This window comes from Vibrio sp. 10N.247.310.24, from assembly GCF_041467175.1.
Taxonomy (GTDB): domain Bacteria; phylum Pseudomonadota; class Gammaproteobacteria; order Enterobacterales; family Vibrionaceae; genus Vibrio; species Vibrio tasmaniensis_A.
In genome coordinates this window covers 1-57,671 of the sequence record NZ_JBFSUD010000029.1, presented here as the reverse complement: position 1 = coordinate 57,671, position 57,671 = coordinate 1, and the positions used below count along the sequence as shown (strand labels likewise).

Annotated in this window: 49 protein-coding genes and 2 pseudogenes (1 of these 51 running past the window's edge); 19 read left to right on the top strand and 32 right to left on the bottom strand. The window is 44.0% G+C overall.

All coding sequences use genetic code 11. The features are described from left to right. Together AB6E08_RS11295 and AB6E08_RS11290 are read right to left on the bottom strand one after the other, a co-directional pair. On the bottom strand, positions 1–169 hold the 5' portion of the coding sequence (locus AB6E08_RS11295) for a hypothetical protein (RefSeq protein ID WP_009846448.1). Its footprint begins 53 nt before the window's first position; the window shows 169 of its 222 coding nt (coding positions 1–169); its start codon is at positions 167–169; the stop codon falls past the left edge of the window. 268 nt (positions 170–437) lie between these two features. Further along, the gene (locus AB6E08_RS11290) at positions 438–1,676 is read right to left on the bottom strand and encodes a DEAD/DEAH box helicase (RefSeq protein WP_372063622.1); all 1,239 of its coding nucleotides are present in this window, start codon (positions 1,674–1,676) and stop codon (positions 438–440) included. Positions 1,677–1,886: 210 nt separating this feature from the next. On the opposite strand from AB6E08_RS11290, the gene AB6E08_RS11285 reads away from it, so the two are divergent. Together AB6E08_RS11285 and AB6E08_RS11280 are read left to right on the top strand one after the other, a co-directional pair. Then, positions 1,887–2,513 (top strand): LysE family translocator, encoded by a 627-nt coding sequence (locus tag AB6E08_RS11285; protein WP_012603677.1) that lies wholly within the window; start codon positions 1,887–1,889, stop codon positions 2,511–2,513. A gap of 250 nt (positions 2,514–2,763) precedes the next feature. Continuing rightward, positions 2,764–3,120: a hypothetical protein gene (locus AB6E08_RS11280; protein WP_012603678.1), complete on the top strand. Its 357-nt coding sequence runs from the start codon at positions 2,764–2,766 to the stop codon at positions 3,118–3,120. 138 nt (positions 3,121–3,258) lie between these two features. On the opposite strand, the gene AB6E08_RS11275 is transcribed toward AB6E08_RS11280, so the two are convergent. Together AB6E08_RS11275 and AB6E08_RS11270 are read right to left on the bottom strand one after the other, a co-directional pair. Continuing rightward, positions 3,259–4,383 carry a M14-type cytosolic carboxypeptidase gene (locus AB6E08_RS11275; RefSeq protein WP_029223162.1) on the bottom strand — a complete coding sequence of 375 codons (1,125 nt, stop codon included), beginning with the start codon at positions 4,381–4,383 and terminating at the stop codon, positions 3,259–3,261. 151 nt (positions 4,384–4,534) lie between these two features. Beyond that, positions 4,535–4,810, bottom strand: a complete 276-nt coding sequence (locus AB6E08_RS11270; RefSeq protein WP_017104249.1) for a nitrogenase-stabilizing/protective protein NifW — start codon at positions 4,808–4,810, stop codon at positions 4,535–4,537. Positions 4,811–5,000: 190 nt separating this feature from the next. On the opposite strand from AB6E08_RS11270, the gene AB6E08_RS11265 reads away from it, so the two are divergent. Continuing rightward, positions 5,001–5,213, top strand: a complete 213-nt coding sequence (locus AB6E08_RS11265) for a TIGR02450 family Trp-rich protein (protein ID WP_009846453.1) — start codon at positions 5,001–5,003, stop codon at positions 5,211–5,213. Positions 5,214–5,251: 38 nt separating this feature from the next. Here AB6E08_RS11265 and AB6E08_RS11260 read toward each other — a convergent pair whose 3' ends face one another. Next, complete coding sequence (locus AB6E08_RS11260; RefSeq protein ID WP_029223161.1) at positions 5,252–5,989, bottom strand: HAD-IIB family hydrolase; 738 nt, start codon at positions 5,987–5,989, stop codon at positions 5,252–5,254. Between the two features lie 680 nt (positions 5,990–6,669). Between AB6E08_RS11260 and proV the strand changes: the two are divergent. The 3 genes and pseudogenes from proV (at position 6,670) to proX (ending at position 9,955) form a co-directional block, all read left to right on the top strand. Beyond that, a pseudogene (gene proV, locus AB6E08_RS11255) lies at positions 6,670–7,857 on the top strand (glycine betaine/L-proline ABC transporter ATP-binding protein ProV). A gap of 3 nt (positions 7,858–7,860) precedes the next feature. Next, positions 7,861–8,955: a glycine betaine/L-proline ABC transporter permease ProW gene (gene proW / locus AB6E08_RS11250; RefSeq protein WP_017104248.1), complete on the top strand. Its 1,095-nt coding sequence runs from the start codon at positions 7,861–7,863 to the stop codon at positions 8,953–8,955. After that, a complete protein-coding gene (gene proX / locus AB6E08_RS11245) occupies positions 8,948–9,955 on the top strand; it encodes a glycine betaine/L-proline ABC transporter substrate-binding protein ProX (protein ID WP_009846457.1) in 1,008 nt (335 codons plus the stop codon). The genes proW and proX overlap by 8 nt, the downstream gene beginning before the upstream one ends. Before the next feature lie 172 nt (positions 9,956–10,127). On the opposite strand, the gene AB6E08_RS11240 is transcribed toward proX, so the two are convergent. Beyond that, positions 10,128–10,502 (bottom strand): nuclear transport factor 2 family protein, encoded by a 375-nt coding sequence (locus tag AB6E08_RS11240; protein ID WP_372063618.1) that lies wholly within the window; start codon positions 10,500–10,502, stop codon positions 10,128–10,130. A 142-nt stretch (positions 10,503–10,644) separates the two neighbouring features. Here AB6E08_RS11240 and AB6E08_RS11235 point away from each other — a divergent pair, with 142 nt between their 5' ends. Then, entirely contained in the window at positions 10,645–11,511 is an 867-nt protein-coding gene (locus AB6E08_RS11235) for a LysR family transcriptional regulator (RefSeq protein WP_017098637.1), read from the top strand. 154 nt (positions 11,512–11,665) lie between these two features. Here the strand turns inward: AB6E08_RS11235 and cydC are convergent, their stop codons facing one another. The 5 genes from cydC to AB6E08_RS11210 all read right to left on the bottom strand — a co-directional run bounded on the left by cydC (position 11,666) and on the right by AB6E08_RS11210 (position 18,816). Next, complete coding sequence (gene cydC / locus AB6E08_RS11230) at positions 11,666–13,387, bottom strand: heme ABC transporter ATP-binding protein/permease CydC (protein ID WP_372063616.1); 1,722 nt, start codon at positions 13,385–13,387, stop codon at positions 11,666–11,668. After that, entirely contained in the window at positions 13,380–15,164 is a 1,785-nt protein-coding gene (cydD, locus tag AB6E08_RS11225; protein WP_372063614.1) for a heme ABC transporter permease/ATP-binding protein CydD, read from the bottom strand. The genes cydC and cydD overlap by 8 nt, the downstream gene beginning before the upstream one ends. Before the next feature lie 161 nt (positions 15,165–15,325). After that, positions 15,326–16,285, bottom strand: a complete 960-nt coding sequence (trxB, locus tag AB6E08_RS11220; RefSeq protein WP_004733400.1) for a thioredoxin-disulfide reductase — start codon at positions 16,283–16,285, stop codon at positions 15,326–15,328. 493 nt (positions 16,286–16,778) lie between these two features. Next, a complete protein-coding gene (locus AB6E08_RS11215) occupies positions 16,779–17,651 on the bottom strand; it encodes a bacteriophage abortive infection AbiH family protein (protein WP_240798320.1) in 873 nt (290 codons plus the stop codon). A gap of 37 nt (positions 17,652–17,688) precedes the next feature. Beyond that, positions 17,689–18,816, bottom strand: a complete 1,128-nt coding sequence (locus AB6E08_RS11210) for a DUF3800 domain-containing protein (RefSeq protein WP_372063611.1) — start codon at positions 18,814–18,816, stop codon at positions 17,689–17,691. A gap of 962 nt (positions 18,817–19,778) precedes the next feature. Here AB6E08_RS11210 and AB6E08_RS11205 point away from each other — a divergent pair. Together AB6E08_RS11205 and AB6E08_RS11200 are read left to right on the top strand one after the other, a co-directional pair. Beyond that, positions 19,779–20,435 carry a 2OG-Fe dioxygenase family protein gene (locus tag AB6E08_RS11205; RefSeq protein WP_029223059.1) on the top strand — a complete coding sequence of 219 codons (657 nt, stop codon included), beginning with the start codon at positions 19,779–19,781 and terminating at the stop codon, positions 20,433–20,435. Further along, positions 20,419–21,654: a cysteine desulfurase-like protein gene (locus AB6E08_RS11200; RefSeq protein WP_017103767.1), complete on the top strand. Its 1,236-nt coding sequence runs from the start codon at positions 20,419–20,421 to the stop codon at positions 21,652–21,654. The genes AB6E08_RS11205 and AB6E08_RS11200 overlap by 17 nt, the downstream gene beginning before the upstream one ends. Before the next feature lie 165 nt (positions 21,655–21,819). Here the strand turns inward: AB6E08_RS11200 and AB6E08_RS11195 are convergent, their stop codons facing one another. Then, positions 21,820–22,491, bottom strand: a complete 672-nt coding sequence (locus AB6E08_RS11195; RefSeq protein ID WP_017103768.1) for a type 1 glutamine amidotransferase domain-containing protein — start codon at positions 22,489–22,491, stop codon at positions 21,820–21,822. Positions 22,492–22,709: 218 nt separating this feature from the next. Between AB6E08_RS11195 and AB6E08_RS11190 the strand changes: the two genes are divergently transcribed. Together AB6E08_RS11190 and AB6E08_RS11185 are read left to right on the top strand one after the other, a co-directional pair. Continuing rightward, on the top strand, positions 22,710–23,594 hold the full coding sequence (locus AB6E08_RS11190; RefSeq protein WP_017103769.1) for a LysR family transcriptional regulator: 885 nt from the start codon (positions 22,710–22,712) through the stop codon (positions 23,592–23,594). Positions 23,595–23,841: 247 nt separating this feature from the next. After that, on the top strand, positions 23,842–25,092 hold the full coding sequence (locus AB6E08_RS11185) for a diguanylate cyclase (protein WP_371707507.1): 1,251 nt from the start codon (positions 23,842–23,844) through the stop codon (positions 25,090–25,092). A gap of 151 nt (positions 25,093–25,243) precedes the next feature. Here the strand turns inward: AB6E08_RS11185 and AB6E08_RS11180 are convergent, their stop codons facing one another. After that, positions 25,244–26,068 (bottom strand): DUF2797 domain-containing protein, encoded by an 825-nt coding sequence (locus AB6E08_RS11180; RefSeq protein WP_017098743.1) that lies wholly within the window; start codon positions 26,066–26,068, stop codon positions 25,244–25,246. A gap of 302 nt (positions 26,069–26,370) precedes the next feature. Here AB6E08_RS11180 and AB6E08_RS11175 point away from each other — a divergent pair, with 302 nt between their 5' ends. Further along, positions 26,371–27,666: a GGDEF domain-containing protein gene (locus AB6E08_RS11175; RefSeq protein ID WP_269334867.1), complete on the top strand. Its 1,296-nt coding sequence runs from the start codon at positions 26,371–26,373 to the stop codon at positions 27,664–27,666. 313 nt (positions 27,667–27,979) lie between these two features. Here AB6E08_RS11175 and AB6E08_RS11170 read toward each other — a convergent pair whose 3' ends face one another. The 3 genes from AB6E08_RS11170 to AB6E08_RS11160 form a co-directional block, all read right to left on the bottom strand. Further along, the gene (locus AB6E08_RS11170) at positions 27,980–29,350 is read right to left on the bottom strand and encodes a DASS family sodium-coupled anion symporter (RefSeq protein WP_009846474.1); all 1,371 of its coding nucleotides are present in this window, start codon (positions 29,348–29,350) and stop codon (positions 27,980–27,982) included. Between the two features lie 361 nt (positions 29,351–29,711). Next, on the bottom strand, positions 29,712–30,548 hold the full coding sequence (locus AB6E08_RS11165) for an ElyC/SanA/YdcF family protein (protein WP_372043896.1): 837 nt from the start codon (positions 30,546–30,548) through the stop codon (positions 29,712–29,714). A 171-nt stretch (positions 30,549–30,719) separates the two neighbouring features. Continuing rightward, positions 30,720–32,408 (bottom strand): NAD-dependent malic enzyme, encoded by a 1,689-nt coding sequence (locus AB6E08_RS11160; RefSeq protein WP_012603704.1) that lies wholly within the window; start codon positions 32,406–32,408, stop codon positions 30,720–30,722. Positions 32,409–32,592: 184 nt separating this feature from the next. Between AB6E08_RS11160 and AB6E08_RS11155 the strand changes: the two genes are divergently transcribed. Both AB6E08_RS11155 and AB6E08_RS11150 read left to right on the top strand, forming a co-directional pair. Beyond that, positions 32,593–34,971 (top strand): helicase-related protein, encoded by a 2,379-nt coding sequence (locus AB6E08_RS11155; protein ID WP_372063607.1) that lies wholly within the window; start codon positions 32,593–32,595, stop codon positions 34,969–34,971. A 203-nt stretch (positions 34,972–35,174) separates the two neighbouring features. Continuing rightward, complete coding sequence (locus AB6E08_RS11150; protein WP_009846478.1) at positions 35,175–35,552, top strand: hypothetical protein; 378 nt, start codon at positions 35,175–35,177, stop codon at positions 35,550–35,552. Between the two features lie 165 nt (positions 35,553–35,717). Here AB6E08_RS11150 and AB6E08_RS11145 read toward each other — a convergent pair whose 3' ends face one another. The 7 genes from AB6E08_RS11145 to AB6E08_RS11115 form a co-directional block, all read right to left on the bottom strand. Continuing rightward, positions 35,718–36,821 (bottom strand): phosphoribosylaminoimidazolesuccinocarboxamide synthase, encoded by a 1,104-nt coding sequence (locus AB6E08_RS11145; protein ID WP_017099830.1) that lies wholly within the window; start codon positions 36,819–36,821, stop codon positions 35,718–35,720. Positions 36,822–37,074: 253 nt separating this feature from the next. Beyond that, positions 37,075–37,482 (bottom strand): SulA-like leucine-rich domain-containing protein, encoded by a 408-nt coding sequence (locus AB6E08_RS11140; protein WP_017099831.1) that lies wholly within the window; start codon positions 37,480–37,482, stop codon positions 37,075–37,077. 361 nt (positions 37,483–37,843) lie between these two features. After that, on the bottom strand, positions 37,844–38,032 hold the full coding sequence (locus AB6E08_RS11135) for a hypothetical protein (protein ID WP_017098749.1): 189 nt from the start codon (positions 38,030–38,032) through the stop codon (positions 37,844–37,846). 165 nt (positions 38,033–38,197) lie between these two features. Next, positions 38,198–39,298 (bottom strand): tetratricopeptide repeat protein, encoded by a 1,101-nt coding sequence (locus AB6E08_RS11130; RefSeq protein ID WP_017099832.1) that lies wholly within the window; start codon positions 39,296–39,298, stop codon positions 38,198–38,200. 142 nt (positions 39,299–39,440) lie between these two features. Then, positions 39,441–40,109: an OmpA family protein gene (locus AB6E08_RS11125; protein WP_009846483.1), complete on the bottom strand. Its 669-nt coding sequence runs from the start codon at positions 40,107–40,109 to the stop codon at positions 39,441–39,443. A 105-nt stretch (positions 40,110–40,214) separates the two neighbouring features. Next, positions 40,215–40,904 carry a DUF2786 domain-containing protein gene (locus AB6E08_RS11120; RefSeq protein ID WP_009846484.1) on the bottom strand — a complete coding sequence of 230 codons (690 nt, stop codon included), beginning with the start codon at positions 40,902–40,904 and terminating at the stop codon, positions 40,215–40,217. Positions 40,905–41,124: 220 nt separating this feature from the next. Continuing rightward, complete coding sequence (locus tag AB6E08_RS11115; RefSeq protein WP_009846485.1) at positions 41,125–41,808, bottom strand: DUF3334 family protein; 684 nt, start codon at positions 41,806–41,808, stop codon at positions 41,125–41,127. Positions 41,809–42,027: 219 nt separating this feature from the next. On the opposite strand from AB6E08_RS11115, the gene AB6E08_RS11110 reads away from it, so the two are divergent. Further along, positions 42,028–45,063: an FAD-binding and (Fe-S)-binding domain-containing protein gene (locus AB6E08_RS11110; protein WP_017099833.1), complete on the top strand. Its 3,036-nt coding sequence runs from the start codon at positions 42,028–42,030 to the stop codon at positions 45,061–45,063. A gap of 66 nt (positions 45,064–45,129) precedes the next feature. Then, positions 45,130–45,591, top strand: a complete 462-nt coding sequence (locus tag AB6E08_RS11105; protein ID WP_017099834.1) for an isoprenylcysteine carboxylmethyltransferase family protein — start codon at positions 45,130–45,132, stop codon at positions 45,589–45,591. A 126-nt stretch (positions 45,592–45,717) separates the two neighbouring features. Here the strand turns inward: AB6E08_RS11105 and AB6E08_RS11100 are convergent, their stop codons facing one another. The 6 genes from AB6E08_RS11100 to hutC form a co-directional block, all read right to left on the bottom strand. Beyond that, positions 45,718–46,443: a DUF3581 domain-containing protein gene (locus tag AB6E08_RS11100; RefSeq protein WP_010438254.1), complete on the bottom strand. Its 726-nt coding sequence runs from the start codon at positions 46,441–46,443 to the stop codon at positions 45,718–45,720. Positions 46,444–46,669: 226 nt separating this feature from the next. Continuing rightward, the gene (gene hutH / locus AB6E08_RS11095) at positions 46,670–48,202 is read right to left on the bottom strand and encodes a histidine ammonia-lyase (protein ID WP_372063602.1); all 1,533 of its coding nucleotides are present in this window, start codon (positions 48,200–48,202) and stop codon (positions 46,670–46,672) included. A 14-nt stretch (positions 48,203–48,216) separates the two neighbouring features. Next, positions 48,217–49,911 carry a urocanate hydratase gene (gene hutU, locus AB6E08_RS11090; protein WP_102474737.1) on the bottom strand — a complete coding sequence of 565 codons (1,695 nt, stop codon included), beginning with the start codon at positions 49,909–49,911 and terminating at the stop codon, positions 48,217–48,219. Positions 49,912–49,971: 60 nt separating this feature from the next. Then, positions 49,972–51,018: a formimidoylglutamase gene (hutG, locus tag AB6E08_RS11085; protein ID WP_372063600.1), complete on the bottom strand. Its 1,047-nt coding sequence runs from the start codon at positions 51,016–51,018 to the stop codon at positions 49,972–49,974. After that, entirely contained in the window at positions 51,005–52,255 is a 1,251-nt protein-coding gene (gene hutI, locus AB6E08_RS11080; protein WP_372063598.1) for an imidazolonepropionase, read from the bottom strand. The genes hutG and hutI overlap by 14 nt, the downstream gene beginning before the upstream one ends. A 113-nt stretch (positions 52,256–52,368) precedes the next feature. Next, positions 52,369–53,082 carry a histidine utilization repressor gene (hutC, locus tag AB6E08_RS11075; protein WP_372063596.1) on the bottom strand — a complete coding sequence of 238 codons (714 nt, stop codon included), beginning with the start codon at positions 53,080–53,082 and terminating at the stop codon, positions 52,369–52,371. A 181-nt stretch (positions 53,083–53,263) separates the two neighbouring features. Between hutC and AB6E08_RS11070 the strand changes: the two genes are divergently transcribed. After that, a complete protein-coding gene (locus tag AB6E08_RS11070; protein WP_372063594.1) occupies positions 53,264–54,007 on the top strand; it encodes a sporulation protein in 744 nt (247 codons plus the stop codon). Positions 54,008–54,103: 96 nt separating this feature from the next. On the opposite strand, the pseudogene AB6E08_RS11065 reads toward AB6E08_RS11070, so the two are convergent. After that, a pseudogene (locus tag AB6E08_RS11065) lies at positions 54,104–55,066 on the bottom strand (DUF3187 family protein). A 283-nt stretch (positions 55,067–55,349) separates the two neighbouring features. On the opposite strand from AB6E08_RS11065, the gene AB6E08_RS11060 reads away from it, so the two are divergent. Next, positions 55,350–55,664 carry a MarR family transcriptional regulator gene (locus AB6E08_RS11060; RefSeq protein ID WP_372063592.1) on the top strand — a complete coding sequence of 105 codons (315 nt, stop codon included), beginning with the start codon at positions 55,350–55,352 and terminating at the stop codon, positions 55,662–55,664. A 160-nt stretch (positions 55,665–55,824) separates the two neighbouring features. Beyond that, positions 55,825–56,640: a tetratricopeptide repeat protein gene (locus AB6E08_RS11055; RefSeq protein WP_372063590.1), complete on the top strand. Its 816-nt coding sequence runs from the start codon at positions 55,825–55,827 to the stop codon at positions 56,638–56,640. Positions 56,641–56,884: 244 nt separating this feature from the next. Here AB6E08_RS11055 and AB6E08_RS11050 read toward each other — a convergent pair whose 3' ends face one another. Together AB6E08_RS11050 and AB6E08_RS11045 are read right to left on the bottom strand one after the other, a co-directional pair. Further along, positions 56,885–57,235, bottom strand: coding sequence for a hypothetical protein (locus AB6E08_RS11050; RefSeq protein ID WP_009846499.1), 351 nt, complete (start codon positions 57,233–57,235; stop codon positions 56,885–56,887). Then, positions 57,228–57,476 carry a hypothetical protein gene (locus AB6E08_RS11045; RefSeq protein WP_372159906.1) on the bottom strand — a complete coding sequence of 83 codons (249 nt, stop codon included), beginning with the start codon at positions 57,474–57,476 and terminating at the stop codon, positions 57,228–57,230. The genes AB6E08_RS11050 and AB6E08_RS11045 overlap by 8 nt, the downstream gene beginning before the upstream one ends. Between the last annotated feature and the right edge of the window lie 195 nt (positions 57,477–57,671).

The window sequence follows — 57,671 nt, the reverse complement described above, 5'->3', positions numbered from 1 at the left end:
GACTGCCACTGAATCTCTGGTTACGCTCCACCGAGGTATCACAGTCATCTTTGTTGTCTATTAGGTTTTGTATGTAGTTTGCCATCGGGTCATTAGAACGCTGACGATCTCGGCGAGTTGCCACTTCCTTAATCAGTTGTAATCGATATGTAGAGCTTGCACGTTTCATTTCAATGACCTCCCGGTTTTTAGACACTAATAGAAAAATCTAGTTGTCAGATATAGGGGCGTCAACGTGATTTCAGAGTATTTTTTTTGAGCAACCAAGAATCAATACCTTGGCATCATAATTCATAAAAGTGTCATTTAGGTTGGCATCTTTATGGAGGTTTGAGGGCGTAAGTTTGTATTTTGGTCCTGCTAATATGAGATGAACCATAAAAAAGCCCAGTGCAAACTGGGCTATTCGATTTTCTGTGGTTATTTTGAAGAACAGGTTATTTCGAAGAACTTGGTTTGCTCTTAAATTGCTTAACACTCTTCTTTTTTGCGGTTCTTCGGTTAGCCATTTTGTCTTTAGGCGGACGTTTGCGAGCTGCCGTTTCAGATGCAGGTTTGTCTGTAACAGGGAAGCCTTCCAACGCTTGTAGCATAAGAGGTTTATTGGTCAGAGTACGAATTGCATTCAGGTAGTCAGTTTCGCTGTGGCTAACCAGAGAGATCGCGCTGCCAGTACTTCCTGCTCTTGCTGTGCGACCAACTCGGTGGACGTAAGTCGCCGAATGCGATGGCAAATCAAAGTTAATTACGACAGGTAGTTGATCAATATGGATGCCTCTAGCCATAACGTCGGTGGCGATAAGCACACGAGTCTTGCCATTTTTGAAACTCTCTAATGCTTGCTCTCGCTCTTCTTGGCTCTTATTTCCGTGTAGCGCATTCACACTGATTTTGGCTTTATTCAATCGCTTGGTTAATGCATCTGCATTGTCTTTTGCGCCAATAAATACCAAGACCTGCGACCATGCGTGCTGATTGACTAGGGCGATCAGCGCTTGAGCTTTACTGCCTTTGTTCACTAAGTACAGAGTTTCTTCAATAGCCGCGACCACGCTGTTTTCTTGATGCGTCGTAACTTTTACTGGATTAACAAGAAGCGCCTCAGTCTGACTGATCAGCTCTTTTGGCAGCGTAGCCGAAAACAACAGTGTTTGATGCTTTTTAGGAAGAGCAGAAATAATGGTTTGAACATCTGGCCAAAATCCCATGTCGAGTAAACGGTCTGCCTCATCAAGAACTAAAGACTTGCATTGGGTTAGCTCGAGCTTGTTCTCTTGAATAACGGCATGTATTCGGCCAGGAGTTGCGATCACGAGTTGTGGCTTTTCTAACAATTGCTGTTGCTGGATCTCGATATCAACTCCACCAGTCAGTGTCACTGTTTTGATATCAAGTGTGGTTGCGATGGGTTCTAGTGCTTTGGCTACTTGAGAGGCAAGTTCACGGGTTGGAACAATGATTATCGCTTGTAGTTCATTTACATCATGCTTGATGCTGTTCAGCAAAGGTAAGCCAAATGCCAACGTTTTTCCGCTACCCGTTTGAGCCAACGCCAGCACGTCTTTCCCCGCAATAATTGTAGGAATTACCGCTTGCTGTATCTCTGTCGGCTTATTGAATTGAGATGGGATCGCGGAGACGGTTTTTGGGTTAAGGGCTAGGCTATCAAATGACATAAATGAACCAAGTATCAAAAGGGAGGTGGAGTCTAACAGGGCTGCAAATGTTAGAAAATCAGTTTTGTAACGTTACACGATAAACGCTCTCATTTTATGCGTGAATTATGTATGTTAGCCATACGCGATAATTAAACGTTCATCATATTGTAATGGCATTGAATGGACGTACAATGTCCGCCCTAAAAATGTTCATGAAATGAGTTCGAAATGAGTTGGGACAGTATATCGCTGTTTATTGTTATCGTGTTTTTTATTGCCATTATTCCAGGCCCTAATGCTTTGCTGGTATTAAGCACAGCCTTAACTCAAAGGAAGCTGTTCGCATTTGTGAACGTGTTGGGCGTGTCATGTGGTTTCTTTTTTCACGCCTTTATCTCGGCCAACGGCATAAGTTTGTTATTGTCGAACACCCCAATGGCCTTTGAAGGGCTTAAGTGGGCTGGGGTTTTGTATCTTGTCTGGCTTGGGTATAACCATTTTCGCGCGGCCCTGCGTGCTCAAGAGGGTGTACTTTATGCGGTAAGTGCATCGGGAAGTAAGCTATACAATCAATTTTTCAAAGGGCTCCTCACTAATCTACTGAATCCTAAAATCGTCCTGTTTTATCTTTCTATATTCCCTCAATTTGTTTCAAAAGATGCGATTGTGACAGACAGTTTGATGCTTGGTGGGATTCAGGCGACAGTAGTGTCGATGTGGTTCTTGATTGTGATCTTAATGGCGGATACGTTCAAGCGCTTGTTGGTTCAAAAGCGAACCTCACAAATGATGAACATTGTTTGTGGTGTTCTATTTGTGGGCTTTAGTATTCAACTAGCATTGTTTCAGCTCTGAGGTAGTGTTGCTAAGAATGGGGCATATACCATATTCTATTCAGTTCTCATTTTTTACTGAATCCTCAGGAATTTTAGAGTCTCTTCATAAATGGCTAAAGCATTGCTATGTAAAGTCGATATAATGGACAGTCATCAATTGGATGAATGTGTATGTTTCGAGCTTAGATTTGAAACAGAAAACAACAGATAGTTAGCTTGTTCATTTTTACCAAGAAACAGAAACATGAAACAAAGATAGGGAGTCATCGATGAGTGAAGAGTCATTCACCCAGAAACGTGAGTATTACCGCCTGAAGTACCCTAAAAAGGCGCGCCCAGTGATACGAATCAAAGATGAACTTTTTCATGTCAGTGAAGTTTCTGAAAAAGGCGTGCGCTTGATGATGAGTAACATCATCCCGGTCTATCGAGGCTTCTCAATGGCAGGCACTTTATGGTTGCATGGTAATAACAGCATTGATATTCGTGGTTCTGTATTGAGGCAAGAAGGCGATGAAGTGATCGTTCTGTTATCACAAGGCCCGAGTTTCAAAGATATGGTGGCTGAACAACGACACATTAGGCAAAGGTACCCGGTTTTCTTCGCGAACCTCAGAGTGGCATAAGCAAAGCTTCTATACGCCTAAAACCCAAGTAACTCATCGTTATCTGATATAAAAAGCCCAGCACTTTGACAAGTGCTGGGCTTTGTCATCTATATGAACAAACTACTTCTAAAGACAAACTAACAAGTTTGCTTCGTCTTATAGCTCGTCGACTGTTGCCCAAACCGCTGCTAGCATGTCGTGACCAAATGCAACACTGCGCTCTGGAGACCAACCGTACAGTTCGTCAGCGTGGCTGATGTGATCTTTAAATGGCATCTCGACAGTGTATGCCAAACACTTGAACTGTTCGCCGATCCAGTTTGTGCCGACGGTCATATTTGCTTTGCCCGGTTCGTCTTTATCGTAACCAAATTCATCTTGGAACTCTGGCGTGATAGTCAGAAGAGCTTGCTTGAAGTGATTCTCTAGTTTTGCAATGCGCTCGTTGTATGAAGGTGTGCCTTCGCTACCAGCAACAAAGTTATATGGGATTGCTTCGTCGCCGTGAATGTCTAGACAAAGGTCAACACCAGTCTCTAGCATGCGCTCGCGAACAAGGAAAACCTCAGGGCTGCGTTCCATAGAAGGTGACTGCCATTCACGGTTTAGGTTAACGCCAATACCGTTAGTGCGTAGGTGGCCACGGATACTGCCGTCTGGGTTCATGTTAGGTACAACGCGGAATACAACGCTGTCTAGCAGTGAGCGGCCTACTGTGTCTGTCTCATCAAGCAAGCGTTGTAGCAGACCTTCGATCAGCCATTCAGCCATGGTCTCGCCCGGATGTTGGCGACCAATAACCCAGATGTTTTTCTTCTCTGCACTTGGCTCACCGATGGTTAGCAAAGTGATGTCGTTGTTATCTAACGTATGGCCCAGAGTTTCTAGCTTACAAGCAGGGTGCGTTTGAGCACTGTGCAAGAGATCTTGATGACGATCGTATGAATACGGTGCGAAGTACGCGAAGTACATTGAATCGTGTTCAGGAATGATATCAAAGCTTAAAGTGTCGCCATCGAATTGAGATGGAATGCGGAACCACTCTTCACGGTCATACGATGCAACCACATCATAATCTTTCCAGCCTTCAGGGTAGGCAGATGTTGCCAATTGGCCGATTTCAAAGTGGTGAGCTTGTTGAGCTTCACTTTCTAAGCGGAAATGAAACCATTGTGCGATTTCAGTTTGATTATCCGCTGGAATAGTTAGTTGAATGTTTTGTGGTGAATCTGCTGAAACGACGTGAATGTTGCCGCTTTCGAAGTTGCTGAAAATTTTCATTGTAGTTTTTATCTCGTAGTTGAGTTGCCGTAAGATTAGCACACTTTTTTTCGAGCAAACCACTAACTAAATCGTAATGAGATGTTATTTCAGCTATCTGTTTTTAGCTGCCTACTTTTAAATCGACAGCTATTTAACGGTTAACTTTGAGCTATCGACGTTGGCAAGTCGTGCAACCACGACAGGCAGAGCGTGTATAGCGATCGAGTTTACTGCGTTGCACCTTACAGTACGCATTTTTCAGCGCTCTTCTTCCAGCAAACCAATCATCCGGCTTTGACAGGATCAGATAACCATTGAAGCGCTTCACAAGCTCTATTCTATTTTGGTCGATGAACTTTCTATCAAAGCCTATTTCGAAGTAATCAAGCGCTTGTTCAATCGAAGTAAAGCTCGCTATTTTTTGTTGGAACTCTGTTTGGCTCATGGGGAGTTTGTTTGTGAACTGGTGGCAACTATTGTACCGAGTTCACGATTTATTTTATTGATTTTAGTTATGACTTACCTGGGGTTGAACCGTAGGCTTTCTTAACATGAAGTGATCTTTTTAACTCTTTGAGGATTATAGATAAAGTACTAACGAACAGTGACAACTACCCAACCAGATAGGGGAATCAATGAATCGAATCAATCCAAAGAAACTACTTCGCAGTAAATGGACGGCCGTTAGCCCAGTAAAGAAAGAAAAGCACTTTATGATCACGGAGGTCGAATTCGAAGAAGGGGAGGTCATTCGTTGCTTAATAGAAGCGGTGATGACGAAACGAGAAGAAGACATTAACTGGCGCGATCTAACCGATAAGGATCATTGGCTTCCTGGTTGGAAATAAGTGTATCAAGTCGAGGCGATCTGCTTGATACACTTGTATTAATTACCCGACGCAGCAAGCCCTTGCCAGTATTTAAGGCCTTCTAACACACCCTCTGCATGTGTTGCTCTGCTGGTGTATACGTTATCTCGATCGGACAGGTGAGCGATCTCAGGGTAATGATTCGCGACCAATATTGAATTTACGCCATCTATGGTTAGCATCGAGGTGTCGTTCGCTGAATCGCCAGCCACGCATACCTCTTCAATGCTTAACTGATGTTGTTTAAGTAGATGATGAATCGCTGTGGCCTTGTTGACACCCTTAGGCGTGATATCTAAGTACCAATCGTGGGAATAAGTAAGGTGTACATCTAAACCGTGTGATTCCAGACGAGATGCGATCAGCTCATGTTGAGGCTCTGAGAGTTTTCCTTCGAAAGTGATCTTGTATTCCCCTTGATGGCTCTCTAAGCGCTCTCCCATGAAATCGAGCGATGCAAGTGCAGACTCAACCTTTGACTTGTTCCAAGACGCTTCTAATTGATTGTGCCAGGTGTGATCCGGTGTTTGGGAGTGCTCGTGATGAATTCTCGTGCCTACGTCGCTGATAATCGTGTGTGGTTTCGGGTAGTTGTCAGAAGCTAAACCCACACGAATTGAGGGCAGTGTTCTACCTGTCGCGATGATAAAGCGGATATCCGGTTGTTTTGTTAAGTAGTTAAACAACTGATCAACCCCATGAGACGAGCCGCCATCAAGCGTGCCATCAAAGTCACACACCAGCATTTTTATCATTCTAATACCTGTCCTTTTATCCGTCCGAAAGAGTATCCAGCCTTTAGATAAAGAATGGATCAGCAATGTGTACTCTACAAGTTGTCTTTCGGCCTGGGTAATCGACTTTTGACAGTTTGCAGCAAGTATCACAGTTGGTGTTATGTCTTCTATATCGGAGATGAAGGTATCAATCCGATCTGTGCCTAATTGGACGGACTCTATCCAGATTGCCCTTCATATGTGTGTAAAAGTCATTGTGAGTGCGCGCCTCGTAATGGTGTTAATTTACCGGTCTTAGTGGCGTTTAAATCCTCTTAATTGGTTTGTATTCAAATTGTTTGTACACGAACTATTTGTGCATATTCTTGGTCTATTTAGCCTATTAATTGTTCTGATGTGAAATAAATATTCAATAATCTATCTGTAAGTAATACATAATGCCGCAGGTGTTGAGTGTGATTTAAATTTCCTTATTATCAATATTTTGCTTTGTATGGGCTTGATATTTGACCTTTGTTTGGGCTGGGGTTTTAACGGTTTTTCATTGACTTTACAGAACGATGCCCCTTGATTTGCATGGGTTAATTGCTTAGAGTGCTAATCGTTTTTCGGGTTTAAATAACCGTTTTTAAGTTTAAATAATCGGTTTTGAGTTTAAATAACTATTAGTTTAGATAACTAAGAAAGGATTAAATTACATGGATCCCATACTGGAAGTTAAGGGACTGTACAAGGTGTTTGGTGAAGACACCGACCGTGCTTTTACAATGATTAATGAAGGCGCGAACAAAGATAAAGTTTTCGAAGAAACAGGGTTAACGATCGGCGTTAACGATGTTTCTCTTAGCATTCAAGAAGGCGAGATTTTCGTCATAATGGGCCTGTCAGGATCTGGCAAATCAACCCTAGTACGCCTTCTTAACCGCTTGATTGAACCTACCAAAGGTAATGTGCTTCTTCGAGGCAAAGACATTGCCCACACCTCAGAAGATGAGCTCCGCGAAGTCCGTCGCAACAACATCTCCATGGTTTTCCAAAACTTCGCATTGATGCCTCACATGACAGTGATTGAAAACGCCGCGTTTGGTCTTGAACTAGCGGGTGTTGAAGTCGATAAGAGAAAACAGTCAGCATTTGAAGCGTTGGAACGAGTCGGTCTCGGGCCGTATTCAGAATCTTACCCTGATGAATTGTCTGGCGGTATGAAGCAGCGTGTTGGTTTGGCTCGTGCTCTAGCATGTGACCCTGATATCTTGTTGATGGATGAAGCATTCTCGGCGCTCGATCCTTTGATTCGTACTGAAATGCAAGATGAGCTTATTCGCCTTCAAAATGACGATAAACGAACCATTGTTTTCATCTCCCATGATTTGGATGAAGCGATGCGAATCGGTGACCGTATTGCCATTATGCAAAACGGTGAGGTGGTTCAAGTGGGTACCCCAGACGAAATTCTTAACAACCCAGCGAACGATTATGTCGAAGCTTTCTTCCGCGGTGTGAATGTAGCAAGTGTTCTTACGGTGAAAGACATTGCACGTAAGAAGCCAGCGGCGGTATTTAAAAAATCAGAACATGACGGCCCAGCGTCCGCTCTACAAATCTTGATGGATAACGACCGTGAATAAGGCATTGTTGTTGAGAAAAGCAGTCGTTACTCCGGCATTGTCTCTGTTGATTCCCTTCGTAAAGCACACAAAGAGAACAAATCACTCGTCAGTGCGCAGCTCGATGATGGCCTAACGCTGAACCCTGATTTACCAATCAACGATGTGCTTGGCCTTGTTGGCGGTGTGCCTTACTCCGTTCCTGTTGTGGATGAGCAAGGTAATTACTTTGGCGTGGTAACTAAGTCGCGACTGTTACAAACATTGGATAAGGGGTAGATCATGTCGTCTGAACAAACAAATAATGACCCATGGTCTCAATCAGCTCCAGCAGCTCAGCCATCAAGTGATCCTTGGGGTCAAGCAGCAGATACCTCACCATCAGCAGATTGGTTAAGCAGCGAAACAGTCGAAACGACACCTTTTGATCCACTTAACCCTTTTGCAGAAGCAGTTTTGCCCGTCGACACTTGGGTAGAGTCTGGACTGAATTGGTTAGTTGAGCACGGACGTCCATTGTTTCAAGCAATCCGTGTGCCTATCGATTTCATTCTAAGTTCATTTGAAACGGCGTTGGTGTCGACACCTGCACCATTCATGTTGATCATTTTGTTTTTAGTTGCATGGCAGTTTTCAAACCTGAAGCTTGGTTTGGCTACAGCCGTTTCTTTGACTTTTATTGGCTTGATTGGCGCTTGGTCTGAAGCGATGACCACGCTTTCACTGGTTATGACATCGGTATTCTTCTGTCTGCTGATCGGCTTACCCATGGGGATATGGCTCGCCCGCAGCAATACCGCGGCTAAATTCGTACGCCCAATTCTCGACGCCATGCAAACGACGCCAGCCTTCGTTTATCTTGTACCCATCGTAATGTTGTTTGGTATCGGTAACGTTCCGGGTGTGGTGGTGACGATCATATTCGCACTTCCTCCTGTTGTACGTTTGACTATCTTGGGTATTCAGCAAGTACCGGAAGATCTGATCGAAGCGGGTCACTCATTTGGTGCCAGCAAAAAGCAGATGCTTTACCGAATTCAACTACCACTTGCACTGCCAACCATCATGGCGGGCGTGAACCAAACACTGATGTTGTCGCTATCGATGGTGGTTATCGCATCAATGATCGCGGTAGGTGGATTAGGTCAAATGGTACTGAGAGGTATTGGCCGACTGGATATGGGATTAGCCGCTGTTGGTGGCCTAGGCATTGTTATTCTTGCAATCCTACTTGACCGCATTACCCAAGTTCTCGGGGTAAATGCAGGTAATACAAAATTACGCTGGTATCACATGGGGCCTGTTTCCCTTGTGCTAAAAGCTTTAAATCGCGGTAAACAATCAGAACTACAACTAAGGAAAAACACCAATGAATAATTCATGGAAGAGTAAGCTAGCCGTTAGCATCGTTTCGACACTGGCTGTATCAACGAACGTGTGGGCTGCAAGCTTACCGGGTGAAGGTGTATCAGTTCAGCCCGTTCAATCTTCAGTTGCTGAAGAAACGTTCCAAACACTGATTGTTAACCGTGCTTTAGAAGAGCTTGGTTACGATGTGAAATCAACGCAAGAAGTGGACTACAACGTAGCTTACACTTCTATCGCAAAAGGTGACGCAACGTTCCTAACAGTAGGTTGGTTCCCACTACACGCTGACAAATACAAAATGGCGGGTGGCGATGACAAATTCTACCGTGAAGGCCAATATGTAAGTGGTGCCGCTCAAGGTTACCTTATTGATAAGAAAACCGCTGAAAAGTACAACATCACTAACATAGGTCAATTGACTGATCCAAAAATCGCTAAGCTGTTTGATGCTGATGGCGATGGCAAAGCAGACCTGACGGGCTGTAACCCTGGTTGGGGTTGTGAGATGGTCATCGAACACCAAATCTCTGCATTCAAATTGGACGATACCGTTACTCACAACCAAGGTAACTATGCAGCGATCATCGCAGATACGATTTCACGTTACCAAAAGGGCGAGTCAGTTCTTTACTACACGTGGACACCTTATTGGGTAAGTGGTGTATTGGTTCCTAACGAAGACGTAGTTTGGTTAGAAGTTCCATTCTCTTCACTTCCGGGTGATCGTGCGAATGTTGATACTACTTTGTCTAACGGTAAGAACTACGGCTTCGAAATGAACTCGATGCGTATTATTGCGAACAAAGAGTTTGCTAAGAACAACCCATCTGCGGCGAAGCTTTTTGAAATCATCAAACTTAACATCAATGATGTAAGTGCTCAGAACATGATGATGAGTAAAGGTAAGAACAGCTCGGCTGATATCGAAGCGCACGTAAACGGTTGGATCAAAGCGAACCGAAATACGTTTGATGCTTGGATTACAGAAGCGAAGAAAGCGGCACTATAACGGTTGTTTTTCGTAAGCAGTCGATAACCGGCTGGAATAAAAAGAGAAGGCCGGTAGTCTGATTCAGACTACCGGCCTTTGTTTTTCTAGCGACATAACTATTTTTTAGCGACATAACTATTGTTATCGCATTATTTTTTAAAGCGGCTTGTTCTTTTAAAAGCGAGCAGCTCTAGCGTTCGCCTTGAACCTCAAAGTCATCGCTGATTAAACGAGCGCAACCATCGGCTTCTAGTGCCCAGTGCTCACGATGCACAACACCAAACGCTTTGTTCATTGTCCAACTAGCCGTCAAAATGTAGCCGCCCTCTGGGTGCTCTTCCCACGTAACGTCTGTGTAATCAATGTCTTTGAAGCCTTGGTCGATGATGTTTTGCCAAAATGCTTGAATCGCTTCACGACCTTCAAAAGTACCAAATGGACGCGCTTCCATTACACAGCTTTCAGCATATTGATCTGCACAACCTTTCGCATCTTGGCTGTTGAATGCTTTCTGCCACGCGTTAATGCCTTGCTTACATGCTTCTAAAATTTGGTTGTCTAACATTGTCTTTCTCCATAACAGTCTTCTTTCAAACACTGTGTCTTTGATTTGGGTGTCTCGATAAGTTGGATTCAGTTTAGCCTTGGAAATTAAGTTGAAAAACAGAGATAATAGAAAATACTGTATGTAAAAAGAGAACAATAGGATGAGTAAGCTAAAGCAGATGTCGATTTTCGCTCACATCGTAGAGCAGGGCTCAGTATCAGCTGCGGCTGAAAAGCTTGAGTTATCCAAGTCCGTCGTCAGTCAGCACCTCAAAATTCTGGAACAAGAACTAGGTGCTTCACTTCTCAAACGCACAACACGGAGGCAATCTCTGACCAGTATGGGTGAGCGTTTTTATTTAAGCTGCAAAGACATCAACGTGATTGCTGACTCGGCTTGGGATATGGCCAAAGCTGAGCTAGAAGAGCCACAAGGTCGGATTCGTATTACTGCACCGAATGCTCTTATGGACTTGCTCGTCGCCCCTGTTGTCGCAGATCTAATGAAGCAATATCCCAAGCTAAAACCCGAGCTGATAAGCGATGATCAGCACTTAGATTTCATGGAACACGATATTGATCTCGCAGTACGAGTAGGAACTTCTCGTGACAGTAACCTAAAGCAGAAACGCTTGGGCGAGTTTAAAGACGTGTTGTGTGGCGTTGAAAGCATGCGTTCTCGTGAGCTTGAATCTATTCCTTACATTGCTAACTCATGGCAAGGTAAGCAAGTTTCTCATCACTTTACTTCTCAAACAGATCAAAACTTTATTTACCAACAACAAGCAAGTTGCACTACGAACTCCTTTCATAGTTGTCTCGCGTTGATCAAATCTGGCGTTGGCATTGGTGTGATCCCAGACTTCTATCTTCATCAACTATCAAATGAAGTGGTCGATCTCTTACCAAGTTTTCAACTACCCACAAACACGGTTTATGCGTTGAATCCATTCGCCTCAAACACACCGATTGCCATCAAACTGTGCGTCAAAGCGTTGGAAGAGAAGCTCAAACAGAACTTTGTTTAAAACCAATTCGATAAGTCAGTGATTTAGTAAAGAGGCTTAAAACCAAACTTGCCTAATAGATTGCTCAAGAGTGAAGATACAAAAACATAAAGACACAAAAAAGCCCGAGTATAAACTCGGGCTTTGAATCGTTTTCTTTATAACTTATGAGGAGCTAGATTGCCTGACGAAGTTGAAAGTAACGCCCTTGTGCATTCAGTAGTGTCTCGTGAGAGCCATGTTCAACAATGTCACCTTGTTCGATCAGAACGATAGAATCCATGGATTCAAGACCAATCAAACGGTGCGTAATGAAGATAACCGTCTTGCCTTCGAAGTGCTTCTCGAACAGCGCCATGATGCTGTGTTCTGTCTGCTTATCCAAGCCTTCTGTCGGCTCATCGAGAAGCAGGATAGGGGCATCATGAAGAATCGCACGTGCAATACCAATACGGCGCTTCTCACCACCAGACAGTTGACGACCACCGTCACCCAACCAGCTATCAAGCGCGTCATTCTCAAGTAGCTTTTCTAGACCAACGTCTTTAAGGATGTTAGCTAGGTGCTCATTGTTGGCATCTGGTTTCGCAATCAACAAGTTGTCGCGTAGGCTGCCATTCAAGATGTCGACACGTTGGCTTACTACACTGATTGATTCACGCAGTTGTGATTCGTTCCATTGTGTTAGTTCAATGCCTGCGATTGAGATGTAACCCTTCTTAGGATCCCAGTAGCGAGTCAGAAGCTGAATCAGAGTCGATTTACCTGAACCCGTTTGACCCACAATCGCAACCTTGTTCGTTGCCGGAATCGTTAGCTCAACAGCGTTCAGAACACTTCGCTCAGAATCAGGGTAGTTGAACGTCACGTTTGAGAACGTAATATCAAGCGGCTTGTTGATGTCGAGTTTCTCTTCAGCAAACTGAACTTCAGGCTCCGACAGAATCACTTCGTTCAAGCGACGAGCAGAAGACAGAGTTTGACCTAAATGCTGGAACGCGCCTGCGATAGGCATCAGCAGTTCAAAACTTGCCATGGTTGCGAATGCCATTAGCGCGATGAACGGGTCTGGTGCATTACCACCCACGCCGTCAGCCGCAAGCCAAAGCATAAGAACAAGCGTCAAACCGTTGAACAGCATTAGCGCTGCTGAAGCCATACCGGTTAGGTTAGCATTCACAAACTGATTCGCCATTAGCTTGTGTTGCGTTTCTAGAATCGCATTGCGGTAACGCTCTTCAGCACCGAATAGAGTCAGTTCGCTGTAGCCTTCAATCCAATCTAGTGTAGTCACACGAAGGTCTGCTTTGTTCTGTGTCAGTTCGCCGCCGTTACGCTTGCCCAGCTTGTAGAACAAGATTGGCCAAACCAAAAGCATGATCAGAAGGATAGAACCCAAGATCAAACCAAGTGAACTGTCAAACCACATTAAGAACAGAGTCAGGAAGAAAATCCCAAATACACCAACCGTCACAGGGCTTACTAAACGTAAGTACACGTGATCCATGGCGTCGACATCAGCAACCAAACGGTTCAGTAGGTCAGCATCACGAAGGTTTGAAATACGACCTGGGATCAGCGGAGCCAGCTTCTTGAAGAAGAAGATACGCAGATCAGTTAACAGTTTGAATGTCGCATTGTGGCTGACAACACGTTCACCCCAACGACCCGCCGTTCGGCTCATTGCCAAACCACGTACACCACCACCCGGTAGCATGTAGTTGAAGGTTTCACGTGCAATCGTAAGGCCTGCAACCGCAGAAGCTGAAATGAACCAGCCTGATAGCGTTAACAAGCCAATAGAAGCCGAAAGAGTAGCAAAAGCCAATAGCATGCCTAGCGATAGGCCAAACCAATGCTTTTTATAGAGTTTCAGGTAAGGCAGTAAATCACGCATCTAAATTACCCTTATTATCTTGTTGAGCTAAGTTCGCGTTCAGCATCTCTTCAAACAAACCACCCGCAGTTGAAAGCTGAGAGTAATGACCTTGTTCAACCAGACCACCATCGCGCATAACCAGAATATTATCGACTGATTTAAGAGGAGCGAGTTGGTGCGTCACAAGTAGGGCAGTGCGGCTTTCAATGTTGCTATTGATGCCTTTCATCACTAACTGTTCACTACGAGTATCTAGGCTGGCTGTTGGTTCATCTAATAACCAGAACTGACCGTCTTGAATCATTGCGCGAGCCAAAGCTAAACGCTGAGATTGACCAACAGACAGGCCGCCAGAGCGATCAGAAATCATGTAATCCAAGCCGAGCTCGTTAACGAACTCGCTAGCAAATGATTGCTCAAGTGCATTCTCGACAACTTGGTCAGCAATATCGTGCTTACCTAGGGTGACGTTGTCACGAATACTGCCGTGCAACAACAATGGGTTTTGACCAACCCAGCTGATCGTCTTGCGCCAAGAGGCTAAGTCTAAGTCACGCAGTTCAATGCCATTGATTTTCAAGCTTCCTTCGTAAGGCATGAAACCAAGAATAGCGTTGATCAAACTCGTTTTACCCGCACCACTTGGGCCAACTAACGCAGTCGATTGGCGAGTGTTCAGTGCAAACGAGATAGGACCAACCAATTGAACACCTTCAGGGCTTAACACTTTTAGGTCGGTAGCTTCAATATTGATGCCTTGAGCCGGATCGAGCTGAGTGTCGCCTGATTTAACCTTAGTGATGTCGGTTTCTAAGAACTCGACAATACTTTCGGCTGCGCCAACCGCTTGTTGCTTCGCGTGGTAGAAAGTACCTAAGTCACGTAGAGGTTGGTAAAACTCTGGCGCCAAGATAAGGATGAACAAACCTGCGAATAGAGTAATGCCAACACCGTAGTGACCGAAGTTAAGCTCACCGATGTAGGTGAAACCAAAGTAAACCGCGGTCATCGCGATCGAGATCGACGTGAAGAACTCAAGTACAGCAGAAGACAAGAAAGCGATTTTCAACACATCCATGGTACGCGTTCTGAACACTTCAGATGCACCTTTAAGTACTTCTGTTTCAGCGTTGGTGCGGTCAAATAGACGGATAGTCGTCATTGACTGTAAACGGTCGTAAAAGTGACCGGAAAGGCGCTGCAGCGCTTTGAAGTTTTTACGGTTTGCATCGGCCGCTTTCATACCCACAAGTGCCATGAACATCGGCACCAGTGGAGCAGTCAGTAAGAAGATCAATCCTGCTGCCCAGTTAACTGGGAACACCACAACCAAAATAATGAATGGAATCATTACCGACAGAGACATCTGAGGCAGGTAACGAGAGAAGAAGTCTTGCATGTCTTCTACTTGTTCTAGCAACAGCGTTGCCCACGTACCGGCAGGTTTACCTTTAATGTAAGCAGGGCCTAACTCACGTAGTTTATCTAGGATGAGTTGCCTGATGTAGACCCGGATCTGTTCACCACAGCGATAACCTGCGATTTCACGTCCCCATGTACAGCCAGCACGGCCAACGACCGATAATGCCAAGCCTGCGAAATGACCAACCAGTTCAGATTTATCGACGTTCTCGATGATCAGCTGGTGAAGAATAGAGGCGAGAAGAGCTGCTTGAGCAATTAAGAACACGCTTGAAAGTACGCCAAGGCTAATCGCAATCATAAGCCAGCGTTTCGCTAACTTACTCTGTTGCTTAAGCCACTTGTTCAAGCTGCGTTGTTTTTTCTTATCCATTATGAAGGCTTAATGATAATTATTATTTGTTGAGGGCGGCTAGTATACAAAAGAAAGCCCAGTGGATATACCACTGGGCTCTAGGGATTTACAACAAAATGTGATGACGCCCTGCATCTACTGAGGTGAGGGCTTCGATATTTAAATCTGCAATCTCAGATTTACTTATCGTTAAGGCCATCTAGGAAGCGTTCAGCATCCAGTGCAGCCATACAACCTGTACCAGCAGAAGTGATTGCTTGGCGGTAGTTGTGGTCCATTACATCACCTGCAGCGAACACGCCTGGGATGCTGGTTTGTGTCGCGTTACCTTCAAGACCAGACTGAACAATGATGTAATCATCTTTCATGTCGACTTGGCCTTTGAAGATTTCAGTGTTTGGTTGGTGACCGATAGCAATGAATGCGCCCATTACTTCGATGTCTTCCGTTTTGTCAGACTGAGTATCTTTAATACGAACGCCCGTTACACCCATGTCGTCGCCTAGAACTTCGTCTAGCGTGCGATCAGTGTGAAGAACAATGTTGCCGTTCTCTACTTTGTCCATTAAACGCTTCACTAGGATCTTTTCAGCGCGGAATGTGTCACGGCGGTGAACAAGGTGCACTTCAGACGCGATGTTAGACAGGTAAAGTGCTTCTTCAACAGCGGTGTTTCCACCACCCACAACTGCAACTTTCTGGTTGCGGTAGAAGAAACCATCACACGTTGCACAAGCAGAAACGCCACGGCCTTTGAATGCTTCTTCAGAATCTAAACCTAAGTACTTAGCTGATGCACCCGTTGAGATGATCAATGCATCACACGTGTACTCGCCAGAATCGCCTTTAAGACGGAAAGGGCGGTTAGATAGGTCGACTTCGTTAATGTGGTCGAACAGGATCTCTGTTTCAAAGCGCTCTGCGTGCTCTTTCATGCGATCCATTAAAGCTGGACCCGTTAAACCTTCAGCATCACCGGGCCAGTTTTCCACTTCTGTCGTGGTTGTAAGCTGACCACCTTGCTGCATACCGGTAACCAGTACTGGGTTTAGGTTTGCACGAGCAGCGTAAACTGCAGCTGTATAGCCAGCAGGGCCAGAACCAAGAATCAATAAATTACAGTGCTTTACGTCGCTCATGAGGACTCCGAAATTGAAATTGTTTTTATTTATAATCGCTTAGGATTGTATGGAAAATATGGAGGCAATAAAAGGTTAAACAAGGGCTGAAGTGTAATTAATCGTTATAGTTTAGAACTTAATCGAGACAAACGTTTTCGTGGCTGGAAGATCAGTGAAAAGGCTTAAAGGTTCCGGGGATTTGGAGTGAGTAGTTATGGCCGCATTCAGTAAACTAGATGAGGTCTTATTCCACTAATCAAACTTACCTTACGTTGATTTGAAGTCGACTTTGTAGAAGCTTGTATGTTTCGGTGTGTGCGAGAGTCGTTACTGGTTTTTAAACTCGTAATTGGACATAAACGTGTTATATCACTCGCTAAATTAGCGATAAACGGATTAATTGAGATATGGAAAAAAGCCTTGAGAACCATTGTCCAGTAGAAACATAAACTCCCCCCAATATAATTGAATTTCGTCAGAGCTTATTTGTTAGGTGCGTTCTCAAACAATGCTATAGCTCATCGTACTTACAGATTTCAATTTGATCTTGGCTAATACCGCAACCAATAAGGGCTTGAGCATGCTCTGTTCTCTCTTCATCGGTATAACAGCAAACTTTCCATCGCGCACCTTCAGTACCATTAGCAATGCGGCGGAAGTATGGCAAGTCGATTGCGTTCAATGAATGGCCAATAATCACAACCTCTGTAACGTCCCCAAGCTCTTCAAAATAACTGCTATTCTGTTCTAAAACGTCATCAACTGGCTTTTTAAGTGCATGAAGGGGATACCTAGCAGCACTTTCAGCATCCGAAAACATCGAACGAGTGCTCTCTCCGTCTTCATCAACTTCTGGTATCTCTACAATATTTTCTCCATGACCAAAAATTAAATCATCGTTGGTCTCAGCACGCCCATGAATATGGAACACGCTTTCATCTTCAATACCATAGATGAGTTGAAGGGTTGATGTGTAGTTAAAAGTGATAAAATGTGCATTTTCAGGAAACGTGATTTTCTCGCTCGCCCGAGTTACATCTATTTGGTTAACCCACCCAATGAAAGTTTCTTTCACCGTAGAAACATGTATATCGGTTTGCTCAGTAAGTTCATCTTCTAACCCATAAACAAAACTAGGCCTAAAGTCTTCTGCTTGAATATCGACTTCATTATGAAAATCAAAGAAGTCTTCCCAACAGAAAGCACCCAGCGCGTTCTCAAAGTCATGCCAAGGTTCATGATCATGTAAGTCGAAAGAGTAATAATTTTCTAGCTCATCTAGAGTACTTTGTGCGAACTCATAAAACTGACTGTAACTTGTTGGCAAATCGTGCCAAAGATCAAATCCATTACCAATTATATAAAGTGTTGTCATCTTTCTCATACCTCATAGCCCTAATGTCTTGTTATATGTATATGCTTTACAAGCCAAATGCTGTAAATACACTTTGCTGCTTATGATGCGGTAAAACAAAGTTGACGCCCAACGGTGATAGTGGTTTTTGATATTCGACAAGTATGTTGAAGGTATTAACGTAAACACTGCCAATTCGCTTTCTTTCATAGAGAGTATCATTGATAAATCGCGCATAGAAGCCCGCGATCAAGTCTGCCACTTGAACTCCTGAACTCAAGTTTGAGTTAACAAATTCAAGCCTAAAGTCACTATGAACATCTAGATCAGAATTAGGAATCGGTGGAGAGTTCTTTGAGATACTATTCTGAACTATATATTCTTTCGATTTTTCTAAAATAACATCGAAGTCCCGCTGTTCATCGTGCATCAAAACTATGTTCTCAACATTTCCCAAATGATACTTGTTCAAGCGACCAATAATGTTAAAAAATGAATGCACATGCGGCAGTATATTTATTTTTTTAGCTTTCGATTTTCTTTTACTTTTGTTTAATATATCAGGGATTGGTAGATAACTTTCAACAGCCTTTTCATCACCATACTCAAGACAAAAAGACTGAAACTCGTCTATTGAAGCAGCCAATAACCGACTGACATCTCGTTTTTCAAGCATGCTACAACTCGTGCTGTCAAAGTAAGCTTTTAACTCACTCAGGAAGTCAATGACCTTAACGCTTTGTCTTTGAAGACAAACTTTATTAAATAGTTCTAAGTATTTTAGTGGAAGCTCATGCCACATGTAGTCTGCTAAATGATTTCGGGCATATTGGTTGTGTCCATTCGTTTCATCTATTTCACCATAGAAAGGTATAATCAGGCTGCTGATTAAATTAGTAATTATGCAAAACTTCTTATCAACTAACTCTACAAATATAGGAACTCTGTTTCCAACAAGATATTTTGCAAGTTCAAGGAAAAACTCAGGCTTATAAGCATAAATTTCGGTTGATTTCAGTTCATTCTCAACTCCATATTTCAGTTTGAGATCAGACAATTTATCTGCAACGGCCTTTTCATCATCAACTCCAACACACGATAATGCGAACAAAGGTTGACCACCAAACTGCAATGAGAACTCTGGCTTAATCAAATCGCCAGTATTACCACTTTCATCCAAGTAATATCGATGCATATTTATTCCTCTAAGCACATAACGCTTTCTAGACGGAATACTTCCGTTTCTACATTCCGTCTATCTTGCTCGCTCTAAATAAGCAACTCAAATCATATATGTAAGCAATGTGACTTTTGTACATGTACCAAGGAAGAATCACGGAAATAGTCAGTCTCTTATCCCTGCACCGTGTTATTAGTTATGGTATGGCAAACTAACATTAACAGTGTATGAATGATTATTTACTCTAAGAAGGAAAGGGGCATAAACGTGTTAGAGGAGAGCACCTGACGCTTGTAAACACGTGTCACTTACTAGAAGCTAAATCCATCGTTCTCGTCGATTTCAAATGCTTCATGCTCAGGTTTTCAAATGCTACTGAGTAAATCCCCCCGTAACATTCCACTTCAAAAATCTTCGAGACTAAAAAAACTATCAAGTTGCTCTTCTAAAAGAAATGAGCCATTTGGGGCGGCCGAGTTCCCCCCGAACTCGACCTGTTCCAGACGCGCAAGCAAAGGCGTTTGGTTTCTGGCTTACTGATAAATTAACCAATTTCAGTTTGTTGTGTAAATAATCAATAGTTTGGCAACTGATAGGTAGATCGTATTTCGATGTGCAAATCATAGAAATGAATGATGGCAACCGTGGTGCTTGAGTTTATGCAAGGAGGCTGGCGTATTGAAGTGAAAGGGCCGACACAATATGAAACCTGTCTTTCTAGTTAATAATGTCGTTATTATTTAAATTGTAGGCATTTATAACTGGCTAGTGGAGTGTGCTAGTTTTAAGAGTTGGTCATCTTTTATTCTGGTGTTATACACTGCTTTTTATTCCTCGATTGGATTTAGTGTCTGAATTATTAAATCTGACGGGATAAATGATTGTTTAATGTTGATTTGGCAAGATCTTCAAGTATCCTTTATGTAAATAAAACGTTAAATATCGAAAGTTAATTAACAATCATTAAGGAGTCGATGATGTTACATGCTCACGAAAATACCCTACATATTACCCACCTCAGTAACCATGCAGTTAAGGAGTTGTCACCATCATTCTCTAAGCTACCAAGCACAGAGCATGCAGATGGCCAGTTCCGATTGAGAAGGTACTCAGTGGTTGAATTCAGTAATGGACAAGTCGTTGAGCTAGACAAACATAACTTTGTTCAGTCTGAAAACATTAATCACTTTCAAGGTGATGTTGTTCGTCAGTTCGAGCCGATTGAAGCGAATATTCTAAGCAGCGAAGGCATGCAAGAGATGTGTGAACTGTTTATTGAAACCAACGGGCTTGAAGACGGACAAGAAATCGAAATCCATCAAATCCGCATTGCCGCTATTTTTGAAGAAACTCAGGTTGCACCAGAAGGTGTTCACCAAGACGGTTTTGACCACATCGCGATCATTGGTGTTACTCGTCACAACATCGTTGGTGGTGAAGTTATGCTTTATCAAGACTCACATGAAGCGCCATTCTTTAGAAAAGTATTAGGCGATGGCGAGGTGGCAATGCTTGCTGATAGTAAGCTTTGGCACAATGCACAACCGATTCGTACCATAGACCACGGCGAGATGGGCTACATGGATGTGTTTGTTCTAACTGCTAAGGATGCGCGCAATGTCCTTCACTCTTAATGACGTGCGCCAACAGTTTAGCGCGTTAGGCCAATATCATAATGGCAAGCCAGTCACTTTCTTTGATGGGCCGGGTGGCTCTCAGGTGCCTGAGAATGTTTTAGCATCAATGACCGAATACTTAGGGCATTTCAATTCAAACCTAGGCGGCCACTATTTTTCTAGCCAAAAGACCACAAGTTTAATGCAGCAAGCGCGAGAAGCGGCGCAAGCACTGCTTAATGCGGAGTCTTCTGGCAACGTTGTGTTCGGAGCGAACATGACATCTCTGACCTTCCAATTGAGCCGAGCGATCAGTCGCGATTGGAAAAAGGGCGATGAAGTTATCGTCACGGCGTTAGACCATTACTCAAATGTATCGAGTTGGCAGCAAGCGGCAGATGACAAAGGCGCGATTGTTCGCCAAGTTCGCGTAGACGAGTCGGATTGCAGTTTAGATATGGCGCACTTTGAATCGCTGCTTAACGAGAAAACCAAGCTTGTCGCGGTGACGTTTGCTTCAAACACGACAGGCTCGATTGTTGACATGGCGAAAGTTATCGAGCTTGCACATCAATATAGCGCTCAGGTTTATGTCGATGCCGTTCATTACGCGCCACACCATTTGGTCGATGTTCAGCAATTGAATTGTGATTTCTTAGCGTGTTCAGCGTATAAGTTCTTCGGCCCGCATGTGGGTATTGCTTATGTTGCGCCTCAATGGCTGCATACTTTAAAGCCTTACAAGGTAGAGCCTGCAACCAATATCGGCCCAGGTCGTTTTGAGACAGGTACGCAAAGCTTCGAAGGTCTTGCTGGTGTGATTGCGGCGGTAGATTACTTGGCGCAATTAGGCGATCCCGCTGATTCATTGCGTTCTCGTTTAGAGCAAAGCTACGCGCTGTATAACAAGCACGAGAGCCAACTCAGTGAGTACTTCCTGAAACGCTTGTCCGATCTTGAAGGGGCAAAGCTTTACGGGAAAACCGAGTTTGATTCGAACCTAAGAACGCCAACCTTTGCGATTACCTTTGATGAGCACTCCCCAGAGTTCATAGCTAAGAAGTTGGGTGAGCATAATATCTGTGTGTGGAATGGTCACTTCTACGCATTAGGGCTGGTGAAGCAGTTGGGTATTGAAGAGCAGGGCGTGGTGCGTATTGGTTGTATGCATTATAACTCGATTGAAGAGATCGACTTGTTGTTCAATGTGCTTGAAGGGATCTTGCGAAGCCACTAGCACTTAATCGCTATAGAATTAGAAAAGAGCATACTTCTCTCAATAATATTGAGGTGGAAGTATGCTCTTTTTTGTTTGATTGAGCTTATATCTGTTTAACGGCAGTTATTCTATTAGGACGGTTACGAAGACTAAAACCGTTAATCGATTAACTCCATGACTTAACTAAGAGAGCTGCTTAACCAGAGCTGCACCTACTGCGTGCGCACTGGTTGGGTTTTGGCCAGTAATCACTCGCTCATCAACAATTACAAGCTCATGCCAAGGTTGAACCTTGTTGAAACGCGCAGCGCTGCGAGCAAGAGACTCTTCCAATAAGAACGGAATGTCATTGATGGTGCCAAAGTCGATTTCTTCTTCACGAGTAAAACCAGTCACCGATTTAGAGCTTAATAGCTTCTCGCCGTTGCTTAAAACAATCGGAAGCAGTGCTGCTGGGCCGTGACATACTGATGCGATCACACCGCCATCTTCATAATGCTTAGCGGCAATCGTTGCGAATTGCTCGTCGGTTGCTAAGTCAGAAAGTAGGCCGAATCCACCTGGGTAGAAGATAGCATCGTAGCTTTCTACGTTAATTTGGCTTACCGGAATCGTGTTATTGATACGGTTCTGGAAGTCATCATCAGCCAAGATTTCTGCGTTTACTGAATCACCTTCAATATCGGTTCCATACAGCGGACCTTTACCACCCTTGATCGACGCGATGTCGTACTCAAAACCCGCAGCAATGATCTCTTTCAGTGCATGAGTCAGTTCTGGAGCGTAAGTACCGTTCGCTTGGTCTGTATCGCCTAGTGTTACGTGGTTAGTTACAGGTATTAGTATTTTTTTCATGATTCGTCCCTTTGAGCACGTTTGTTTGGTTTCAGCGTCGTGGCTTTTATTTAGAAAACCAAAGCTTTCAATTTAGATACCGCTGTTTCGTTACCTGTAATACTAGTAGTAAACCATTTGAGTGATAATATGCCGAGTAGACAAAACATTATTGCTATATAGCAATAGTGGATGTGAATTAGTCGGATGTGAACTCGTTAGATGTAAACAGGTGAAGTATGGATAGCTTTGAAGGTATTAATGAATTTGTGGCGGTAGCGGAATGTCACGGCTTTTCTGCAGCAGCAAAACAGCTGGGGTGCAGTACCAGCCATGTCAGCCGCCAAGTATCGAGATTAGAAGAGCGGGTGGGTGTGGCTTTACTCGCTCGATCCACTCGTATGGTAAGTTTGACTGAGTCTGGGCATACCTATTATCAACAATGCAAAGATCTGGTTATCGGACTGCAACAGGCGAATGAACAAGTCACGTCTCAACAAGCTCAGCTGAGCGGTACTTTGCGTGTCAGTGCGGCGGGTGCGTTTGCCGAGAATCATGTTGCAGCAGCTTTGATGGAATTTGCGAAAGATCATCCTGAGCTCACCATAGAGATGAACTTCAATACTAAGATGGTTAACTTCATCGAAGATGGTATCGACTTCGCCATTCGTTACGGCCGATTAGACGATTCCGGTTTGGTGGCAAGAAAGCTCGTCGATCGCCCAATGGCGGCAGCAGCCAGTAAAGACTATATAGAGCAATTTGGTACGCCCACTCATCCAGAGCAGTTAAAAATGCACAGCTGCATTATCGCCAACAGTGATCAGTGGCTATTTGAGAAAGAGGGCAAACCGCTAAATGCAGTGCGAGTGCACGGGCGATGGCGCAGTAACAATTCGAGCGCAGTACTGAAAGCATGTGAAGAGGGGCTTGGTGTTGTCTACCTTCCTAAAAGCAGTTTCAATGGTGGCCTGACTAATGGAAAGCTTGTCCCGGTGCTTGAAGAGTATTGGGGAGCAGGAACCAGCAGTTGGGTCGTATATCAAAATCGTCGTTTTTTACCCCAGAGAGCAAGGCTGGCTATCGACTTCTTAGTCTCTTATTTTTCCGATTGGAATGAATAACCGAATAGATAATGCTTACATAGCTATACAATATCCTTGTTGTTTTTTGATGTGCGTAATAAGAAGGTGCTATTTGTCTACTTTTGATGACTTACGCTTACGATTGAGTTGTAGAGAAGCCTAAAGCAGTACGATATACTAGATATCATATTAATGTCCCTAACGCGTGATAGATTGTGTGGAAGCGTTGGCAGGATGTGTTGTTATGCTTCGGCTTATGAAGTGTAGCGAGAATGCGGAGTTGGCAATGTCTTCAATAAATTTCGAATCCACGTACGGTGTAATAACGATTCAAGATATGAATGTAGTGAGTGTTGACGCTAACTATGCTCGCATCTATGGATACCAATCACCGGAAGAACTACTTTCTGATATCGATAGCTTTCTAGATCTCATCTCAGAAGAGTACCATGTTTTAGCCTATCAAAATTACCTTGAAACGGTCAGTGGTCAACGAGACCCTCAGGTTCACACCTATACCAATATTGATCGCAACGGCAGAGAGTTCACCGTGTTTTCTATCGATCATGTGACGGAGTGGCAGGGAAGACCTGCACTGCAAGTCACGGTTATCGATCTTTCCCCTGCGATTCAGCTGCAAAATGCAGTGCGTGAGCAAGATAAGATGTATCACGACATGATCATGCAATCAGGGCAGGGCATCTTGGTTCACCGAGATTTCAAACCGTTGATGGTCAATCAATCATGGGTAAAACTGCAAGGTGGATCTTCCATAGAGCAAGTCTTAGCGCTGGATTCGATTCTTGACTTAGTGCCGCAGCAGAATAGTGAAGGCATCTATAAACACTATCAAGCGATCGTGTCGGGTGAGTTGTCGGGAACCAGTACCGTGGTTGAAAATATTGGCTTTGACGGTGTTCATCGCTTCTTTAATATTTACGATAATGCAATTACTTGGAAAGGTCAGCGGGCCGTTCAAGTAGTACTCGAAGATGTGACTCAAAAGGTGATGCTGGAGAAGCAGTTGGTTCACCAAGCGAATTACGATGAAATGACGGATCTGCTTAATCGTAGGGCGATTTATGAATGGTTGAGAGAGCACATGTTCTCTAAAAACTACCTTGTCTGTATGCTATTAGATATCGATGACTTCAAGTCGATTAATGACACTTATGGCCATATGGTGGGTGATGAGGTAATTTGTGCTTTGGCTAGTATAACCAAGCGCAATGCCGAGAAAGTTGGTGGAGTAGCAGGCCGTTGGGGTGGTGAAGAGTTCATTATATTTATCCCGAATACGCCTCTTGAAACAGCTCTCGAAGTTTCAGAAGAGATTCGCCAACAGTTCAATCAAGTCGAGTTCAAAGTGGGTGAACAAATTCGTTTTAACTCTAGCGTGAGTATCGGAATCAGTGATAGCCGAGCGTGTGAAGACGGTGTCACTATTGACGCACTCGTGAATTTAACCGACCAATCTCTCTATCGCGCTAAAGCCAATGGCAAGAATTGTGTAGACGGAGATGTAGTCGCGCTTTAACGCCTAAAACCGTCATCGAAAGCGAATAGAATCGACAACAAAAAATGCCCTCAAGTCATCACTTGAGGGCATTTTAGTTTTTGGCTATTAACTTAACGCTTCTCACTATGAGAAACGCCTCTAACTATGAGAAACGCTTAAGTTCTTTAAATTAGGCAGACACTTCCACTTCGTAAGAGCCAAATTTACGGATGTTAATCACGCCAGTATCTAGGATAAGGTATTGACCTTTAATGCCTTGAAGTACGCCCGTCACTTCAGGGTTCTTATCAAAGTTGTGCGATACAATTTTCACTGGGTGCTGTTCAACCGGGTAGCTCAATGAAGTAATGCTCTCACTGAGCACCTCGATAGCATCATCACCAAACTTCGTTCTGATCTCTTGAATCTTATCTTCTACAAGTGGCAATAGTTCTTTGGCTTTTTCTACCAACTCCATATCGTCGCCGTCGCCTTTTAGCAGTGTGCGCCAGTTGGTTTTATCGGCGATGTGTTTTGCTAATTCGACTTCAATAAGGCCAGAGATCTGACGTGTTTTTACCTTCAAAATAGGTAGGCCTTGAGTGGCACCTTGATCAATCCAGCGAGTTGGAATCTGAGTATGGCGAGTGATTCCTACCTTAAGGCTTGATGTGTTCGACAGGTAAACGAAGTGATCGACGAAGCAATTTTCTTCACCCCATTGAGGCTCACGACAAGTGCCTTGTTCGTAGTGGCAAGTCTCAGGCTTCATGATGCACATGTCGCAGCTTGCTAGCTTTTTCATGCACACAAAGCAGTGGCCTTGAGAGTAGCTTTTCTTAGTTTTCTTACCACACGAACAACAAAAAATATTACCAGTGTGGGTAAGGTTGATGGTTTTTCCAATCAGAGGGTTTAGCTCTACAAACTCTTCCCCTACAGGTAAACGGTAGGTAACCGCACCATCAAGGGAAGCACTCATTTTTCTGAGTGTTCCTTTTGCTAATAAAGACATGACATTACTCGTTGTATTTTGATTATTATTTCGTCGACTCGAACGCCTTGTAAGCAGTCGCTGCGGTTAACGATGATTATGCGATGAGTATAACAAATAGAGCCTCTATTTATACGCAATATTACTTGATTCATGCAGTGAATAATTGACTGGAAATACGTCATCTAAATTATAGTGTGACATTTTGTTAAGGTGTGATATAACGTTTTTAAGTCAATTGTTAGTATGCAATCTAATGATTAATTTTGCTTGTTTATATCGTCAAATCCCAACTATAGGGACCAAAAGCCGGAAGCTTAGATGTGAAGTGGATTCATAAAATTGTTATCTTTCTAGTTATCGCAACACTTGCCATTGTGCAGTATTACCAGGTAAGTGGAAATCGTGTGATAACAACAATTACTCCTGAACAATATGAATTTATCGCGACCAGCGATCAAGTTGATAGAGGAGTCAGTACCTCCCAATTATCCTATGAAAATGGGCAGTATATTCTCGATTGTGAGCTTAAAAAATCCGAATATCCGTGGCCTTACTGTGGGCTATCGATTCGTATTAGCCCAGATATAACCACTGGTCTTGACCTTTCGCAGTACCACACCTTTAGAGTCAATATTGATTACCATGCGAAGGCTGATTCTAGTGGTCGTCTGAGAACTTACCTACGCAATTATAATCCTGCTTATTCGGTGCCTGATGACGAATATACACATAAGTATAACGGGATGGAGTTTTCTCCAGGAATCGATGGTGGCGTGATAGAAATTCCGATCAAAAATTTGCAAGTCATGACGTGGTGGTTAGCGGATAACGAGGTTGCGTTAGAGCATTCAGCCCCCGAGTTTTCAAATGTGAACATGGTTGAGTTTGCTACTGCTTCTGGTGCTAAATTAGGTCACCATCGGATAATTATTCGAAGTATTGAGTTTGAGGGTTCGTATATTTCGGCTGAAAGCCTGTTCCTGATCTTGCTGTTTATCTGGGTGGGTACAGGCACTGTGTTTCTGCTTTCAGAATTACACCGCTCAAGAAAACGTATCGCGATCGCTGAAAAAAGACACCATCACTTAAAAAACGTCAATCGGGCATTGAGAGAGCAAAACTTCGAGTTTTCTGAAAAGGCTCATCGTGATGAATTGACAGGGATACTTAACCGACACGCGATTCGTGATTGGTTGAAAATGCAGTCGCAACAGGTGAAGCAAGGCCACGGCAAGTTAAGTATGCTCTACCTGGACATTGACTACTTTAAAAGTGTGAATGACAAATACGGACACCTGATGGGTGATCATATCTTGCGTGAATTCAGTATGGTGGTTGGCAGCTCTATCAGTGCGACGGACAAACTTGTACGTTGGGGTGGTGAAGAGTTTATTGTTTTTTGCCCTGAAACCGAAGCTGGCGAAGCGCAGAGAAAGGCAGAGAAAATCCGACTTTTGGTTAGCCAACATCTTTGGATTCATGGGGATTCTCTCACTTGCAGTATCGGCATTGCCGAGATGAAACAAGAGCGGGTGACAGAGACCATTGCCCGCGCTGATGAAGCCTTATATCAAGCGAAGCATTCAGGGCGAAATCAGGTGATCTTGAGCCACTAATCGGAAGTAGAGTTTATCGGTTTATAAGCCACACATGCATATGTGACGTGTGGCGTTTTTATGGTTCTTATCCCAATAGCCAAAACAAAAAAGGTGGCGCGGGGCCACCAAAAGGGAAAAGCGTTTCTTGTTTTTAGATGCCCGTTTGGCTGATCTTGCTAGTTAAACTGATCTTGTTAGTTAAACGGATCTTGTTAGCAGAGCGGGCATTTTTGTACTGGTTGAGCCGGGGGAAGCTGCAACCAGATTTTTTTGAGAAGGGGCATTCCTATAAGCACTTGTCTATAAACATACGTCTATAGGACATTAGTGTTTACCAGAAAATCCAAGCGAACAGAGTCAGAACTAGGATACAAACTAGGTTCAACACCATACCTACTCGCATCATTTCTTTTTGTTTGATATGACCAGAGCCAAATACAATCGCATTAGGTGGTGTCGCGACTGGTAGCATGAAGGCACAAGATGCGGCAATCGCAATCAGTGCAGATAAGATAACAGGTGACATACCCAGCGCTTCAGCAATGGTTGCAAATACAGGGACAAGCAATGCCGCACTCGCTGTGTTACTCGCAAACTCCGTTAGGAATACCACGAACGCGACTACGGCTAGAATCGTAAGAAGTATACCTGCTGTTTCTAAAAATCCGCTTAGTGAGTGTGCTAGGAATACGCTTGTTCCTGTCGCTTTCAGAATGTTACTTAAACAGATACCACCACCGAACAGGATAAGTACACCCCAATCCGTTGTCTTCTCAACGTCTTTCCATTCCACGGCTCTAGAAGCGCCAAGCAGTACAATGGCGCCAATCGCTACCAAACTATCAAACTTAGAGAACCCGCCAATCATTGCGTTGATCGGCTTGCCGAATATCCAAAGCGTTACGGTTAAAAGGAAGATAGACAGTGTGATTTTCTTGCTGTTTGTCCACTCGACAGGTGCATGGTCTAACTCGAATTTGTGGTCAAGTTTTGGCTTAGTCATCACGTACAAAATAATCATCGTGATTGGCAGTAAGATCATTGAGATAGGTAGCCCAAGCGCCATCCATTCTGTGAAGCTCAAGCCAACTTCTGCCGCAGCAATGGCGTTTGGTGGGCTACCAACTAAAGTTGCGATACCACCGATTGAAGCACAGTAAGCGATACCCAATAGCACGAACACGTAGGTGTTTCGGTCTTCACTTTGGTCGACTTTGTTCATGATACCAAGAACAAGAGGGAGCATCATTGCTGTGGTGGCGGTGTTTGAGATCCACATGGATAAACCCGCACTCACACCGAACAACATGAACACGGCTACCGACATTCTGCCTTTTGCTATGAGCAATACTTTGTCAGCTATCGCTTTATCCAGCTCTTGCTTGTTCAGTGCGGCTGCCAACGCGAATCCGCCCATGAACAAGAATATGATGGGATTCGAAAAGTTAGCCAGTGCTGCGGGCGTGTTGAATACACCAAACAAGACAGCCAATAGGGGAACGAGCAAAGCGGTGATGCTGACGTGGATAGCTTCTGTTAACCATAGAATGGCAACGAACACGAGAATACTTAAACCCGTATTCACTTGCGCTTCGAATGGCAGGGAATTGAGCAAAACTGCAAATAGCGTGAAATTACCGATTAATATCATGCTGTTGCGGGTAAACAACCAGTGTTTCAGTGTAGTAACAAGTGCCGTCATAAGACGCTCCTTTTGTTTATCCTCGTTTTATTGGTGCACGACTTCGTTGAGCGGTGCTTATACCAATCGTAGTAACTAACTGGTCATCCTAGCTGGTTAAAACACTCGATAACATCGTTAGAAATTTTGATTGTAGAATAACTACTTATCGAAAATTTCTGCCTTGTTCTCAAGCATTTTTCCTGCGCTATTTATGATCACTTACTTACTTTGATTGGTATTATTATTTTCGAGGTATATAGACTTGATGTAGGGTCAGGCTTTGTTGGGAGAATGTTACTCAAGTTAATAAAGGAGTGTTGGTGTGTTTTTGCTTAACAATGGGGAAGTGTGAGGCAACAAATTCAAAATGTGTAGTTTTCTACACATCGGTCTCTGCTGGTTCTAAAATAGGGCTTACTGAAGGAGTTGCAATCGGATTTTCAGTAGGGCTTGCTGTGGGAGCTGCTATAGGGTTTGCATTGGGGTCAGCAATAGGGCTAGGAATCGGCAATGATTCTGGTTTTGGACTGGGTTGGATCGGCTCTTTAGGGCCAAGGAATTTTGGCGTAGTACCAATAATATACAGATCAAGAAACGCTTTGGTACGTGCAAATACTTCACGTAAACGTATTGAGGTTCCTGAATGATGGGTTGGTCCTGAAACCGCCAAACACTGAGCATTAATATCGTAAGAGTTAGCGATAAATAGCGCTCTTTCACAGTGGAACTTCTGAGTGATGATTAGGAAGTTATCGGTATCGAATATCTTTTTGGCGCGAACAATCGAATCTAGGGTTCTGAACCCCGCATAATCTAGATTGATGCGTTCATCGGGGACACCCGCTTTTAACAAGTCGCGTTTCATCGTCCACGGTTCATTGTAAGAGCGATGAGCGTTATCGCCACTCAGTAGAAATTGGTCTACCTTTTCACGATCGAACAGCTCAATTGCCGCTTCGATTCGGTGCTTATAATAGTCGTTGAGTGTTCTACCTAAATATTTGCTTGTGCCAAGCACAACGGCGACCTCAAGCTCGGGCACTTCATCTATATCGTAGATGATGCGATCTTCTGCTTGCCATGAAACCCAATAATCGATCGCAATAACCGCAGCGCTGCCTACTAAGAACACGAGGAAAGCGCCAAACAGAAAACCTTGCAGTTTTTTGTAAGCTTTTAATAAGTGGCTACGGAAAATGTGAGAATCAAATTTCACTCTCGGTATGGTCCTTTGACTGAGCATTAATTTTTGAGTGCTCGATAATACCAAATAAAAATGAGAAAAATCAGTTAAAAAGACAAGACAGTGTAAAGAAAAAAGCCCCCGCAGTTGCAGAGGCTCTTGTAAGAGTAGTTAACGCTCTTTATTCCAAGCGCAGCACGTTTATTAGAATGCAGTACGCTTGTAGCGACGGTAAACCGGCTGCCAGAAGTGCTGGTCAATCGCTTGTTGTAGTGCTTCTTCAGTGATCTCTAGAGCAACACCTTGCTCAATCGCTTTTTTACCAACGGCAAAAGCAATCTTTTTAGATACGGTGTGGATCTCTTCCAATGGTGGAAGTAGAGCACCTGAGCCATTGATAGCAAGTGGGGAGCACGTTGCAAGTGCTCGGCTTGATTCCATTAGCATTTCGTCAGTGATGCGTGAAGCATTCACAGCCAATACACCAAGGCCAATACCTGGGAAGATGTAGCTGTTATTACACTGAGCGATTGGATAAGTGGTGCCGTTGTGAACCACTGGCTCAAACGGGCTACCTGTCGCAACAAGCGCTTGGCCGTCAGTCCAACGAATAATGTCATTTGGTGTTGCTTCAACACGGCTTGTTGGGTTTGACAGTGGGAACACGATAGGACGTTCACAGTGTAGGTTCATCTCTTTGATGACTTCTTTGCTGAACAGACCCGGAGCACCAGATACGCCAACCAGAACCGTAGGTTTCGCGTGACGAACAACGTCTAGTAGAGAGAAACCAGTGCCGTCGCTTTCCCAATCTTTGGTGTTCGCGTTGGTTTGAACTAGACGCTGTTGGAAATCAAGCAGGTTTTGCATGCCTTCCTGTAGCAGACCCCAACGGTCAACCATGTAAACTTGAGAGCGAGCTTGTGCATCGCTGATACCTTCAGACACCATTTGAGCAATGATAGCTTCAGCAATACCACAACCTGCAGAACCCGCACCTAAGAAGGTGATGCGTTGGTCTGACAGTTTGCTGTTCGCTGCTTTACATGCTGCAAGTAGAGAACCAACCGTTACAGCGGCTGTACCTTGGATATCATCGTTGAAACAACAGAGGCGATCTTTGTAGCGTTCAAGCAGTGGCATTGCGTTCTTTTGTGCGAAATCTTCGAACTGAACTAATGCATCAGGCCAACGGCGTTGAACGGCTTGAATGAATTCTTCAACAAATGCATCGTAATCAGCACCCGTGATACGAGGGTGACGCCAGCCCATGTACATTGGGTCAGCAAGACGCTGCGGGTTGTTTGTACCCACATCGAGCACGATTGGTAGCATGTAAGCTGGACTGATGCCGCCACAAGCTGTGTAAAGTGCTAGTTTACCAATTGGAATACCCATGCCACCGATACCTTGGTCTCCCAAACCAAGAATACGCTCACCATCCGTAACCACGATAACTTTAACGTTGTGGTTTGTCGCATTGTTCAGTAGGTCATCGATACGATCGCGGTTCGGGTATGAGATAAACAGACCACGGCCACGACGGTAAATATTTGAGAAGTTCTCACATGCTGCGCCAACTGTTGGCGTGTAAATGATAGGCATCATTTCAGAGATGTGGTTTTGAACTAAACGATAAAAAAGCGTTTCATTAGTGTCTTGGATGTTACGAAGGTAGATATGCTTATCCATATCACTTTCGAAGTTACAATATTGCTTGTATGCACGTCCTACTTGCTCTTGGATTGTTTCGGTTGTTTCCGGTAACAAGCCTTCAAGGTTGAAAGAACTGCGCTCTTCAGCAGAGAATGCGCTGCCTTTGTTTAGAAGAGGGGTACTTAGTAGAGCAGGACCAGCATAAGGGATATATAGAGGGCGTTTATCGTTGTTCATTAGATGCCTAATATGGGAGAAAGGGTAACCGAAAAATGATAACGGTTTAGTTATTCAATTGTAAATAGTTTACCTCCGATCTTTGCAAACAAAATGATATTCTTACCCATGTCCCACACTTATCGAATTTTAGCACCATAATTCGTTATACTTTGCTCACACTTTTTCGCGACGCCTCTTTTTTATGTCATTACTTCCCATCGATGCTTATCAAAACGTATTTCACGAACAAATCGCTAATTCTCACCTAGTAGTAGAAGCTGAAACCGGATCGGGCAAATCAACGCGCTTGCCAATTTGGGCTTGCCAACATGGGCGAGTGCTGGTGGTTGAACCAAGACGAATAGCTTGTACCTCATTAGCTAAATATCTCGCCCTACAATCGGGCGAAAAGCTTGGTGACAAAATTGGTTATGCGATCAAACTTGAGTCTGAATACAACGAGAAAACTAACGTTGTTTTTGTGACGCCCGGTATCGCGCTGCGTTGGTTATCTGAAGATGGACTCGCTGGCTTTGATGTCATCGTTGTCGATGAATTTCACGAAAGGCGTTGGGATATCGATTTGCTGGTGGCGATTCTGAAACAAAAAGAGAGCCATCGCTTGGTGATCACGTCTGCAACCATCGAAGGGGAACGTCTCGCTCACTATTTGGATGCGGGTCGGATAAGCTGTGAAGGCCGAACTTATCAAGTTGCTATTGAACACCGAGCGAACGAATCCAGAACACTGCCTGATATTCGACATCTAGAGCAGCGCATCGCGGAAGAAGTGAATCATCAATTGATCGCTTCTTCTGGCGATATGTTGGTTTTTCTACCGGGTAAAAAAGAGATCGTGCAATGTGAGCAAGCCTTGGCGAAGAATCCAGATATTCAAGTGGTGAAACTGCACGCATCGGTCAGTGATAAAGAGCGAGATTTAGCGTTATCGGGTCGTAATATTAATACTGAAGGTAATGGTTTGAGAAAGGTCATCCTTGCGACCAACGTTGCAGAAACCTCCCTCACCATACCTGATATTGGCGTGGTGATAGATTCAGGATTAGAGAGACGCACCGTTCAGCGTAATGGCAGAACCACTTTGATGCTTAAATCCATATCACGAGCGAGTGCCAAACAACGAGCTGGCCGCGCGGGTAGGGTAATGGATGGCGTTTGTGTGCGTTTATATGGTGAGCATGCGGCGTTAGAGTTAGTCACACCGCCTGAATTGCAGCGTGAAGAGCTGACCGAACCTATGTTGGCCGCGGCATGTTGTGATGCTCCACTTGAGAGCTTGTCCTTCCTTGATCCTATTCCAGAGAAATCACTCAACAGTGCAACTCAAACCTTGCTGACGATGGAAGCTATTAACGCCGAGCATCAAATTACCGAGCATGGCAAAAAGCTGTATCCGTTGCCGATTGATGCTTTGTATGCAGATATTGTTACTCGAATCAAAACCAAAGCACTCAAAGAGGCGATGGTGGATCTCACTGCGGCGCTGTCCGTTCCTGCTCGCTTGTATCAATTACCAACCAATGCAGAACACCTTGAAGCTCTGGCGCAAAAAGAGAAAGAAGGGTGTGATTTATCCCTGTTGATTCAGATCGTTCGCGGTCGCGAATATCCGAATCTAGTAATCGACCAACAGGCACTGAATGAAGCACAAGGGCTGGCAAAGCAAATGCGTGAGGTGTTTGAACTTCCTCAGTTAGAAGTCGCGTCACGTTTCCAACGTATTGAACTGCTTAAGACTATTGTGCATTTGCATCCTGAGCTGGTGTTTGTGCGCCGACTGAAGAGGAAAGAAGCCTTTGCTAATGGAGTGTTAGAGGTAGTACTCGGCCGTCAGAATCGTTTCCCGGACAATGCACAAGCGATGTTGGTGCTTGATACCCATAGTTTGCCGGGAAGAGGTGTTAAGCAAACACTGACCTTAGCGACGGTCACTGCACCCATTCCTCTTGAGCTTATCATTGATGCTGAGCTAGGAGAGTGGGAGCAAGGTGAAACGATTGTGAATGATGACGGCGTCTATACTGGGATGGCGTTGGTGTATGCAGGCCGCACGATCACGACCAAGCTCGTGGCAGCGGAAGGGCAACTATCGTTAAAGCCGATCGTCGATCTTGTATCGAATGGGGTTCAACTTCCGGGTTTTGCACAAGCTCGCACTCAACAAATCAAACATTGGCAGCTGTATGTGAAACTCGGTCTCGATGAACAAACCCAATACACACCAGAAATTGAGAACATTAACTTTGAGCTATGGTTGATAGAGCAGCTTGAGGTGCTAGGAGTTACTGATGTGAGCGAATTGGAAATGTTTGACCATGCAGACATACCTTTCGATGGTATCCCGACTTGGCTCTATTCAGAGTTTTCGGAAAAGTACCCGTTTGCATTGAGCCTTGCCGACTTGCAACTCGAAGTCGAATACCTGCCGGCACGCAAGCTGATTTACGTTCACTATCAATCGGGCAGTCGAAAGTTATCGCCAAAACGTTGGGAGCTCCCGACATGGTCTGGCTGGCGTATTCAGTACAAAAAAGCGAGTCGGATAATTGATATCAAATAGATGGATTAGTTTTATCTCTAAAATATTAATCAAATAGGTGCATATATGTTTTTTCAGTACTTATTTTGTTACAAGTTTGATTTTTATATGCCTTTTTAACCAATCAAAAGGTCATAAAAGACTATTCTTCTATATCCTATTGCTATAAAGAAAGAGTTGATAGATATTGAGTATATTGTGTTGTCAAAGTGTCGGGGGACATCATGGATAAACAGACAGAGACGCGTGTAGAGTTTGATTACACAACATTTCTTGGCGCCTCATGCAGTAAAAAATGGACTTTTCTGGAAGCACTAACCACGATTGCGCCAGTATTTAGTACCGTCTGGCGAGATAGCATTAAAGAGCTAGCCAGCCCTGAAGATCGTTTATGGCAGATGGCATTGAAATCGATGTCGACGCGTAAAAGTGATGAGTCAAACATTGTTACCTTACTCAAGCTAGCCAAGCTAGAGGGGATCAATGAACTCAAAGTTGCTATGCCATATTCTCTTGAAGAAGAGCAGATCGAGTACATTGAATCGCGCAGTCATTTGGTGATTGCCGAGAATACTGGAGAAGAGTTTACTATTAAGCTTTAATCTATCAGTATTGCTTAGAGCTTAGAGCTTAGAGCTTAGAGCTTAGAGCTTAGAGCTTAGCTCAAATAAGATTAAAACGTACATGTAAAAAGGGCCTAAATACTGAGGCCCTTTTTGTATTTAAGTCGTTCTTGTACTTAGGCAGAACGTGATATCTAACCGCTATTAATCGATTAGGCCGTAGTTGGCACGCAATACATCGATGATCTCTTGCTTAGGATTCTCACTCAGTACGATTTCCGCACCTGTAATCTTCGCCGCGATATCAAGGTAAGTACGTGACAGAGACATCAATGAATCCAATGGAAGTTCATTGTCACGAGCTAACGCTTCACGCTCTGGCATACGCTCTTTGTTCAAAAGAATATCAGCATCAGGGAAGTAGTTAAGTAGGAACTGGCGGAAACCTTCTTTTGAATTCTCAACGATGTTGCCGTTATTGTATTCCTGAGTATCCCAAATGCGAGATGAATCTGGAGTACCGACTTCATCCATGTAGATAAGCTTTTCATTACCTTGAGCATCGTTGACGTAACCAAATTCAAATTTCGTATCGACAAAGGTTTGATCGACTTTTGCTAGCGCTTGGCTAATTACGTTGAAGCCTTCTTTTAGAAGTTTCTCGTAATGCGCAATGTCACTTGCTTGAGTAAAATTGAATGCTGCGAAGTTATCTTCGATGTTGTTACGCGTGATGTTTACATCATCAGCTTCTGGAACGCCAGGAATACCTTTCAAAATCCCTTTTGTAGAAGGCGTGATCAGTAGCTCAGGCAATTTCTTGTCTTTCTCAAGGCCTTCTGGCATCTCGATACCACAGAATTCGCGTTCGCCGTTTGCGTATGCACGCCACATTGAACCTGTGATGTATTGACGACAAATCGCTTCGATCATGACTGGGCGAGCTTTTTGTACAATCCATACGAATGGATGAGGGATATCAAGAATATGACTGTCAGCGAGGCCGTTGTCTTTAAATAATTTGAACCAGTGGTTAGAGATAGCATTCAGAGCGGCCCCCTTACCTGGAACACCTTTTAGATTCCCTTCACCACGCCAGATACAATCAAATGCCGAGATACGGTCACTGATCACCATTATTGCTAAAGGCGCATCTGGTGCTACATCGTAGCCTTTCTCTTTAATTAGTCGTTGGCTATCTTCTTCAGTTAACCAGTAGACCGAACGAACCTTGCCACTGTGGACAGGTTTATCAGTACGGATTGGTAGGTCATCATTTACGGCAAGAACTTGATCAGCAAGGCTCATTTAGACATTCCTATCTTTTATCAAACGTCATACAGAGAAGTGCGGTGTGCACATGATTAGACGGGCATTATACCCAATCTACTATTTGTTTCCAGAGAAAAAGCAAACGATTGCTAAATCTATTGTTTAAATAAAAACCCCCACCTAACAATCAGCTAAAAAATTGGCGAATTGTAGGGCAGGGGAAGGCAGTATATTTGGACTGTGTTTTTGAGCTATGTATTTGAGCCAAAATGTTATTAAGTAAGGTGGTCTAGTGAATACGCTCTGAATTGGCATCAATAAAGAAGACTTCGCACTGAAAGCGCATTCCTAATGTTCTTAGGTATTGCTGACTGAATTGATCAATCGAAGCACTCGCAACAATCGCGCTCGCATTCTTAGATCGAATGGCTTTCTCGACGGTTTCTATTTCTGTCATTTGATTAGAGGCTTTCATGTGAATAACACGATCACAGCAAACATTATGTTGCTGCAGCTGTTTAGCCGATGGTCTTGGTGTTTGAGCCGTAAACAGTAACCACTGATGTTGATTGGACAGCAACGCCATTTTGGCAAACAACGCTTCTTCGTTTGAACTTTTTGTGTCACGAGAGACGGATGTAAATGCGCAGTGAGTTAGCGGGCTAGAGTGTTGTGCTTTAACGTGTGCTGGAATCATTTTGCTGTCCTTATATACATGCTGTATGTGTATACAGTAGTTTTTGTTGCTTATAAGATCAAGTGTTTTTTGAGGGATTATTGGACGATCTTGCTTGGTTGGGTAAGTGATTTTTATTTAAGCTGTTGAAAATATGGTAAAAATTAAATTTGAATGAATTTGTTGTTTTGTCTCATAAGTTGAAGAAATGTGAGCTTTATACAGGTGTATACAGTGGGTTTGACAGAAAAGTACTGTATACACCTGTATAGAAGATAAGAAGATAAGAAGATAAGAAGATAAGAAGATAAGAAGATAAGAAGATAAATCTCAGATACAAAAAAAGCGCCTTAGGCGCTTTCTTATATTTCAACGGTGTTGCTTATCTCAATGTCGCTTGGGAGAGTTTTGCTCTCATTTCCATTTCACCAATATTGAACTGGCGAACATCAATGGTGGCCATATCATTGCACTCTTTACATGCATGATGACACTTACCATCTAGGTAGTCGTGCTTTTTAACTAGGCTTGGCTTTTTGCACCAATCACAAACGCCTTCTATTGTGAACATATTCTCTCCTCACCTGTTTAAGTCAGGTGTATTTTCGGCGCAAATTATGACACAAATAAGACTCATTAGTTAATAGTTTGTTACCTGTTTTTGAGAGGGGGATCGATTGCAGTACTAATAAAATCGATATCTTTGCGACTTTGGAAATCGAGCTTGCTTGGTTGTTTACGTTTTTGCAACACTCTTAAGGATGGTTTTTAGCGAATTGTTCAAACGTTTCATCTCTTCGTCACATCCGTAACCATCAGGGTGGTAGATTTTGGATAGCTGTTTATATCGAATTTTAATGCTTTTTTGATTCGGAATTGAGCTAGGTGTATACCCAAATAGAGCGCAGGCTACTTGTAAATTGTTCAGGCTGTTGTCATTTTTCTGTTTTTTTAACTCATGGAACATCGTGTGTAGCTGACGTTTCTGCTGCTTAATAGTGAAGTCTTTCGAGCTAAGCTGTGCTTCAAGTGTCTGCTTTTGTTGCCCCAATTCACCCGATTTTAGAGCGTGTCTTCTTTTTGATATCACCAGAGTCATGATAATGCTGACAATTGAAATCAACACGGCTAAGGCTGTGCCAATTAGATAGTCTGAATACGTTAGGTTAGAACGTGTTACCTGCTCTCTAGAGGGCAGATAAGAAGGGGAGCTACTTGCTCGCTCTGGATTAGATAGCCTCTGATTCGTGCTGCTTTCAGCAATGACGTTGTCATTGAGCTTCTCAATCGAAGAGATCTGCTTGGCACGTTGCTGGTTGAATTGCGCTTCCAGAATACGGTTATAGCCATCTTCGGCTGTTGGATTGTTTTTTAAGGCCGCTTCATACCATAGCTGTGCTTCATCTAATGGTTTTAGGAGTTCTTCCTGAAGTGAGGATTCGTAGAGCTTTGCGACTTCGATGGGCGCGCGTTGGTTACCTTGTAAGGCTGATTTAATAAACCATTCTAAAGCTAGCTTGTTGCTTTGCTCTACACCTGATCCTGCCAAGTACCATTGACCCAGCCTAAATTGCGCATCTGCATTGCCGTTTTCTGCGGATTGCGAGTACCAATAAAATGCATCGTTGGTGCTCAAAGGGACATCATTACCTGATTCATAAGCTTGAGCTAGTTGGTATTGAGAAACTGGATCTTGAGGTTGAGATTCTATCGAGAATGCAACGTTGCTTTCTGCATGAACGATGTGTGCAGTAGAGAACTGTATTGTAGAAAAGATGAGGGTGAAAAATAGAGTTCTAAGAAGTGATGATGACAGAAAGTTGGATAGGATAAACAATAGATAAGTCTCGTTAAAAAGCCCAGAGTCGGTATATCAGTATGAATATGGCTAGTCGTGTGACTTTGAACAAGCAACACGACGATAAGCAACTATATAGAGGTTAATTCAATAGATAAAGACGAACTGGGCTTTAATCGTGCTACTTAAGCGGCAAGATTTGAATTTCTACGCGACGGTTACAAGCGCGACCTTGAGAGGTGTTGTTGTCACATAGAGGGTAACGTTCACCGTTACCACGAGCAATGGCACGGCCTGCAGCAACGTCTTGAGAGATCAAGAATGCACGAACCGATTCAGCACGACGCTCAGAAAGAACTTGGTTAGAAGACTCGCTGCCCGTGCTGTCAGTGTGACCTTCGATCACTAGGCTAGTGTCTGGGTATTCAACTAAGATGCGCGCAACGCCGCGAAGTGTTTTGTGGATGCTTGATTCTAAAGCGTAAGAACCAGAATCGAAGCCAATGCCGTTCTCTAGGCGAAGTAGAAGTTGGTTCTCACCAACACGCTCTACTTGAACGCCTGAGTTCATGAGTTCTTCACGAAGTGCAGCTTCTTGCTGGTCAAAGTAGTAACCGATACCACCGCCAACTGCGGCGCCACCTGCTGCGCCGATGAGTGCACGCTTACGACGGTCTTTAGAGTCGTCACCCGTAGCTGCACCAGCAACAGCGCCGGCGATTGCACCAATTAAAGCGCCTTGAGTTGCGGAATTAGTCTCAGATTCGCCGGTTGTCGCGTTTTGGCGTTGTGTCGCTTGACAGCCCGTTAGAGCAACAGTGAGTGCCAGGGCTAGTGTGATTTTTTTCAACGTATTTCTCCATCATGTACTTCTGTCAAACGCATGAATTACGAAAGACAACAATAAGTCCTATTGGTGGTTTTTATCAATACGCTGAAGCAATGTAAAGTGGCTCTATGATTTAGTTATCTTTTTAACGGCTTGAGTTCCGCCAACTGGTCGATTTACAGACAGTTTTCGACCTTTCTTCAAACCAACTTCATAGTCTGCGGTGAGGTTTTTCATCGCTTCTCTGAGTTGTTGTTTGAACGTTTCGCGGTCGATGTTTTGGAACTCTTTATCAATGTAGTTATTGATCTTGTTGTTTGACTCGTCGTCTGGGGTGATAACAGGCAGTTTTTCAAGCGCACCTTCTACCCAACCCGAAACGTAAGAGTTTACGCGACGTGTTACTTCTAGTGTCCCTGTTCCCGAGCCCGCAAAACTGTTTCTGAATTGGCCAGTGTGCTCATTCAGTTCGCGATAAATAATATCGAACGCAAAAGCCGCGAAGATAGCGCGATCGGCTTCACCAATGAATTCAACGCGCTTAAGGCCTTTGTGATTCAGTAACACGGCTTCTACGCCAAACTTGGTGTTAATACCACGAATAACACGCAGCAGTGTAGAGCTGATATTTGCAGGTAACAGGTGACTGGATTGAGTTTTTCCCATCTTGATAAATTCAATATCGTCCTTTTCGAGACCATATTTCAGCATCAAGTTATGCGCCATTTTTATCGCATTGGCAGCTTCATTGACGTTCGCAGAGTTTCCAAGCTCAAGACACTTGGCAATTTTCTTTAGGGCTTTTTTCTTATCCATCGACAACTTAATCATTACCGCAAATTTTTAAAAGTCCAACATTTTACATGTTTTGGCGAGTAACAGCAAAGTCAAAAGTCATTTGTAGGAATGTGGTGAACGATTATGGAAGATAAGGATATATGAAGGAAGTAGCGACTCCCGGACAAAACAAAACGCCATCAAGAGGATTGATGGCGTTAGTGACACGATTTTTAGGAAGTGCTAGAGCTTTCGCAAACTAGATTCCAAGTTCATCGAGTAAATCAGCTGCAGAATCGTTGCCTGAACTTTGCTCTGGCTGCTTTGGTTCTTGCATTTTTTTCTGAGTCGCTTCAAGAATACTGTCTGGGCATTCGTCTTCAGCGATCTCAAATTCTTCCAATTGGATGAATTCTGTTTTGTCCATTGCAAGCTCAAGGTAGAAAATGTTGTTGTCGGCAGTAGAGAAAGTAACACGACGAGCTTGCGGGCGATCTAAGTTCGTATCAACAGAAAGGTTCACTTGCTTGTTCAGTGCTAGCATTTTCGGTTGGTTTTGTGTGATGTTAGTTTGCAGTTCTTTACGGATTTTGTTGGTAAAGTCGCCAACCAACTGGTTCATCAACTCACCTAATACATCACCTACTTCGTCTGAAGTATGAAGTACAGCGAGTTCGTCTTCAGGCATGCCCATGTTACGCATGTAATTTGTGTAGATCTCTAGCGCTGCTTTCGACGTAAAATTGATAACAACAAGACCTGAAAAACCGCCGTCGAACAAGACGAAACAACCAAAATCTGGCTTAAGACTTGTCTTGTTGATCTTTTGAACCATGGCTGAGTAGGACACCTGTGAAGCCGTCGCTGAAGTAAGTACGTTTGAGACTGATTGGCATAGCTTAAGAAGAATATCTTCAGTTGTGACTGTTTTGCTTTTTTTCATTGTTATTTGCTCATGGAGATGTCGTAAAAAAGTTATCTACTATCTTACTACTGAATTAAGACGAAAGTGACTATTTCTCCATTCTTGCACCGAGATTCTTATTTGATCACCTTTTTATATGATCTTAATAGTAGTAAAGTGACGAAATTCAAAGAAAAATATTAAAAATCTCAGATAACCCAATGCTGATAGGATCAGCGAAGTAGGGGCAGGAAGCAAATGTTACCAAGACTTCAACTCAATGCTGATGTCGATCCAGTTGTCGTACGCTTTTTAGATGAACTAAAAACAGCGGGCTTTACTGGCGACATTGAATCTCAATATTCTAGCCGTTTGGCTGTGGCGACTGATAACAGTGTCTATCAGCAATTGCCGCAGGCAGTCATTCTCCCTAAAACAACTCAAGACGTTGTGTTGATCGGTAAAGTGGGTGCAAAATCTGCTTATGAACGCGTGACCTTTTCCCCTCGTGGCGGTGGCACCGGTACCAACGGACAGTCTTTAACAAAAGGCGTTGTGGTTGACCTGTCTCGTTATATGAACAAGGTTCTTGAGATTAACGAGCAAGAAGGCTGGGTAAGAGTTCAGTCAGGTATCGTTAAAGACCAATTGAACGATGCTGTGCGTCCGTATGGTTACTTTTTCTCTCCAGACCTTTCTACCAGTAACCGAGCAACCTTAGGTGGAATGATCAATACCGATGCTTCGGGCCAAGGGTCATTGAAGTACGGTAAAACGTCTGACCATGTGTTGTCGCTGCAAGCCGTCTTCGCAGATGGTTCATGTCTCGAATCCGATTTATCACACGGCTTACCTGCTGAAGGTGAATTTGCTCACCATGCCCTTACAGTAACTGAAGCCGTTTGTCGAGATAAGCGCGCTCAAATTCTTAATAAATTCCCACCATTGAACCGCTTCTTAACTGGTTACGATTTAAAGAACGCAATCAACGAAGAAGACGATAGCTTTGACCTGACTCGTGTTCTATGTGGTGCAGAAGGTTCATTAGCATTCATCACTGAAGCAAAGCTGAACCTCACGCCGATTCCAAAAGCACGAACGTTGGTTAACGTGAAATACAACACGTTCGATTCTGCACTGCGTAATGCGCCGTTCATGGTAGAAGCGAAAGCGCTGTCTGTTGAAACCGTTGACTCAAGAGTATTGAACCTAGCGAAACAAGACATTGTTTGGCACACCGTGAGCGATTTGCTTATGGATGTTCCAAATAAAGAGATGCTTGGTATCAACATGGTTGAGTTTGCAGGCCAAGATGAAGCGGAAGTTGAACAACAAGTTCAAGCGCTGACCGCACAGCTTGAAAGCATGGTAGAAACTGAAGACGCGGGTGTGATTGGCTTCCAAGTGTGCAGTGATTTAGCGAGCATTGGCCGAATCTACAACATGCGTAAGAAAGCGGTAGGTCTATTAGGTGCGGCGAAAGGCCGAGCTAAGCCAGTCGCTTTTGCTGAAGATACCTGTGTACCACCAGAAAACTTGGCCGACTTCATCTCTGAATTTAGAGTATTACTCGATTCAAAAGAGTTGAACTACGGCATGTTTGGTCACGTGGATGCGGGCGTACTGCACGTTCGTCCTGCTTTAGATTTGTGTGATCCGATGCAAGAAGCATTGATGCATGAAGTCTCTGATGAAGTGGTTAAGCTGGTGGCTAAATACGGCGGCTTGATGTGGGGTGAACACGGTAAAGGCTTCCGTTCTGAGTATGGTCCTGACTTCTTTGGTGAAGAGCTGTTTACCGAATTAAGACGAGTTAAAGCGGCATTTGACCCGCATAACAAGATGAACCCAGGCAAGATCTGTACGCCGTTAGAAAGCGATGCTGAGTTGGTGAAAGTCACTGATACCAAGCGTGGTTTCTACGATCGTCAGATCGACGTACAAGTCCGTGATAGCTTCAAGCAAGCGATGGAATGTAATGGTAACGGCTTGTGTTTCAACTACGATACGAGTTCGCCAATGTGTCCTTCGATGAAAGTCACGGCTGACCGTCGTCATTCACCAAAGGGCCGTGCAGGCTTGGTTCGTGAATGGTTACGTCAGTTAACGGAACAAGGCGTCGATATTCTCGATTTAGAGCAAGAAGCGCTGAAGGACAATACTCCGATTAAAACCATGGTGGAACGTGTTCGTAACACGATGAACAAACGCCATGAGTACGATTTCTCGCATGAAGTTCATGAAGCGATGAACGGTTGTTTGGCGTGTAAAGCGTGTGCGAGCCAGTGTCCTATTAAAGTTGATGTTCCGAGCTTCCGTTCTCGATTCTTAAACATTTATTACTCACGCTACCAACGCCCTGCAAAAGACTATTTAGTCGCCAACATTGAAACCATGCTGCCGCTAATGGCGAAAGCGCCAAAGGTTGTTAACGCTGCCTTGGGTCAAAAATGGATACAAACCGCAACGGCGAAAACGGTCGGTTATGTTGATGCACCACTGATGTCGGTACCTACACTTAAAAATCGTCTGGCGAGCAAAGAGCTGCAACTCTTCGACTTACAGTACTTAGAAGGCTTGTCTTCTGAAGAGAAGAAACAGCATGTGCTGATCGTTCAAGACCCGTTCACTAGCTTTTATGATGCGGAGGTGATTGAAGACTTCATCACTCTGGCTCAAAAACTTGGTAAAATTCCGGTGTTGCTGCCGTTTAAGCCAAATGGTAAAGCTCTGCACATTAAAGGCTTCTTAAGTCGTTTTGCGCGTGAAGCGAAATCAACATCGGATTTCTTGTCGATGGTGGCGGATATCGGTATTCCTTTGGTGGGTGTGGACCCGGCTCTTGTGCTTTGTTACCGCGATGAATACGTAGAGATCTTAGGTGACAAACGTGGCGACTTTGATGTGCTTACCGTGCATGAATGGTTAATGCCATCGTTAGGTGAGTTCGAAGCACGTTCAGCAAGTGAAGATATGTGGTACTTGTTTGCTCACTGTACTGAGAAAACCAAAATGCCGAACGCTGAAAAAGAGTGGGGCACTATCTTCAAGCACTTTGGTGCTGCGTTAACCAGCGTTCCGGTTGGCTGTTGTGGTATGGCGGGCACCTTCGGGCATGAAGTTGATAAGTTACAAATGTCGAAAGACATATACGGTTTAAGCTGGAAGCCTCAAATGCAGGACTTACCAAAAGATCGTTGTTTGGTGACGGGCTATTCTTGCCGTAGCCAAGTGAAGCGTTTTGAAGGTGAGAAGCTTGCTCACCCATTACAAGCGCTAGCAAAAATTCTTTAATACATTTAGCCCAGCAATTGCTGGGCTTTTTTCTAAACTAACAAAGGAATGTTAATAAGGAAAAGTATGAATTTTCTAGAATTAAAAGTACCACCCGTTGCACTGTTCATTATTGTATTCGTAGCATCATACTTCTGCGCTCAGCAGTTGAGCCAAGGAACATTGGCAATGCCTTATCGAATGGTTGTGCTCGGTATCGGGATTGTCTTGAGTGGTGTTATTGGGATATCAGGCATATGGGAGTTTCGCAAACAGAAAACCACCGTTAATCCGATCAAAGTCGACACCGCTTCTGCAGTTGTGGACAGTGGAATCTTTGGCTACACGCGAAACCCTATGTATCTAGGGCTATTTATCCTACTGTTTTGTTTTGGCTATTTCTTCCAAAACCTGTTCAGTGTTTTACTCAGTTTTGTATTCGTAATGTACATGAATCAGTTCCAAATTAAGCCAGAAGAACGCGCTCTAGAGCAATTGTTCGGTGCGGAATATGTTGATTATAAACAAAAGGTTAGACGCTGGGTTTAGTTTTGACTTGAGTAGCTTGATGTCATTAGTCATCGAAATGAAAAAGCCCAGCTTGTGATACCAAGCTGGGCTTTATTGATCTTGTTTTTAGCTGTTTACATCAAGTGATGTAAATAAGGATGCTGATTAAGCGGCAGCTGCGAACTGAGCTAGAAACATCTCTTTACGCTCGTTGAAGCGGTTTACTAGGTCGTCTACAGAAGCTTGGTCGTATGGCTTAAGGCCACTTGCTACCATGCGCTTCACGCCTTTACCGACTACTTCGCCGTCTTCTTTGAAATCGAAGTTCAGAGTCACGATGCCACGTTTGCCTTCAACATCAAAAGTCGCGCCAGAGAATTCAACTTCTGGGTGAGACAGGTCTAGGCGAGTAAATTCAACTTCCATGCTCTCGTAAATCACTAGAGGACGCTGGCAGTTGATCATCATTTGTTGTTCTTCCATAAGAGGAACCATGATGTGTGGGAAGTTCATGCCAGAGAACTTAACGTAGTTTGTTACTACGTGCTCGATGAATGCTTGATCGTGGCTCTTTTCACCTTCACAAGACATGTGCAGGTACTCTTTGCCTTTCTCGTCAACCAGTGAGCTTTCTTTCTCACACTTGTTGTCAACGCTTAGCGCAATACCGTTACCTACCATACCTGAAAAATCAAAACGCATTTTTTGGCTGATGCCTTCTTTTTGCAGAAGTACTGCAAACAAAAGATCGCCAGGCACGCAGAAGCGCTTGTTGTCTTCATCGTGAATTGGGTTGAAGTCAGCGGCTACTTTTTTTGCAAAGTGGCTAGCTTGTTCACGAGTGAATTGAAATTGATTGTCTTCAGTAGAAAAGTAAGGTGTCAGAAACATAGTATCGCTATTAGTCATCAAATCTGGCGGGGATTATAGCTAACTAACTTGGTTTTAATGGTCTATCCAGTTAACTTTGCTTATATATCAGTCAATTAGATAAATACGTTGGATGGTATGTGACGATTTGAAGGGAGATATGGCCTTTGGCTCAATGCAACAAGGGCTAATTAATAGCCCTTGTTTATATGACACTCTAATGGGTGTTGTTCAGAATGTTTTTGCTTTAAAAGCTACACAAAGTACCTTCTGGCATTAGGTGATTATGAACGGACAATTTGAGCAACAGGTTAGCTTGTTCAATATCCGGTGCAAAATATCTGTCTTTGTCGTAGAAGCTCACTTTTTCACGCAGAATTTGTTTTGCTTCTTCTACTCGAGGTGACGATAGGTTTGGCGCTCGGAAGTCCAGGCCTTGTGCTGCTGCTAAGTATTCAACGGCCAAGATGCCACGAGTGTTTTCTGCCATGTCACGCAGTCGACGACCCGCAAAGGTTGCCATAGATACATGATCTTCTTGGTTTGCCGATGTTGGAAGGCTGTCTACTGATGCTGGGTGTGCCAGTGTTTTATTCTCGCTTGCCAGAGCAGCAGACGTTACTTGAGCAATCATAAAGCCTGAGTTAACGCCGCCGTTATCGACCAAGAAAGGTGGAAGTTTGCTTAGTGCGCTATCAATCAGTAGTGCCATTCTTCGTTCAGAAAGGCTACCAATTTCTGCAATCGCAAGTGCTAGGTTATCCGCTGCCATTGCCACAGGTTCTGCGTGGAAGTTACCACCTGAAATAATGTCGCCGTCTTCAGCAAATACCAATGGGTTGTCCGATACCGAGTTCGCTTCAACGTTTAATGTTTCTGCTGAATTACGAATTTGCTGTAAACAGGCACCCATCACTTGAGGCTGACAACGTAGCGAGTAAGGGTCTTGAACCTTTTCACAGCAAGTGTGTGATTCACCAATCTCACTCTTTTGATCAAGCATATGGCGATAAGCAAGCGCGGCATCCATTTGACCACGATGACCACGAACGCGGTGAATTCGAGGGTCAAACGGGCGACGACTACCCAGTGCGGCTTCAACAGACATTGCACCACACACAGTCGCAGAAGCGAACAAGTCTTCTGCTGCGAACAGACCTTCTAATGCAAAGGCAGTCGATGCTTGTGTGCCGTTTAACAGCGCTAAGCCTTCTTTCGGCGCAAGTGTGATTGGTTCAAGACCTGCGATCTGCATTGCTTCTAAGCCAGTGATGAGCTTGCCGTTGTGGCGTGCTTGGCCTTCACCTAGCAAAACGGTACTCATGTGGGCGAGGGGAGCAAGATCTCCAGATGCGCCTACTGATCCTTTTTGTGGAACACACGGGTAAACCTGTGCGTTCACAAGATCGATAAGAGCATTAATCACTTTGAGGCGGATACCCGAGTAACCGCGAGACAAGCTGTTAATCTTCAATACCATCATCAAACGCACGGTTTCATCAGACATGAATTTACCAATGCCCGCCGCGTGAGAAAGCACGATACTTTTCTGTAGTACTTCTAAATCCTCAGGGGCGATTTTGGTATTTGCTAACAAGCCAAAACCCGTGTTGATGCCATACACAGTGCGATCTTCAGCAATCACTTGCTCGACAACGTGCATGCTCGCTTCAATATCAGGAATCGCTGCTGGATCGAGTGATAAGTTTACAGGGCTACGGCTAATCTTACGCAGTTCAGGCAGGCCTAGAAGTCCTGGCTTAAGTAATAAATTCAACATGTTCTCTCCAGACATTAAAGGCGACGAAGTTCTTCGTTTAGCATAGGTAAATCAAGCTTCTGCTCTTTAGCACACTGCTTGGCAATATCGTAACCCGCATCAGCATGACGCATAACGCCAGTAGCCGGATCATTGTGAAGTACACGAGCAATACGTTGTGACGCATCTTCGCTACCGTCACAACAAATCACCATACCTGAGTGTTGTGAGAAGCCCATGCCAACGCCGCCACCGTGGTGCAGAGAAACCCATGTTGCGCCACCTGCAGTATTTAGAAGGGCGTTCAATAGAGGCCAATCTGATACGGCATCTGATCCATCCATCATGCCTTCTGTTTCGCGGTTCGGGCTCGCTACTGAACCTGAATCTAGGTGGTCACGACCGATAACAACGGGTGCTTTCAGTTCGCCATTTTTAACCATTTCATTGAATGCTTGGCCTAAACGTTCACGATCTTTCAAGCCAACCCAACAAATACGCGCTGGTAGACCTTGGAACTGAATGCGTTCACGCGCCATATCTAACCAGTTATGAAGATGTGGGTTGTCTGGAATCAGTTCTTTTACTTTTTGGTCTGTTTTGTAGATATCTTCTGGGTCGCCAGAAAGGGCAGCCCAACGGAACGGCCCGATACCTTCACAGAATAAAGGACGAATATAAGCAGGAACGAAACCTGGGAAATCAAATGCGTTTTCCACGCCTTCTTCCAGTGCCATTTGGCGAATGTTGTTGCCGTAATCTACAGTCGCAGCGCCACGGTACTGAAGATCTAGCATGGCTTGTACTTGAATAGCCATAGATTGCTTAGCGGCTTTCACTACTTTCGCTTCATCAACTAAACGTTCTTGTGCCGCTTTTTCCATCGTCCAACCCTGAGGCAAGTAGCCGTTCAGTGGATCGTGGGCAGAGGTTTGGTCAGTCACGACGTCAGGCGTGATATTGCGTTCAACTAACTCTGGGAATACATCAGCAGCGTTGCCTAATAGGCCTACAGAGATTGGTGTGTCTGATTCTTTAATCATTGCCATCGCTTCATCTATGCTGGTGGCTTTTTTGTCGACATAGCCAGTACGCAAGCGGTAGTCGATTCGTGATTCATCACATTCAACCGCGATCATTGAGAAGCCAGCCATAGTTGCAGCAAGAGGTTGAGCACCACCCATGCCGCCAAGACCACCAGTTAGAACCCACTTGCCGTTTGCTTCGCCTTGGAAGTGCTTTTTCGCGATAGCAACAAACGTTTCATAAGTACCTTGAACGATGCCTTGTGAACCAATGTAGATCCAGCTGCCCGCTGTCATTTGGCCGTACATCATCAAGCCTTCTTTATCGAGCTCGTTGAAGTGTTCCCAGTTCGCCCAGTGTGGAACAAGGTTCGAGTTAGCAATTAGCACGCGAGGTGCGTTTTTATGAGTCGGGAACACGCCCACAGGTTTACCTGATTGAACAAGTAACGTTTGGTCGTCTTCTAAACGCTCTAATACTTCAACAATCTTGTCATAACATTTCCAATCACGTGCCGCGCGACCAATACCGCCATACACAACCAGTGCATGTGGGTGTTCTGCCACATCAGGGTCTAGGTTGTTCATCAGCATACGTAGTGGTGCTTCTGTTAACCAAGATTTAGCGCGCAAAGTGGTGCCATGAGGTGCGCGAATTTCGCGAGTCGTGTCGAGACGAGGGTCACTGTTGTGGTGTTCCGTCATTTTGGAATTCCTTCTGTTTCACGTTATATCGTTGTAGTTGTAGTTATCGGTATAGCTGGATTATTCACTGGCCATTGCACTGGCTATATCCCAACACAAACGTGCCGCCAACCGAGCCGTTTGGCCATCGATGTCGTAGTCTGGGTTGTATTCCGCAATGTCCGCGATAATGAGTTTTTCACTGTGTTGGAAAATCTGTTCTAGAAAAGGAGCGAGTGCTTCATAGCTCACGCCTCTTGCCGCTGGTGCACTTACGCCCGGCGCAGTCGCCGCGGGGAATACATCGAGATCAATGGTGAGATAGAGGTAATCACACTCAGCGATAAATTTTTGCAACTTAACCAGTTGAGCAACTTGGTTAACTTGGGTCATGTTGCGGTCGTGTTCATACCAAACACCCAGTTGGTCAGCTTTATTAAACAGCGCTTTGGTATTGCTGGCCGCGCTAACGCCAAGGCAAGCGTAATGAAACGGCCATTGATGTGTGTGGCAGTAATCACTTATCTGGTTGAAAGGCGTGCCTGAGCTCGGTTTAACATCGGCGATGTCGCTTTCAAATTCACGAAGATCAAAGTGAGCATCAAAGTTAACGATGCCGATCTTAGGTTTGCGTTCTGGCTGATCTTTATCAAGGTGTTCCATTTGATGTAAATGATCAGCGAGTCCTTGGAAAGATGCCCAAGCCACTTCGTGACCACCGCCGAGGGTAATCACTTTGTTGATTGCTAAAGCATTGGCAATCACAGAAGCACACTGTTTTTGACTGACTTCGAGCTTACCATCATTGCACTCGATATCACCAAGGTCAGCGATGTGTGCGTCACTGTGCCAAGCCATATTAGCTAACGCTTGACGAATCAGGTTGGGTGCTTGTTTCGCGCCCACTCGACCTTTGTTTCTTGCAACGCCTGCATCGCTGGCAAAGCCTACCAAGGCGATTGCGCGGTCATTAAGCTCGTCACTTAAATCACTATGTTGCACTTGTTTGGTAATGTGATGAACGCGTGTACCTAGTGCGCCATCTTCAAGATCATTACGTCCCGTCCACACGAAGTTATGTACGGTTTCTGAGTTCTTTTGAATGCCGTTGGAATTAGATTGAGTCATGACACACCTCGCCATTAACAATGCGTTTATGAAGATGAGGAACACCGACTTGATAGCTTAGATCGGCAGGGTGCTCGATATTCCAGATAGCTAAATCAGCGGCATAAGCAACTTCAATTTTGCCTTTAGTTTGTGAGTCGCCAATGGCAGCGGCAGCGTTGCAAGTTACACCACGCAATGCTTCTTCAGGTGTCGTGCCAAACAGGGTGCAGCTCATGTTCATCATCAGCGTTAAATCAGCAAAGGGTGAAGTGCCGGGGTTTAAGTCGGTCGCGATCGCCATTGGGATTTTGTGTTCACGAAGTAAAGCAACAGGTGGCTGTTGAGTCTCTTTCAAGAAGTAGAAAGCACCGGGTAATAAGGTGGCGACTGTGCCTGATTCTGCCAGCGCTTTTACTCCGGTTTCATCAAGGTATTCAACATGGTCGACAGAGAGTGCACCGTATTTAGCTGCGAGCGCACTGCCGCTCATATTTGAAAGTTGTTCAGTGTGGCCTTTAATCGCGAGCCCATGTGCTTTGGCTGTTGCAAATACACGTTCGGTCTGTTCTAGGTTGAAGCCGATAGACTCGCAGAACACGTCAACCGCATCGGCGAGCCCTTGCTCTGCAGCTTTAGGAATGATCTCTTGGCAAACCAGATCGATATAGCTGTCCGGTTGCTCTTTGTATTCGGGTGGCACAGCATGCGCTGCAAGGAGAGTCGTGGTGATATTAATTCGGCGATGATTCTCTAAAGCTTTGGCTGCGCGTAACATTTTGAGTTCATCATCAAGTGTTAAACCATAGCCAGATTTTACTTCGATGCTGGTTACGCCACTTCTTAGTAGGCCATCAAGTCTCGGTAATGCCATTTCAACCAGCTCAGACTCTTGCGCTGCGCGTGTTGCAGTGACTGTCGCTAGAATGCCGCCGCCTTGCTTGGCGATGTCGGTGTAAGACACACCATTCAAACGCTGCTCAAATTCATTGGCACGATTACCCGCAAATACGAGGTGAGTGTGGCAATCAATCAGCCCAGGGGTGACTAACTTGTTTTTGCAATCATAGGTGATGTAATCCAAAGAACCATCAACACTTACTTGTTCTAACTCAGAAGCAAGTACGCCTTGGTTTGAACAAGAGATGGACACGATTTTACCGCTTTCGATAACGATATCTTGAGGGGAAGAGGGCTGATAGCCATCGGCTCCCGAGCTCATGGAGACCACTCGTGCGTTTTTGAGGATCAAATTCATAATCACCTAGATCTTTGCTAAACATTAAATGTATATACAAATAAATAGGCTAAACGCTGACCCGAATCAAGTTGATGTTGCAAAAATGTGATCGGCGATCAGGATGATGTTCTTTAATCTAGAAGTATCTTGGAGCTTAATTTGTACTTAGAACCAGGATGGTAGAGCAATGCAAAGCTGATTAGGCGCTCTTTGCTCCATGTTCTTCTATTCAAAAGTAGGCAAGGCTCTGATTCAGAAAGTTTTAGTGACGTTCTAATTTGAGAGTCAGGAATAATGGCTTCAACCGTATGCTCGATAGCACTCAACGGGCAGCTTTTTGAAAGGTATTCGTTGGGTGTAGAGGTTGAGAAATCTTGCTCTAGGTATTTTGGAGCGGTTTGAGAGTTCACCCAACGCGCTTCCAATTGAATCGGTGCGTTGTCGGCAAAGTGTATGATTTCACTATAGAACACTTCTGCATTAATCATCACACCTAACCGTGTAGCCGTGCTTTCATCAGCTTTGATGCTATCGTGTTTGATAACTTGGCTAGTATACGTTTGGCCTCGGTCTTTGATCTCTTGCGCGATGTTGTTGATATCAAGCAACGGAGATTGCGCTTTTTCGTCTGGTTCACAAACAAAAGTCCCCAGTCTTGGCTTCCTGATGAGTTTGCCTTCAGACACAAGATCTCGAATCGCTTTATTGACCGTCATTCGACTCACATTGAACTGCTCTGTGAGTTCGAGTTCTGTGGTTATCTGGTAACCCACTGGCCAGTGACCACTGTTGATATTCTCGTCTATGAACTGTTTTATCTGAAGGTAGAGCGGCGCTTTCGACATAATGAAACCTTATTTGACTATACAAATAGAGTAACGGAATTTTTCACGATTTCAACATTTCCTCGGGCAATGTGACCTTATTCAACATAGATGGGGCAAATTGCTTGATTCTGTGAGGCAAGTGTCGCAAATTGTCACGCAATAACTATTCGTAAATCAGATAATTAGAAAGGGAAATAATATGTTTAAGAAATTAAAGGCCTCGTTGGGCATCGGTGCAGCAAAGGTTGATACTGTCTTAGATAATATTGAAGTTTTCCAAGGTGGAGAGTTGTCTGGCAATGTTCACATTGTTGGTGGCGACGTTGAGCAACAAATCGACTTGATTAACTTGGTTATCAACACAGAAGTAAAAGTAGAAACGGAAGACAGTACCAGCTACGAAACCTTTTCACTGGGTCGTATTCAAGCGGTAGAGCCTTTCGTTATCCAACCGGGCGAAACCAAACTGGTTCCATTCCGTCTTAAGTTAAATGATGAAACGCCAGTCACTGCGTTGAATGCACAAATGAACCAATGCCATGTGTGGGTTGAAACCAACCTAGATATCGGCTTCGCGATTGATCCTAAAGACCGCGACTTCATCTCTGTACACCCATTGCCAACAGTCGCTAAAATCATCCAAGGTGTGGAAGCATCGGGAATGGCAATGGTGAAAGCTGATGTAGAGAAGGGCTTCTTGAAAGGCAACAGCTTTGCTTCTCGCTCTGGCTGTTACCAAGAGATTGAGTTTCGCAGCGGCGGCTTCATGAATAATAAAGAGATCGAGCTGTCATTCATCGTTGAAGGTTCAATGGTTCACTGCCTAGCAGAAATCGACCGCTCAATGAGCTTCCGTGGCGACCAATACATCTCATTCAGCTTGCCTGCGAACGCTGCCGATTCTGACATTCGCAACGCAGTCTCAAGAATCATGAGTGCGTAGTTGCTCTGACTTATATAGAAATAACATAGTATTCCAAAGTCGAATTTAACCGTTCGACTTTTTTGTTTCTGCCATTTACCACTGATGACGATAGGCCTATTGGAAGGTCACATCGGTGGAGTTGTTCATGTTGAAGATGTTCTCGATTATGGATATCTCAACTGCCGAGCGTTGCATGAGATAGCGATAGCCAAACATCATTTCATTCGCGGCTTCTGAAAACTCAGTGTCACCATCTTCTGCGCCTTCATACCAACGGTATTCAAGATGCAATTCATGGTTTTCAAATAGCGTGAGTTGATAGCCGCCCATCCATGACCATGTCGTCTTCTTATGAGAAAAGCTATTCTCTGCTTCTCTACTGGACTGATTCGCTCACCCTAAGCTTGTATAGAAGGTATTGATGTCGAGTTGGTATGCATAGTTGAGTTGAGCGCTTTGTTCGGTGCTGTTTCCCTTAAATGCACCGTGGCTGACGTTGTTATGATAGAGGGAGACGCCAAAAGATAAGCCGTGGTTTTCTATATCTATGATTTGATATTGGGTGTAGAGCGTGAAAGCGTTAGTCAATGTGTCGCCGGAGAAGTCTCGATTATTGACATCATGGTCTGGTGCATAGATGTCGAATTGGTGTCTGTCTTTCTGATCTCGACCTGCTTGGTCGATGCTAAATAGGTCGTGAAAGTTAATGGTAATTTTGTCGAGGTGATTATTGGCGGCGTATAACCAGCGGTAATTGAGCTCTACTTGCCATGCTGTGGTTAATTGCCATCGTAGGCCAGTTTGAAGTTGGTTTTGATAATAGTCTAAGTGATAGTCGTGGGAGTGGGCCCAGATACTCGCGGCGGTGAAGGTTGTAAACACTTCAACCTTATTCTCTTCAAGAGGGAAGCCTGAACGGAGCGACGGGGTGAGACGAACCGACTGTAGTGGTGCTTGGGTATAACTGATTAGCGGGCCGTAATCTTTGTTGGGCCATGCGGTTGGAGTAAAAACAACAGTTGCTATTAGTAATGGTAAAGGTGGTATGAACGATATAAAGACAGCCTGTTTTCCCATATGCACCTCATCCGCATTCCGTTGCTTCTATACAGCTTAGTTCTAAATAATTAGTTTGTAAGAGATTAGTTGGAAGAGCGAACTCACAAGAGATAGGAGAAGTAGTTGAGTTGATACTGCTCGATTGGAAAAAGGAAGGGCAAGGGAGTTACCGCTAGCATATCAAATCTATCATTCGTGGCTAAAGAATTGCTGGCGAGACTGCTTTATTGCTGATTTTTAAAAAACGTTCACATTGAAAATGATCTGTTAGATCAACAAGTAAAAACCATCTAGATCATAATTGCAGAGGACAGTATTAGTATGGGTAAATCCGAGCAAAAAATGTGAGGTGAATCACATTCTAGTGGCCGCTGCGCGACTTGCCCCGCACCAGGTGAAATGGGTGAAGTTAAGCAAGACCCAATTAAAGGTATTTAATTCGATAAAGCAGGGTGAAGAAGTGACAGCGCAACTTATTGCAGAGCGATGTGATTTGTCACCAAGTTGGGCCAGTTCTCTTTTGAGAAGTTTATATCTGAGATGCTATCTAACGAGATCGAGTGTAGGGCTAGATTTGGGAGGAGTGCAATTTGGTTATCAACATTACAATAATTGAATGTTCTAAAGGCAGCCGTCTTGCATATCGAAATTATACTCAAGTTGAATCGTAATCTTCGGCATTTCGATTGAATAAGCCTCAGCTTTTGCGGCACAATGGCAGAGATTGATGAGATCAATAGTATCGTTGCTGAATAATTAATTTGGAGTTGTGGTTCGTGGGTAAAGTTATAGGTTTGGAGAGCATTTTTAAAGCCGGAGTCATCGTATTGCTAACCCAGCAAGTCATGGGTTGTGTAAGTAGCCCAAAATCTGTGAGTATTTTGAGCACTGAACATGACCCCATTTATTCTTTTGAAGAAAAAAGCTGCAGTAAAGATATCAAAGCTTCTGATTATTATAGCAACCCTAAAGCGTTGAATAGCTTGTTGGATTGGCATCTAACTTCACCTGAAGTGAGCAACCCAGCGTGCATGAATAATATAGGTTGGATATACCACTTTATAGAAAGGGATTACCCCAAAGCACAAGAGTGGTACAAGCAGGCTGTAGCTCAGGGTAATTTGGATGCTATATATAATTTAGCATTATCTTATGATAGCCAATCTCCAACGCTTGGTAATTATGAGATGGCTTTCTCTTTGTATAAGCAGGCTGCGGAACAGAACCACATGTATGCTCAAAATAATTTGGCTCAAATGTATGAGCGTGGGCATGGGACACCTACGAACTTCACTAAAGCTAAATATTGGTTTGAAAAATCTTCTAATCAGTTTTACAGCCTAGCTTTTGTTCACTTAGGGTATCTCTATGAATATGGTTACGGTGTGGGTCAGGATTACGAGCAAGCGAAGCGGTATTATAAACAAGCTGTACAATTAGAAGATGCTAAAGGTGAGTTGCGCTTAGCATTGCTTTATTTGAGAGGGCAGGGTGGAGCTGTTGATAAAGAAAAAGCAATATTGCTGTTACAATCGTCAGCATCTAAAGGTAATAGTTACGCAAAATATCATCTATCTTTATTGTCTAGCTAGTCAGTAAATTCAGTAACCTAGGTTCTTCTGCAGCCTATAAGGTCGCAAACGCGGCTACACCCCGCGAAATAAAAATTTTTCGGGTCATATAGCCACCACCACTGGCATGACACTGAATTGCCAATATCGAACTTAGGTTTTGAGCGTGATGCGTAACGCTAAGCTGTAACCATCTTGTTTGCTTTAACAAACGAATGGTAAAAATGCAAAGCGTTGCAAATCAATCTTGAATAGTTTGCTATGTTTACTGATTCGTTTTGACCTCCTCTTGACGCTTTAGCGATGCTTTAGATTCTTGAGGTTTGATTACAGTGGATAGGAATATATCCTTGTAGATTCCTTTCACTGAAGCTGCAGTCACCGCAAAACCAGCGATTAATATGTATAGATCAATTTCATTTAGTAGTTTTTTAGCATCATCATTAAACGTTCCTAGAATGAGCAAAAAACCGCATATGATACCACTGGATTGAAGTATGGCGTTTACCATTACAGCCTGATTGAACTCGCGTTTCGCTCTGTGACACCTGTATGTATATATTAAGATCAAGATAGCTCCCAATATAGCCGATGGAATATATATGGCTTTATCCATTTTTATCCCCTTTCGCTACAGAGTCTCCAATTAAGCCTCCTAAAATGCCACCTATAATAGCGCCAAATGGGCCTCCAATTGATGCTCCAAATATTGCACCTCCAGCTGCAGCCCCCATGACCCTAGAGCTATCGTGTACTGGTGTATCATAAAGCTCATAATCAGCTTCGAGTTCTGCAACGCCACTCGATTTTTCAGATGTGTAATTGATAATACCTATAGGGTATTCCCAAACCTTCATCTCTACCTCATAGCTGGAACCACAGTTATGACATTCTTCAGAGATTATTGCGGTGTATTCATTCTCATCCCCCATCTGCCTACTTGAACCACCAGTAACTTCAAAAGAAGTAACTTCTTCTTCGTAAAACTCCCCACACTTCCCCCTCTGGCAGGATAGTTGTCACTGTTAAAATTTAACCAGTTTGGGCGATAA

Excerpts from the sequence above, each read along its gene's own strand:
- AB6E08_RS11195 (WP_017103768.1), bottom strand. The coding sequence starts at position 22,491 with ATGAAAAAAATACTAATACCTGTAACTAACCACGTAACACTAGGCGAT.
- AB6E08_RS11290 (WP_372063622.1), bottom strand. The coding sequence starts at position 1,676 with ATGTCATTTGATAGCCTAGCCCTTAACCCAAAAACCGTCTCCGCGATC.
- AB6E08_RS11110 (WP_017099833.1), top strand. The coding sequence starts at position 42,028 with ATGTTACCAAGACTTCAACTCAATGCTGATGTCGATCCAGTTGTCGTA.
- hutU (WP_102474737.1), bottom strand. The coding sequence starts at position 49,911 with ATGACGGAACACCACAACAGTGACCCTCGTCTCGACACGACTCGCGAA.
- AB6E08_RS11155 (WP_372063607.1), top strand. The coding sequence starts at position 32,593 with ATGTCATTACTTCCCATCGATGCTTATCAAAACGTATTTCACGAACAA.
- AB6E08_RS11135 (WP_017098749.1), bottom strand. The coding sequence starts at position 38,032 with ATGTTCACAATAGAAGGCGTTTGTGATTGGTGCAAAAAGCCAAGCCTA.
- AB6E08_RS11240 (WP_372063618.1), bottom strand. The coding sequence starts at position 10,502 with ATGTTAGACAACCAAATTTTAGAAGCATGTAAGCAAGGCATTAACGCG.
- AB6E08_RS11270 (WP_017104249.1), bottom strand. The coding sequence starts at position 4,810 with ATGAGCCAAACAGAGTTCCAACAAAAAATAGCGAGCTTTACTTCGATT.
- cydD (WP_372063614.1), bottom strand. The coding sequence starts at position 15,164 with ATGGATAAGAAAAAACAACGCAGCTTGAACAAGTGGCTTAAGCAACAG.
- AB6E08_RS11120 (WP_009846484.1), bottom strand. The coding sequence starts at position 40,904 with ATGGATAAGAAAAAAGCCCTAAAGAAAATTGCCAAGTGTCTTGAGCTT.
- AB6E08_RS11100 (WP_010438254.1), bottom strand. The coding sequence starts at position 46,443 with ATGTTTCTGACACCTTACTTTTCTACTGAAGACAATCAATTTCAATTC.
- AB6E08_RS11070 (WP_372063594.1), top strand. The coding sequence starts at position 53,264 with ATGTTTAAGAAATTAAAGGCCTCGTTGGGCATCGGTGCAGCAAAGGTT.
- proX (WP_009846457.1), top strand. The coding sequence starts at position 8,948 with ATGAATAATTCATGGAAGAGTAAGCTAGCCGTTAGCATCGTTTCGACA.
- hutH (WP_372063602.1), bottom strand. The coding sequence starts at position 48,202 with ATGTTGAATTTATTACTTAAGCCAGGACTTCTAGGCCTGCCTGAACTG.
- AB6E08_RS11180 (WP_017098743.1), bottom strand. The coding sequence starts at position 26,068 with ATGTCTTTATTAGCAAAAGGAACACTCAGAAAAATGAGTGCTTCCCTT.
- AB6E08_RS11160 (WP_012603704.1), bottom strand. The coding sequence starts at position 32,408 with ATGAACAACGATAAACGCCCTCTATATATCCCTTATGCTGGTCCTGCT.
- AB6E08_RS11210 (WP_372063611.1), bottom strand. The coding sequence starts at position 18,816 with ATGCATCGATATTACTTGGATGAAAGTGGTAATACTGGCGATTTGATT.
- AB6E08_RS11275 (WP_029223162.1), bottom strand. The coding sequence starts at position 4,383 with ATGAAAATTTTCAGCAACTTCGAAAGCGGCAACATTCACGTCGTTTCA.
- hutI (WP_372063598.1), bottom strand. The coding sequence starts at position 52,255 with ATGAATTTGATCCTCAAAAACGCACGAGTGGTCTCCATGAGCTCGGGA.
- AB6E08_RS11200 (WP_017103767.1), top strand. The coding sequence starts at position 20,419 with ATGTCCTTCACTCTTAATGACGTGCGCCAACAGTTTAGCGCGTTAGGC.
- AB6E08_RS11215 (WP_240798320.1), bottom strand. The coding sequence starts at position 17,651 with ATGAGAAAGATGACAACACTTTATATAATTGGTAATGGATTTGATCTT.
- AB6E08_RS11050 (WP_009846499.1), bottom strand. The coding sequence starts at position 57,235 with ATGGATAAAGCCATATATATTCCATCGGCTATATTGGGAGCTATCTTG.
- AB6E08_RS11115 (WP_009846485.1), bottom strand. The coding sequence starts at position 41,808 with ATGAAAAAAAGCAAAACAGTCACAACTGAAGATATTCTTCTTAAGCTA.
- AB6E08_RS11150 (WP_009846478.1), top strand. The coding sequence starts at position 35,175 with ATGGATAAACAGACAGAGACGCGTGTAGAGTTTGATTACACAACATTT.
- trxB (WP_004733400.1), bottom strand. The coding sequence starts at position 16,285 with ATGAGCGACGTAAAGCACTGTAATTTATTGATTCTTGGTTCTGGCCCT.
- AB6E08_RS11140 (WP_017099831.1), bottom strand. The coding sequence starts at position 37,482 with ATGATTCCAGCACACGTTAAAGCACAACACTCTAGCCCGCTAACTCAC.
- AB6E08_RS11280 (WP_012603678.1), top strand. The coding sequence starts at position 2,764 with ATGAGTGAAGAGTCATTCACCCAGAAACGTGAGTATTACCGCCTGAAG.
- AB6E08_RS11260 (WP_029223161.1), bottom strand. The coding sequence starts at position 5,989 with ATGATAAAAATGCTGGTGTGTGACTTTGATGGCACGCTTGATGGCGGC.
- proW (WP_017104248.1), top strand. The coding sequence starts at position 7,861 with ATGTCGTCTGAACAAACAAATAATGACCCATGGTCTCAATCAGCTCCA.
- cydC (WP_372063616.1), bottom strand. The coding sequence starts at position 13,387 with ATGCGTGATTTACTGCCTTACCTGAAACTCTATAAAAAGCATTGGTTT.
- AB6E08_RS11185 (WP_371707507.1), top strand. The coding sequence starts at position 23,842 with ATGTCTTCAATAAATTTCGAATCCACGTACGGTGTAATAACGATTCAA.
- AB6E08_RS11265 (WP_009846453.1), top strand. The coding sequence starts at position 5,001 with ATGAATCGAATCAATCCAAAGAAACTACTTCGCAGTAAATGGACGGCC.
- AB6E08_RS11235 (WP_017098637.1), top strand. The coding sequence starts at position 10,645 with ATGAGTAAGCTAAAGCAGATGTCGATTTTCGCTCACATCGTAGAGCAG.
- AB6E08_RS11045 (WP_372159906.1), bottom strand. The coding sequence starts at position 57,476 with ATGAAGGTTTGGGAATACCCTATAGGTATTATCAATTACACATCTGAA.
- AB6E08_RS11105 (WP_017099834.1), top strand. The coding sequence starts at position 45,130 with ATGAATTTTCTAGAATTAAAAGTACCACCCGTTGCACTGTTCATTATT.
- hutC (WP_372063596.1), bottom strand. The coding sequence starts at position 53,082 with ATGTCGAAAGCGCCGCTCTACCTTCAGATAAAACAGTTCATAGACGAG.
- AB6E08_RS11145 (WP_017099830.1), bottom strand. The coding sequence starts at position 36,821 with ATGAGCCTTGCTGATCAAGTTCTTGCCGTAAATGATGACCTACCAATC.
- AB6E08_RS11205 (WP_029223059.1), top strand. The coding sequence starts at position 19,779 with ATGTTACATGCTCACGAAAATACCCTACATATTACCCACCTCAGTAAC.
- AB6E08_RS11190 (WP_017103769.1), top strand. The coding sequence starts at position 22,710 with ATGGATAGCTTTGAAGGTATTAATGAATTTGTGGCGGTAGCGGAATGT.
- AB6E08_RS11285 (WP_012603677.1), top strand. The coding sequence starts at position 1,887 with ATGAGTTGGGACAGTATATCGCTGTTTATTGTTATCGTGTTTTTTATT.
- hutG (WP_372063600.1), bottom strand. The coding sequence starts at position 51,018 with ATGACTCAATCTAATTCCAACGGCATTCAAAAGAACTCAGAAACCGTA.
- AB6E08_RS11170 (WP_009846474.1), bottom strand. The coding sequence starts at position 29,350 with ATGACGGCACTTGTTACTACACTGAAACACTGGTTGTTTACCCGCAAC.